The sequence below is a fragment of the Variovorax sp. dw_954 genome, assembly GCF_018449755.1.
Lineage (GTDB): Bacteria > Pseudomonadota > Gammaproteobacteria > Burkholderiales > Burkholderiaceae_C > Variovorax.
Window position 1 is genome coordinate 1 of sequence record NZ_JAAVVD010000025.1, and the last position, 54534, is coordinate 54534.

At 66.3% G+C, this 54534-nt stretch carries 59 protein-coding genes and 1 pseudogene; 45 read left to right on the forward strand and 15 right to left on the reverse strand.

The features are described from left to right. The first annotated feature begins 24 nt into the window (after positions 1-24). From rpsJ to HB681_RS29460, 14 genes are all read left to right on the forward strand, one after another. A complete protein-coding gene (gene rpsJ, locus HB681_RS29395; RefSeq protein WP_007838118.1) occupies positions 25-339 on the forward strand; it encodes a 30S ribosomal protein S10 in 315 nt (104 codons plus the stop codon). A 16-nt stretch (positions 340-355) separates the two neighbouring features. Then, entirely contained in the window at positions 356-2077 is a 1722-nt protein-coding gene (locus HB681_RS29400) for a hypothetical protein (RefSeq protein ID WP_256354192.1), read from the forward strand. A 56-nt stretch (positions 2078-2133) separates the two neighbouring features. Beyond that, positions 2134-2610 carry a hypothetical protein gene (locus tag HB681_RS29405; RefSeq protein WP_213958423.1) on the forward strand — a complete coding sequence of 159 codons (477 nt, stop codon included), beginning with the start codon at positions 2134-2136 and terminating at the stop codon, positions 2608-2610. Between the two features lie 224 nt (positions 2611-2834). Next, positions 2835-3515: a 50S ribosomal protein L3 gene (gene rplC / locus HB681_RS29410; RefSeq protein WP_213958517.1), complete on the forward strand. Its 681-nt coding sequence runs from the start codon at positions 2835-2837 to the stop codon at positions 3513-3515. Beyond that, positions 3515-4135, forward strand: coding sequence for a 50S ribosomal protein L4 (gene rplD, locus HB681_RS29415; protein ID WP_213958424.1), 621 nt, complete (start codon positions 3515-3517; stop codon positions 4133-4135). The genes rplC and rplD overlap by 1 nt, the downstream gene beginning before the upstream one ends. Positions 4136-4140: 5 nt before the next feature. After that, positions 4141-4467, forward strand: a complete 327-nt coding sequence (gene rplW / locus HB681_RS29420) for a 50S ribosomal protein L23 (protein WP_213958518.1) — start codon at positions 4141-4143, stop codon at positions 4465-4467. Positions 4468-4469: 2 nt separating this feature from the next. Continuing rightward, a complete protein-coding gene (gene rplB, locus HB681_RS29425) occupies positions 4470-5294 on the forward strand; it encodes a 50S ribosomal protein L2 (RefSeq protein ID WP_213958425.1) in 825 nt (274 codons plus the stop codon). Positions 5295-5305: 11 nt separating this feature from the next. Continuing rightward, entirely contained in the window at positions 5306-5584 is a 279-nt protein-coding gene (gene rpsS / locus HB681_RS29430; RefSeq protein WP_007838132.1) for a 30S ribosomal protein S19, read from the forward strand. Positions 5585-5593: 9 nt separating this feature from the next. Continuing rightward, positions 5594-5926: a 50S ribosomal protein L22 gene (rplV, locus tag HB681_RS29435; protein ID WP_213958426.1), complete on the forward strand. Its 333-nt coding sequence runs from the start codon at positions 5594-5596 to the stop codon at positions 5924-5926. A 14-nt stretch (positions 5927-5940) separates the two neighbouring features. Then, positions 5941-6843 carry a 30S ribosomal protein S3 gene (rpsC, locus tag HB681_RS29440; RefSeq protein WP_213958427.1) on the forward strand — a complete coding sequence of 301 codons (903 nt, stop codon included), beginning with the start codon at positions 5941-5943 and terminating at the stop codon, positions 6841-6843. A gap of 28 nt (positions 6844-6871) precedes the next feature. Continuing rightward, complete coding sequence (rplP, locus tag HB681_RS29445; protein WP_213958428.1) at positions 6872-7288, forward strand: 50S ribosomal protein L16; 417 nt, start codon at positions 6872-6874, stop codon at positions 7286-7288. Between the two features lie 16 nt (positions 7289-7304). Beyond that, positions 7305-7550 carry a 50S ribosomal protein L29 gene (gene rpmC, locus HB681_RS29450; RefSeq protein ID WP_213958429.1) on the forward strand — a complete coding sequence of 82 codons (246 nt, stop codon included), beginning with the start codon at positions 7305-7307 and terminating at the stop codon, positions 7548-7550. Positions 7551-7559: 9 nt separating this feature from the next. Beyond that, entirely contained in the window at positions 7560-7829 is a 270-nt protein-coding gene (gene rpsQ / locus HB681_RS29455) for a 30S ribosomal protein S17 (protein WP_213958430.1), read from the forward strand. Between the two features lie 75 nt (positions 7830-7904). Further along, positions 7905-8411 (forward strand): peroxiredoxin, encoded by a 507-nt coding sequence (locus HB681_RS29460; RefSeq protein WP_213958431.1) that lies wholly within the window; start codon positions 7905-7907, stop codon positions 8409-8411. Between the two features lies 1 nt (position 8412). Here HB681_RS29460 and HB681_RS29465 read toward each other — a convergent pair whose 3' ends face one another. Together HB681_RS29465 and HB681_RS29470 are read right to left on the reverse strand one after the other, a co-directional pair. Then, positions 8413-8994 (reverse strand): GNAT family N-acetyltransferase, encoded by a 582-nt coding sequence (locus HB681_RS29465; protein WP_213958519.1) that lies wholly within the window; start codon positions 8992-8994, stop codon positions 8413-8415. Then, on the reverse strand, positions 8991-9704 hold the full coding sequence (locus HB681_RS29470; RefSeq protein ID WP_213958432.1) for a cytochrome b/b6 domain-containing protein: 714 nt from the start codon (positions 9702-9704) through the stop codon (positions 8991-8993). Before HB681_RS29470 ends, HB681_RS29465 begins: the two co-directional genes overlap by 4 nt. Before the next feature lie 144 nt (positions 9705-9848). Here HB681_RS29470 and HB681_RS29475 point away from each other — a divergent pair, with 144 nt between their 5' ends. Then, on the forward strand, positions 9849-10298 hold the full coding sequence (locus HB681_RS29475) for a cytochrome c (protein ID WP_213958433.1): 450 nt from the start codon (positions 9849-9851) through the stop codon (positions 10296-10298). Positions 10299-10503: 205 nt separating this feature from the next. Here the strand turns inward: HB681_RS29475 and HB681_RS29480 are convergent, their stop codons facing one another. Next, the gene (locus tag HB681_RS29480; protein ID WP_213958434.1) at positions 10504-11001 is read right to left on the reverse strand and encodes a TlpA disulfide reductase family protein; all 498 of its coding nucleotides are present in this window, start codon (positions 10999-11001) and stop codon (positions 10504-10506) included. Positions 11002-11015: 14 nt separating this feature from the next. Here HB681_RS29480 and HB681_RS29485 point away from each other — a divergent pair, with 14 nt between their 5' ends. The 8 genes from HB681_RS29485 (at position 11016) to HB681_RS29520 (ending at position 17552) form a co-directional block, all read left to right on the forward strand. Beyond that, positions 11016-11576, forward strand: coding sequence for a hypothetical protein (locus HB681_RS29485; RefSeq protein ID WP_213958435.1), 561 nt, complete (start codon positions 11016-11018; stop codon positions 11574-11576). A gap of 308 nt (positions 11577-11884) precedes the next feature. Then, on the forward strand, positions 11885-12340 hold the full coding sequence (locus HB681_RS38420; protein ID WP_213958436.1) for a PTS fructose transporter subunit IIA: 456 nt from the start codon (positions 11885-11887) through the stop codon (positions 12338-12340). Further along, the gene (locus HB681_RS29495; protein WP_213958437.1) at positions 12309-12578 is read left to right on the forward strand and encodes an HPr family phosphocarrier protein; all 270 of its coding nucleotides are present in this window, start codon (positions 12309-12311) and stop codon (positions 12576-12578) included. The genes HB681_RS38420 and HB681_RS29495 overlap by 32 nt, the downstream gene beginning before the upstream one ends. An 82-nt stretch (positions 12579-12660) precedes the next feature. After that, positions 12661-14460: a phosphoenolpyruvate--protein phosphotransferase gene (ptsP, locus tag HB681_RS29500; protein ID WP_213958438.1), complete on the forward strand. Its 1800-nt coding sequence runs from the start codon at positions 12661-12663 to the stop codon at positions 14458-14460. 133 nt (positions 14461-14593) lie between these two features. Beyond that, entirely contained in the window at positions 14594-15049 is a 456-nt protein-coding gene (locus tag HB681_RS29505) for a Spy/CpxP family protein refolding chaperone (RefSeq protein ID WP_213958439.1), read from the forward strand. Next, on the forward strand, positions 15042-15506 hold the full coding sequence (locus tag HB681_RS29510) for a DUF4260 domain-containing protein (protein ID WP_345944777.1): 465 nt from the start codon (positions 15042-15044) through the stop codon (positions 15504-15506). Before HB681_RS29505 ends, HB681_RS29510 begins: the two co-directional genes overlap by 8 nt. Before the next feature lie 46 nt (positions 15507-15552). After that, on the forward strand, positions 15553-16248 hold the full coding sequence (locus tag HB681_RS29515) for a response regulator transcription factor (RefSeq protein ID WP_213958440.1): 696 nt from the start codon (positions 15553-15555) through the stop codon (positions 16246-16248). 59 nt (positions 16249-16307) lie between these two features. Next, the gene (locus HB681_RS29520) at positions 16308-17552 is read left to right on the forward strand and encodes an ATP-binding protein (RefSeq protein ID WP_345944778.1); all 1245 of its coding nucleotides are present in this window, start codon (positions 16308-16310) and stop codon (positions 17550-17552) included. 194 nt (positions 17553-17746) lie between these two features. Here HB681_RS29520 and HB681_RS29525 read toward each other — a convergent pair whose 3' ends face one another. After that, entirely contained in the window at positions 17747-18397 is a 651-nt protein-coding gene (locus HB681_RS29525; RefSeq protein WP_213958441.1) for a hemolysin III family protein, read from the reverse strand. A 100-nt stretch (positions 18398-18497) separates the two neighbouring features. On the opposite strand from HB681_RS29525, the gene HB681_RS29530 reads away from it, so the two are divergent. The 3 genes from HB681_RS29530 to HB681_RS29540 are packed head-to-tail and all read left to right on the forward strand — an operon-like array spanning position 18498 to position 22247. Next, a complete protein-coding gene (locus HB681_RS29530) occupies positions 18498-19544 on the forward strand; it encodes an NADP-dependent oxidoreductase (RefSeq protein WP_213958442.1) in 1047 nt (348 codons plus the stop codon). Positions 19545-19548: 4 nt separating this feature from the next. Then, the gene (locus tag HB681_RS29535; protein ID WP_213958443.1) at positions 19549-20340 is read left to right on the forward strand and encodes a CbbQ/NirQ/NorQ/GpvN family protein; all 792 of its coding nucleotides are present in this window, start codon (positions 19549-19551) and stop codon (positions 20338-20340) included. Further along, positions 20337-22247: a VWA domain-containing protein gene (locus HB681_RS29540; RefSeq protein WP_213958444.1), complete on the forward strand. Its 1911-nt coding sequence runs from the start codon at positions 20337-20339 to the stop codon at positions 22245-22247. The genes HB681_RS29535 and HB681_RS29540 overlap by 4 nt, the downstream gene beginning before the upstream one ends. Here HB681_RS29540 and HB681_RS29545 read toward each other — a convergent pair. Further along, a complete protein-coding gene (locus tag HB681_RS29545) occupies positions 22234-23046 on the reverse strand; it encodes an IclR family transcriptional regulator (RefSeq protein ID WP_213958445.1) in 813 nt (270 codons plus the stop codon). The genes HB681_RS29540 and HB681_RS29545 overlap by 14 nt on opposite strands. A 166-nt stretch (positions 23047-23212) precedes the next feature. Between HB681_RS29545 and HB681_RS29550 the strand changes: the two genes are divergently transcribed. The 3 genes from HB681_RS29550 (at position 23213) to HB681_RS29560 (ending at position 27412) form a co-directional block, all read left to right on the forward strand. Continuing rightward, a complete protein-coding gene (locus tag HB681_RS29550) occupies positions 23213-24181 on the forward strand; it encodes a tripartite tricarboxylate transporter substrate binding protein (protein WP_213958446.1) in 969 nt (322 codons plus the stop codon). Between the two features lie 65 nt (positions 24182-24246). Beyond that, positions 24247-26607: a cytochrome P450/oxidoreductase gene (locus HB681_RS29555; RefSeq protein WP_213958447.1), complete on the forward strand. Its 2361-nt coding sequence runs from the start codon at positions 24247-24249 to the stop codon at positions 26605-26607. Between the two features lie 43 nt (positions 26608-26650). After that, entirely contained in the window at positions 26651-27412 is a 762-nt protein-coding gene (locus HB681_RS29560) for an alpha/beta hydrolase (protein ID WP_213958448.1), read from the forward strand. A gap of 158 nt (positions 27413-27570) precedes the next feature. On the opposite strand, the gene zwf is transcribed toward HB681_RS29560, so the two are convergent. Together zwf and HB681_RS29570 are read right to left on the reverse strand one after the other, a co-directional pair. Next, the gene (gene zwf / locus HB681_RS29565) at positions 27571-29034 is read right to left on the reverse strand and encodes a glucose-6-phosphate dehydrogenase (RefSeq protein ID WP_213958449.1); all 1464 of its coding nucleotides are present in this window, start codon (positions 29032-29034) and stop codon (positions 27571-27573) included. A 170-nt stretch (positions 29035-29204) separates the two neighbouring features. Beyond that, positions 29205-30056, reverse strand: a complete 852-nt coding sequence (locus tag HB681_RS29570; protein WP_213958450.1) for an EamA family transporter — start codon at positions 30054-30056, stop codon at positions 29205-29207. Positions 30057-30295: 239 nt separating this feature from the next. Between HB681_RS29570 and HB681_RS38425 the strand changes: the two are divergent. After that, positions 30296-30367: pseudogene (locus HB681_RS38425) on the forward strand (ESPR domain-containing protein); the annotation flags it as partial. Between the two features lie 72 nt (positions 30368-30439). Then, on the forward strand, positions 30440-33553 hold the full coding sequence (locus HB681_RS29575) for an autotransporter outer membrane beta-barrel domain-containing protein (protein WP_256735152.1): 3114 nt from the start codon (positions 30440-30442) through the stop codon (positions 33551-33553). A gap of 59 nt (positions 33554-33612) precedes the next feature. Here HB681_RS29575 and HB681_RS29580 read toward each other — a convergent pair whose 3' ends face one another. The 7 genes from HB681_RS29580 to HB681_RS29610 form a co-directional block, all read right to left on the reverse strand. Next, positions 33613-34371: an AraC family transcriptional regulator gene (locus HB681_RS29580; protein ID WP_256735147.1), complete on the reverse strand. Its 759-nt coding sequence runs from the start codon at positions 34369-34371 to the stop codon at positions 33613-33615. A gap of 51 nt (positions 34372-34422) precedes the next feature. Continuing rightward, the gene (locus HB681_RS29585) at positions 34423-35550 is read right to left on the reverse strand and encodes an SLC13 family permease (protein WP_213958451.1); all 1128 of its coding nucleotides are present in this window, start codon (positions 35548-35550) and stop codon (positions 34423-34425) included. Further along, positions 35537-37093, reverse strand: coding sequence for a class I adenylate-forming enzyme family protein (locus tag HB681_RS29590; protein ID WP_213958452.1), 1557 nt, complete (start codon positions 37091-37093; stop codon positions 35537-35539). The genes HB681_RS29585 and HB681_RS29590 overlap by 14 nt, the downstream gene beginning before the upstream one ends. Before the next feature lie 234 nt (positions 37094-37327). Beyond that, complete coding sequence (gene lipA, locus HB681_RS29595; protein WP_213958453.1) at positions 37328-38308, reverse strand: lipoyl synthase; 981 nt, start codon at positions 38306-38308, stop codon at positions 37328-37330. A 3-nt stretch (positions 38309-38311) separates the two neighbouring features. Continuing rightward, positions 38312-38980, reverse strand: a complete 669-nt coding sequence (gene lipB, locus HB681_RS29600; protein WP_213958523.1) for a lipoyl(octanoyl) transferase LipB — start codon at positions 38978-38980, stop codon at positions 38312-38314. 20 nt (positions 38981-39000) lie between these two features. Beyond that, a complete protein-coding gene (locus tag HB681_RS29605; RefSeq protein WP_213958454.1) occupies positions 39001-39294 on the reverse strand; it encodes a DUF493 family protein in 294 nt (97 codons plus the stop codon). Then, complete coding sequence (locus HB681_RS29610; RefSeq protein ID WP_213958455.1) at positions 39291-40184, reverse strand: D-amino acid aminotransferase; 894 nt, start codon at positions 40182-40184, stop codon at positions 39291-39293. The genes HB681_RS29605 and HB681_RS29610 overlap by 4 nt, the downstream gene beginning before the upstream one ends. 168 nt (positions 40185-40352) lie before the next feature. Here HB681_RS29610 and HB681_RS29615 point away from each other — a divergent pair, with 168 nt between their 5' ends. From HB681_RS29615 to atpG, 7 genes are all read left to right on the forward strand, one after another. After that, positions 40353-40832 (forward strand): ATP synthase subunit I, encoded by a 480-nt coding sequence (locus HB681_RS29615; RefSeq protein WP_213958456.1) that lies wholly within the window; start codon positions 40353-40355, stop codon positions 40830-40832. Positions 40833-40836: 4 nt separating this feature from the next. Then, positions 40837-41706, forward strand: coding sequence for a F0F1 ATP synthase subunit A (gene atpB, locus HB681_RS29620; RefSeq protein WP_213958457.1), 870 nt, complete (start codon positions 40837-40839; stop codon positions 41704-41706). Positions 41707-41763: 57 nt separating this feature from the next. Beyond that, positions 41764-42030: a F0F1 ATP synthase subunit C gene (gene atpE / locus HB681_RS29625; protein ID WP_093382302.1), complete on the forward strand. Its 267-nt coding sequence runs from the start codon at positions 41764-41766 to the stop codon at positions 42028-42030. Positions 42031-42103: 73 nt separating this feature from the next. Further along, complete coding sequence (locus tag HB681_RS29630) at positions 42104-42574, forward strand: F0F1 ATP synthase subunit B (protein WP_213958458.1); 471 nt, start codon at positions 42104-42106, stop codon at positions 42572-42574. A gap of 25 nt (positions 42575-42599) precedes the next feature. Next, the gene (locus HB681_RS29635; protein WP_213958459.1) at positions 42600-43130 is read left to right on the forward strand and encodes a F0F1 ATP synthase subunit delta; all 531 of its coding nucleotides are present in this window, start codon (positions 42600-42602) and stop codon (positions 43128-43130) included. A gap of 36 nt (positions 43131-43166) precedes the next feature. Further along, complete coding sequence (gene atpA, locus HB681_RS29640) at positions 43167-44720, forward strand: F0F1 ATP synthase subunit alpha (RefSeq protein WP_213958460.1); 1554 nt, start codon at positions 43167-43169, stop codon at positions 44718-44720. Positions 44721-44750: 30 nt separating this feature from the next. Further along, the gene (atpG, locus tag HB681_RS29645) at positions 44751-45626 is read left to right on the forward strand and encodes a F0F1 ATP synthase subunit gamma (RefSeq protein WP_213958461.1); all 876 of its coding nucleotides are present in this window, start codon (positions 44751-44753) and stop codon (positions 45624-45626) included. Between the two features lie 139 nt (positions 45627-45765). On the opposite strand, the gene HB681_RS29650 is transcribed toward atpG, so the two are convergent. Continuing rightward, positions 45766-45945 carry a hypothetical protein gene (locus HB681_RS29650; RefSeq protein WP_213958462.1) on the reverse strand — a complete coding sequence of 60 codons (180 nt, stop codon included), beginning with the start codon at positions 45943-45945 and terminating at the stop codon, positions 45766-45768. A 254-nt stretch (positions 45946-46199) separates the two neighbouring features. Between HB681_RS29650 and atpD the strand changes: the two genes are divergently transcribed. The 7 genes from atpD (at position 46200) to HB681_RS29685 (ending at position 54463) form a co-directional block, all read left to right on the forward strand. Next, positions 46200-47606 (forward strand): F0F1 ATP synthase subunit beta, encoded by a 1407-nt coding sequence (gene atpD / locus HB681_RS29655; protein ID WP_213958463.1) that lies wholly within the window; start codon positions 46200-46202, stop codon positions 47604-47606. Between the two features lie 129 nt (positions 47607-47735). Next, positions 47736-48155: a F0F1 ATP synthase subunit epsilon gene (locus HB681_RS29660; protein WP_213958464.1), complete on the forward strand. Its 420-nt coding sequence runs from the start codon at positions 47736-47738 to the stop codon at positions 48153-48155. 329 nt (positions 48156-48484) lie between these two features. Then, entirely contained in the window at positions 48485-49654 is a 1170-nt protein-coding gene (locus tag HB681_RS29665; RefSeq protein WP_213958524.1) for an ROK family protein, read from the forward strand. A 43-nt stretch (positions 49655-49697) separates the two neighbouring features. After that, on the forward strand, positions 49698-51215 hold the full coding sequence (locus tag HB681_RS29670) for a sugar ABC transporter ATP-binding protein (protein WP_213958465.1): 1518 nt from the start codon (positions 49698-49700) through the stop codon (positions 51213-51215). Continuing rightward, positions 51196-52212, forward strand: coding sequence for an ABC transporter permease (locus HB681_RS29675; protein ID WP_213958466.1), 1017 nt, complete (start codon positions 51196-51198; stop codon positions 52210-52212). The genes HB681_RS29670 and HB681_RS29675 overlap by 20 nt, the downstream gene beginning before the upstream one ends. 41 nt (positions 52213-52253) lie before the next feature. Next, positions 52254-53216 (forward strand): substrate-binding domain-containing protein, encoded by a 963-nt coding sequence (locus HB681_RS29680; protein WP_213958467.1) that lies wholly within the window; start codon positions 52254-52256, stop codon positions 53214-53216. 74 nt (positions 53217-53290) lie between these two features. Next, complete coding sequence (locus tag HB681_RS29685; RefSeq protein WP_256735148.1) at positions 53291-54463, forward strand: Gfo/Idh/MocA family oxidoreductase; 1173 nt, start codon at positions 53291-53293, stop codon at positions 54461-54463. The last annotated feature ends 71 nt before the right edge of the window (positions 54464-54534 follow it).

The window sequence follows — 54534 nt, forward strand, 5'->3', positions numbered from 1 at the left end:
TCAGCTTGGCGAAAAGGAAACATCATGGCTACCAAGCAAAAAATCCGTATCCGCCTGAAGGCGTTTGATTACAAGCTGATCGACCAGTCGGCTGCCGAAATCGTTGACACCGCCAAGCGCACCGGCGCGATCGTCAAGGGCCCCGTGCCCCTGCCGACCCGCATGAAGCGCTTCGACATCCTGCGCTCGCCGCACGTCAACAAGACCTCGCGCGACCAGTTGGAAATCCGCACGCACCAGCGTCTGATGGACATCGTGGACCCGACCGACAAGACCGTAGACGCGCTGATGAAGCTCGACCTGCCGGCTGGCGTCGACGTCGAGATCAAGCTCCAGTAAGTCACGAGCAGTCACTTTGACTTACAAAACCCGCGGGCAGAAATGCCCGCGGGTTTTCGTTTTCAGGGCCGGCTTGTGGCATCCTCAGCCGGCTTGGGCGAAGCCCCGCGTTTTCTGCTGTTCATGGAGGCCCTGCTTGAGCTTGAGTAAATTTTTGGCGTTGCGCTGCCTGGCCATTCTCGTCGCCCTCGTGCTGACCGCCTGCGGTGGCGGAGGGGGCGGTGGCGGCGGCGGAGGAGGCTTCCTTCCAGTCACCGCCGCAACCAGCACAGTGAGCGGCACCGCCACCTACGACTACGTGCCCAACAACACCGGCGCGCTCGATTACGCCGCGACCGCTGCCAAGCCGATCCGCGGCTCGGTCGTCGAGGTGCTGAATTCATCTCAGACCGTGCTCGCCACCACGACCACCGATTCCAAGGGCGGCTACTCGGCCTCGGTTCCAGTCAACACCACCATCTTTGTTCGCGTCAAGGCGCAGATGCTGCAGACTGGCGGCAGCGGTGCGACATGGGATGTGAGCGTGCGCGACAACACGCATGCCAACGCGATCTACGTGATGGACTCGGCAACCTTCAGCTTGGGCGCGGTGGCCGCCACACAAAATCTCCATGCCGCCTCTGGATGGGGCGGCGCGTCCTACACCTCGACGCGCGCAGCGGCTCCGTTCGCCCTGCTCGACACCATCAACACGGCGATGCAAAAGGTGCTGTCCGTCGCCCCCAATTCAGTATTTCCGGCTCTCCAGGTCTTCTGGAGCGCCAACAACGTGCCTGTAGATGGCGATCCAGCCATCGGGCAGATCGGCACCACGGCCTTTTCCGATGCGACCAGTCCGCGCTCCATCTACGTTCTCGGCAAGGAAAATGTCGACACTGACGAATACGATGCTTCCGTCGTCGCGCACGAGTGGGGCCATTACTACCAGGCGGTCTTCAGTCGCGACGACTCGCCCGGCGGCGGTCATTCCGGCGGGGATCGCCTGGACCGCCGTGTCGCCTTCTCCGAGGGTTGGGGCGACGCTTGGTCCGGCATCGCGTTGGCCCGCAGCACCTACACCGACTCCAGCGGCAGTGCGCAAAGCGGCGCGACGCTGATCGATCTGAGCGTGGGCCCGGCCAGCAACCCGGGTTGGTACCGGGAGCCGTCGATTCAGGCGATCCTGTGGAACCTCAACCAAAGTATCGGCTTCCAACCCATCCACGCTGCCATGACCGGCGGGATGAAGACCAGCGTAGCCATGACATCCATTCATTCGTTCTCTGCGGCCTTCGGCGCGGCCTCGCCCGGCAACGTGTCCACTCTGAATGGGTTGCTGAGCGCCCAGAACATCAGCACGGCGGCCAACGATCCGTTTGGCGCCCAGGAGGCCAATGGCGGCGGGACGCCGGCCGTCACGACAGTCTTTCCCATGTACATCCCCGCCAACCTCGGTGGCTCGACACAGGCCTGCGTCTCCACCGCGGCCGGCTTCGTCAACAAGCTCGGCAGCTATGCCTACCTGCGCGTGAGCCTCCCCGCGGCAGGCAGCCATGTGATCACGGTGAAGGGGCCCAACGGTTCCGACCCGGATTTCGAAGTGGATAGCGCAGGCCTGTTGGCCGTGAGCGACGTGGTCGCGCCGACCGAATCGGCCACCGTGGCCATGCGTGCGGGCGACAACATCATCGTGGTCAATGATTTCAATGACTACCTGGAACCGACGCAGGTGACATGCTTTACCGTCACGATCAATTGAGGAACGCGGTGATGAAATCCTGCAGGTGGCCTGGCCCGACATTTCTCGCTCTCGCCTTGCTGGCGCCGGCCATCACGTTCGCCGATGTCCAGGCAAAGGCGGAGGAGGCGGGCACCACGGCAAAGCGGGCGTTGACCCGGGCGGCGGTGAAGAAGAGCGGCTCAGGCGTTGACGTCCAGTATTCCGTCGATGACTCGGTGAACGTCGGGCAAGGCGCGGCCGTCGTGATCCAATTCGGCAACATCAGCGACCCGGCTGGGGGCTCCGCTCGCTTCACCGCAGATGCCGGGCTCACGCTCGTGGGTGCCGATGAACTCCGCCTTCCGGCCGGCCAGACGACCACAGTCACCGTCCGTGCGACGCCGGCCAGCGAAGGCATCGCCTACATCAACGTCTTCACGACGCAAAACGGCATGAGCAGCGCGACTTCCATTCCGGTGCGGGTCGGCGGGGCCACGCCAAAGCTGCGCTCGGCCGGCGAGCTGCAGAAGCTGCCAGCAGGCGACGCGGTCATCTCCATGCCCGCACGCTGACCGCTACGCCGCGGCTCCATCGCCGCTTGCGTAGAAACCCGGAGCCGGGCTATAATCGCTGGCTCTGCCTTTCCTGCGTCCATCATGGGCGTTTGAACTGGCCGGGGTTTATCAACCTTCTCCCGTTACCGGGCTCCCGGGCTTTGCCCGAGGAAATCGGCAAAACGCTGTCGCCAATTGAAGTGGCAGTGGCGGAAGAAGACTTCCATTTTTGGAGAAAACATATGAGTCTGAGCAACTCCCTCGGGTTGCTGGGTCGCAAGGTGGGGATGATGCGTCTCTTCACCGATGATGGGGACGCAGTTCCTGTCACGGTGGTGGATGTGTCCAACAACCGCGTGACCCAGATCAAGTCGCAAGAGACTGACGGCTACGTTGCCCTGCAGGTGACGTTCGGTTCACGCAAAGCATCGCGCGTGACCAAGCCACAAGCCGGCCACCTCGCCAAGGCAGGTGTCGAAGCCGGTGAAATCATCCAGGAATTCCGCGTGACCGCCGATACGGCTGGTCAGCACAAGGCGGGTGGCGTCATTGCCGCAGCCAGCGTGTTCGCGGTTGGCCAGAAGGTGGACGTGCAGGGCACTTCCATCGGCAAGGGCTTCGCTGGCACCATCAAGCGTCACAACATGAGCTCGCAACGCGCGTCGCACGGTAACAGCCGTTCGCACAACGTTCCCGGCTCCATTGGTATGGCGCAGGATCCAGGCCGCGTGTTCCCGGGCAAGCGCATGACGGGCCACCTCGGCGACGTCACCGTGACGACCCAGAACCTCGATGTGTTCCGTATCGACGAAGCGCGTCAGCTGCTGTTGATCAAGGGCGCGATCCCGGGCTCCAAGGGTGGCTTCGTCACCGTGCGCCCGGCTGTCAAAGCCAAGCCGCAAGCTGCTGAAGGAGCGAAGTAATGGAACTCGAACTCCTGAACGAACAAGGCCAGGCCGCGTCGAAGTACGACGCCCCCGAGACCGTGTTCGGCCGTGCCTACAACGAAGACCTGGTCCACCAGATCGTCGTTGCATTCCAGGCCAACGCCCGCCAAGGCACGCGCGCCCAGAAGGACCGCGAGCAGGTCAAGCACTCGACCAAGAAGCCTTTCAAGCAAAAGGGAACGGGCCGCGCCCGTGCCGGTATGACGTCCTCGCCGCTGTGGCGCGGGGGTGGCCGGATTTTCCCGAACATGCCTGACGAAAACTTCTCGCAGAAGATCAACAAGAAGATGTACCGCGCCGGCATGGCGTCGATCTTCTCGCAGCTCGCTCGCGAAGGCCGTCTGGCCGTGGTCGATTCGATCAAGGTCGACTCGCCCAAGACCAAGCCGCTGGCCGCGAAGTTCAAGGCGATGAACCTTGAATCGGTGCTCGTGATCGCCGACGAAGTCGACGAGAACCTGTACCTCGCCTCGCGCAATCTGGTGAACGTGCTCGTCGTCGAGCCGCGTTACGCCGATCCGGTTTCGCTGGTGCATTACAAGAAGGTGCTGGTCACCAAGGCCGCCATCGACAAGCTCAAGGAGATGTTCGCATGAGCCGCATGAATCCTACGCCCACAGAACGCCAGTTCGACGAAGGCCGGCTGATGTCGGTGCTGGTCGCACCGATCGTGTCCGAAAAGGCCACGATGGTCGGCGAGAAGTCGAACGCGGTCACCTTCAAGGTGCTGCAGGACGCCACCAAGCCCGAGATCAAGGCCGCTGTTGAACTGATGTTCAAGGTCGAAGTCCAGGGCGTGTCGGTGCTCAACATCAAGGGCAAGACCAAGCGCTTCGGCAAGTCCATCGGTCGCCGCGACAACGTTCGCAAGGCCTATGTGACGCTGAAGGCCGGTCAAGAGCTCAACCTCGTCGGGGAAGGCGCTTAATCATGGCCGTCATCAAGATGAAACCCACTTCGCCGGGCCAACGCGGCGCGGTGAAGATCTCGCGGGATCACCTGTTCAAGGGTGCTCCCCACGCAGCCCTGCTGGAGCCGCAATTCCAGAAGGCTGGCCGTAACAACAACGGTCACATCACGACGCGTCACAAGGGCGGTGGTCACAAGCATCACTACCGTGTCGTCGACTTCGTGCGCAACAAGGACGGCATCCCGGCCAAGGTCGAACGCATCGAATACGACCCGAACCGTACCGCCCACATCGCGCTGGTCTGCTACGCCGACGGCGAGCGCCGCTACATCATCGCCCCGCGCGGTCTGGAAGCCGGTGCAACGCTGCTGAGCGGTTCGGAAGCCCCGATCCGCGCCGGCAACACGCTGCCGATCCGCAACATCCCGGTGGGTTCGACCATCCATTGCATCGAGCTGCAACCTGGCAAGGGCGCGCAGATCGCGCGTTCGGCTGGCACGTCGGCCACGCTGCTGGCACGCGAAGGCGTCTACGCCCAGGTGCGCATGCGCTCCGGCGAAGTCCGCCGCGTGCACGTCGAATGCCGCGCAACGATCGGTGAAGTCGCCAACGAAGAACACAGCCTGCGCCGCCTCGGCAAGGCCGGTGTGAAGCGTCACATGGGTATCCGCCCGACCGTTCGCGGCGTGGTGATGAACCCGGTGGACCACCCGCACGGTGGTGGTGAAGGCAAGACGGGTGAAGGCCGTCATCCGGTCGACCCGTGGGGCAACCTCACGAAGGGCTATCGGACCCGTAACAACAAGCGCACGCAAGTCTTCATCGTGTCGCGTCGCAAGAAGTAAGGGACAGCCTCATGACTCGCTCTCTCAAAAAGGGTCCGTTCGTCGACCACCACCTCGTGGCCAAGGCCGACAAGGCCGTGACGACCAAGGACAAGAAGCCGATCAAGACCTGGTCGCGTCGCTCGATGGTCCTACCCGAGTTCATCGGCCTGACCATTGCCGTTCACAACGGCAAGCAGCACGTGCCTGTCTACATCACCGATCAGATGGTCGGCCACAAGCTCGGCGAATTTGCGCTCACGCGTACGTTCAAGGGGCACCCCGCGGACAAAAAAGTCCAGAAGAAGTAAGGAACGACCATGTCTGAAACACGTGCAGTCCTCCGCGGCGTTCGCCTTTCGGTCGACAAGGGCCGTCTGGTCGCTGACCTGATCCGCGGCAAGAAGGTCGATCAAGCGCTCAACGTTCTGCAATTCACGCAGAAGAAGGCCGCTGTGATCATCAAGAAGGTGCTCGAGTCGGCCATCGCCAACGCCGAGCACAACGACGGTGCCGACATCGACGAACTGAAGGTCAAGACCATCTACGTCGAGCAAGGCGCAACGCTCAAGCGTTTCACCGCTCGGGCCAAGGGTCGCGGCAATTCCATCAGCAAGCCCACGTGCCATGTGTACGTGACGGTCGGCAACTAAAGAGCTGGAAGACTATGGGACAAAAAATCCACCCGACCGGCTTCCGCCTTGCGGTCACCCGCAACTGGTCCAGCCGCTGGTACGCCAACAACCGCGACTTCGCGGGCATGCTGGCCGAAGACATCAAGGTGCGCGAGTACCTGAAGAAGAAGCTCAAGAACGCATCGGTCTCCCGCGTGATGATCGAACGCCCCGCCAAGAACGCCCGCATCACGATCTACTCGGCACGTCCGGGCGTGGTGATCGGCAAGAAGGGCGAGGACATTGAGAACCTCAAGCGCGAACTCGGCAAGCAGCTGGGCGTGCCGGTGGCAGTGAACATCGAAGAAGTGCGCAAGCCTGAAATCGATGCGCAACTGATCGCCGACTCGATCACGCAGCAGCTCGAGAAGCGGATCATGTTCCGTCGCGCCATGAAGCGTGCGATGCAGAACGCGATGCGCCTGGGCGCACAAGGCATCAAGATCATGTCGTCGGGCCGCCTGAACGGCATCGAAATCGCACGTTGCGAGTGGTACCGCGAAGGTCGCGTGCCGCTTCACACGCTGCGCGCCGACATCGACTACGGCACCTCGGAAGCCAAGACCACGTACGGCGTCATCGGCGTCAAGGTCTGGGTCTACAAGGGCGACACGCTGGGTCGTAACGACCTGCCGGCCGTCGAAACGCCGCGTCCGGACGACGAGCGTCGTCCGCGTGGTCCGCGCCGCGATGGCCGCCCGGGTGGCGACCGTCCGGGCTCGGATCGTCGTGGTCCGGCTCGCCCCGGTGCCCGCGGCCCGATCGGTGGCAACACCGCACCGGCCGACGGCAGCGACAAGCCCGCCGAAGCGGGCGGTGCAGACTCGAAACCCGCCGTTAAGCGCGTCCGCAAAGCCGCGCCAGCTGCAGCAGCTGACGGTGCCAAGAGCGAGTAATCGCTCTTAGAACCAAGGAGTAAACAACATGCTGCAACCTGCACGCAGAAAGTTCCGCAAGGAACAAAAGGGCCGCAACACCGGCATCGCAACCCGGGGCAACTCGGTTGCCTTCGGTGACTTCGGCCTGAAATGCACCGACCGCGGCCGCCTGACGGCACGCCAGCTCGAAGCCGCACGTCGTGCGATTTCGCGCCACGTCAAGCGCGGTGGTCGTATCTGGATTCGTGTGTTCCCCGACAAGCCGATCTCCCACAAGCCCGCAGAAGTGCGGATGGGTAACGGCAAGGGCAACCCCGAGTATTACGTCGCTGAAATCCAGCCAGGCAAGATCGTGTTCGAGATCGTCGGCGTGCCCGAAGAACTCGCCCGCGAAGCGTTCCGCCTGGCTGCTGCCAAGCTGCCGCTGCGCACCACGTTCGTATCGCGCCAACTCGGCGCCTGAACGAGGAGAACATCACATGGCAACACGTAAGAAGGCCGACGCCAAGACGGCCAAGGTATCGAAGGCAGCAACGCTGCGCGACAAGGACGTCGCCGGCCTGCAGACCGAAATCAAGGAATTGCAAAAGGCCCATTTCGGCCTGCGCATGCAGAAAGCCACGCAACAGCTGTCGAACACCTCGACGCTGCGCGTCACGCGTCGCGACATCGCCCGCGCCAAGACCATTCTTGCCCAAAAGCAAGAAACCCAAGCCGCCAAGTAAGGAGTGAACATGACGGAAGCTAAAAGATCCCTCAAGCGCACCTTGATCGGCAAGGTGGTCAGCGACAAGCGTGAGAAGACCGTGACCGTTCTGGTCGAGCGTCGCGTGAAGCACGAGCTCTACGGCAAGATCGTTGCCAAGACGAGCAAGTACCACGCGCACGACGAAAAGGGCGAGTACAAGCTGGGCGACACCATCGAGATCACGGAAAGCAAGCCGATCTCGAAGACCAAGAACTGGGTTGTGACCCGCTTGGTTGAAAAGGCTGCTGCAGTCTGATCCCCAGTCCTGACGGACCCCTCGAAAACGGCCCACAATGTGGGCCGTTTTTGTTTTAACTCTGGAGCAATGTTCATGATCAAAGTTGGCGACACCCTTCCCGCGACCACGCTGATGGAGTATTCGGAAGTCGAAGGCGAAGGCTGCAGCATCGGCCCGAACGCGGTGGACGTGGCCAAGGCTTCGGCCGGCAAGACGATTGCGCTGTTCGCCTTGCCCGGTGCCTTCACGCCAACCTGCTCGGCCCAGCACGTGCCGGGCTACGTCAAGCACTTCGACGAGCTCAAGGCGGCCGGTGTCGACGAGATCTGGTGCGTGAGCGTGAACGATGCCTTCGTGATGGGCGCCTGGGCGCGCGACCAGAAGAGCGGCCGCAAGGTGCGCATGCTGGCGGACGGCAGCGCTGACTTCGCCAAGGCCACCGGCCTGACGCTTGACCTCACGAGCCGCGGCATGGGACTGCGCAGCAACCGCTATTCGATGCTGGTGAAGGACGGCAAGGTGGCTTCGTTGAACGTCGAGGCGCCCGGCAAGTTCGAGGTCAGCAACGCCGAGACCATCCTCGCCCAGGCCAAGGGCTGAATCAAAGCTCCGCCTTGAGGTAGTGCGCGCCCGGAATCGGGTTGTGATAGTAGGGCGGCACTTCCTCGAACCCCAGGTCCTCATACATGGCGCGGGCGAGTTCCATCTCGTCCAGGGTGTCGAGCAGCACGCAGGCATAGCCAGCGCTGCGGGCGGCATCGAGCGCCGCTTCGGCGAGCTGGCGGCCCAGCCCGAAGCCGCGGAAAGCCGGCCGGACATAGAGGCGCTTCATTTCGGCGGCGTTCGGCTCGTCCACCGTGTCGAGCGGGCGGAGCGCGCAGCAGCCGGCAACACAGGCGAGCCTGCCGTCGCTGCGGGTAAGCAAGGGTGCGCCGATGCCCGGCACGACATCCGCGGCATCGACCAGCGCGATCAGCAGTGCGCCGCGCGGCTCGGCGTATTCGCCCGGCAGCCCGGCCACTTCCTCTTCGAAATTCTGGAAGCCGAGGTCAAAGTCGAGCGAGGCAGCGTACTCACGAAAGATGGCGCGCGTGGCCTCCATCTCGTGCGGCTCATCGGGCATGAGCAGGATGATTTCAGGTGCGTCGGCCAGCGGAAGCGGGCGGGAGACGGAATGGCTCATGCGCGTAAGGAGGCGATCCAGGCCGCGAACGCCGCGCACAGCAGGAACAGTATCAGTGCGGTGAACCGGGTGGAGGTGGTGTCGCGGCTTTCCGCCACGCGCAGGCCGGCGAGCAGCTTGTCGCCGGAAATCATGGGTCTCACCAGCCGCTGGCGCTTCACCAGCACGTAGTACAGGACGGCCAGCACGTGCAGGCTGACCAGCGCGATGACGCCCCACTTGCCGAACTGCGTGTGCCATTGGGAGGCAAGGCTCACGGTTGCGTTGGACACGAAGCGCGTGAGCGGCCCGGATGCCGAGACCTCGTCGTCCGAGACGAGTCCAGTGCACACCTGCAAGATAAGCATCCCGAGCACCGCAAAAACCGACAGCGCGCCCAGCGGGGTGTGGCCGACCAGGTGGTCAGGGTGCGAGCGCCCGCGCAGGTAGCCGAGAACCCAGCGCGGCGAATAGACGAAGGACGCGAAGCGCGACCAGCGCCCGCCCACGAAGCCCCACAGCAATCGGAAGAGCAGCAACGCGAGCACGGTGTAGCCGAGCCGGAAATGCCACTCCATGATGCCGCTCATCCCGGTAATGAGCAGCCCGATCACCGCAGCGGCCAGCGCCCAGTGGAACAGGCGCGTCGGCAGGTCCCAGATCCGGGTCGGGCGCGCAAGCTCGTTCCCCAACGCGGCGCGGCGGGTGGTCGGCTCGAACGGAACACTCATCGGATAGGTGGCGGACTGCGGAAGGCGCAGATTAGCAAAGTCGGGGCACCCTGTCTTCGGGTTGTCGCTATGAGCGCTTTGTTGCGCCCTCCTCACACTGACATGCGGCGCGGCCTCAGCGCCCTTTTTTGGAGGACTCACACGATGAAAAGACTTGCCACGTTTGCGATTGCGGCCGTCTGCGCTGCGCTGTCAGTGCCGGCGGCGGCGCAGTTCTCCAAGCCGGAGGACGCCGTCAAGTACCGGCAGAGCGCAATGGCCCTGCAGGGCGCGCATTTCGGGCGCATCGCGGCGATGGCCAACGGCCGCGTTCCCTACGACAAGGCGGCGGTGATCGCCAACGCCGAACTGGTGGCGACGATCTCGCAACTGCCGTGGAGTGGCGCCTATGCGCCCGGCACGGAAGGCGGCAAGGCGAAGCCGGAAATCTGGAAGGACACAGCCAAGTTCAAGGAAACCAGCGACAAGCTGGTGGCGGAGACCGCCAAGCTGCTGACCGTCGCGAAGACCGGTGACCTCGACGCGCTGAAGGCGGCGGTCGCATCGACGGGCGACACCTGCAAGTCCTGCCACGACGCCTTCCGGTCGAAATGACTCGGCGGCGTCCAGCGTTCAAAAAAGTCGTGAAGGTCTCATAGAGGGGCGCCTGCCGGGAGACCGGTTCGCGCAGCGGAACCGCACTCTCGTGCGGTGACATCGAAGCTTCGGCGGAGGCTGACAACTGCGCAAAGCGCTCCGCATGCGGGAGCCAACACCGCAGACCGGAGATCGGCGTCCGCGCCGGAAAGATCACGCCTTTTCAGGCCTCGGCCAGCAGCTTCTCGATGAGTTGGTGCAGCTCGGCGAAATCGGGTTCGCCCACGTACTGCTTGACGATCTCGCCGCGCTTGTTGACCAGGTAGGTGGTCGGGGTGAGTTGCACATCGCCCCACGCCTTGGCCACCGCGCCGGTGTTGTCGATCGCCACCTTGAACGGCAGCTTGCGCGTTTCGGCGAAATTGACCACGTAGCTCGGCGGGTCGTAGCTCATGGCCACGGCCAGCGTGTCGTAGCCCTTGTCCTTGTACTTGTCGTAGGTGGCGATCACCTTGGGCATCTCGCCCACACAGGTGACGCAGCTCGTGGCCCAGAAGTTGACCAGCGTGACCTTGCCCTTGAGGTCGGCCGTGGTCCTCTGGCTGCCGTCGAGCAGGACGAACTTCGATGCCGGGGCGGCCGTGGCGCCCGAGTGCAGGTACACGCCAACGCCGGCTGCCAGGGCGATCGCGGTTGCGGCAACATAGAGGGCTTTTTTCATGGGTACCAAGGCAGATGAGGCGAAGCCATTTTAGTTCCGCAGGGATATTCCTGCCAGCCGCTGCCCTTGCGCTGCTGGCCGCATGCAGCCCGACCTTCAACTGGCGCGATGTCCCGATGGCGGATGGCGACCTGACCGCGCTGCTGCCCTGCAAGCCCGACCGCGCCGAGCGCACGATCCCGCTCGCCGCCACCACGGTCACCGTGCAGATGGCCGGCTGCGAGGCGGGCGACGCCACCTTTGCCGTGGCGACGGCGCGTGCGGGCAACGTGGCCGAGGCAGAAGCCTGGCTCGACGCCTGGCGCGCCAGCACGCGTGCGCAATGGCAGGCAGCCACCGGGGGGCAGATCCAGGAGTCTCCCGTGAGTGTGGTGCGTGCCGCGCCCAGGCCCGCGCCGTGGCAGATCGAGGCGCATGGTGCCGATGCCGCCGGCAAGCCGAACGAAGCCAGCGTGCGGTGGTTTGCCCAGTTCCAGCGCGATGGGGGCGTGGTGATCTTTCAGGCCACCGTGCTGGGCAGGCCGTCGGCGGCCGACGCCACGGGCACATTCTTTGATGGACTGCGGCTGCGTTAAGAGGATCTGAAAAAGTCCCCGCGGGCGCGCGCCTAGGCTCGGGATGCGATGCAAGGCGCGAACCGCAGCCATAGCCGGAGCTATGGCGAGGATTTGCAACGCCGCAGACCGCCTGAGCCGAGGATGCGCGGTCCACGGAGGACTAATTCAGAGCCTCCCTGGCTCACCAGGCGCATGCAGCGTGCCGGATTCGACACACTTGGTCGGTTCAAATGCACGATCGGTGTGTTTTGGGCACGGCCCGTGCTGTCTTACCGCGAAAGTTTCAAGGTGGCCCCGCATAATTGTTGACCACCCACCGTCCCCGCATGAACAGCATCTTCGTCATCGCGCATTCACCGCTGGCCCAGGCCCTGAGGCAGTGCGCGTTGCATGTCTTTCCGGATTGCGAACAAAGCATCGTGGCGCTCGATGTGCTGCCCAATGTTCCACCGGAGGAATCGCTGGCAAGCGCGCGCATCATGCTGGAGCAGCAGTACGACGCGCCGCGTTCGCAGGTGCTGGTGCTGACCGACGTGTTCGGCGCCACACCCTGCAACATCGCTCAGAAGCTCATCGACGGGACGCGCTCGCGGCTCGTGGCCGGCGTCAACCTGCCCATGCTGTTGCGCGCGGTCACCTACCGGCATGAACCGCTCGATGCGCTGGTGCAACGCGCCATCGCGGGCGGCAACGCCGGTGTCATGCAAGTGGCGGTGGCTGCACCCCAGAATCAGGCGAGAAGAAAACACAGTGATCAAGAAATCCGTGACCATCAGCAATAAGCTCGGGCTGCACGCCCGCGCTTCGGCCAAATTCACCAAATTGGCCGGCAGTTTCCCGTGCGAAGTCTTCATGGCGCGTGGCGACCGCCGGGTCAATGCCAAGAGCATCATGGGTGTCATGATGCTGGCTGCCGGAATGGGCATCACGGTGGAAATCGAAACCAGCGGGGAGCGCGAAGAAGAAGCGATGAACGCCCTCGTGGCATTGATGGACGACAAGTTCGGAGAAGGCGAATAACCTTGCCAGCACGCATTGCACCCTGTGTCATCGCCGGCCCCCGCGTGGGCGCGGCCGGCCTGGAGCGTCCCGGCGCCGGCATATGACCTTCGCGGTCCACGGTCTACCAGTCGCTCGCGGCATCGCGATAGGCAGGGCCGTGCTGGTGGTGTCGAGCCGGATCGACGTTGCCCACTACTTCATCAAGCCTGAAGAGGTCGAGACCGAGATCGGGCGACTGCGCACGGCGCGCAAGGCGGTGGCCGAGGAACTGGTCAAGCTGCAGGCCAACATCGCGCAGATGGGGCCGAAGGAAGCGCCGCACGAGCTTTCCGCCCTGCTCGAAGTGCACCAGATGCTGCTGCAGGACGAGGCGCTCAGCGATGGCGTCAAGCACTGGATCACCGACCGGCTCTACAACGCCGAATGGGCGCTGACGACGCAGCTGGAAATCATCGCGCGGCAGTTCGACGAAATGGAAGACGAGTACCTGCGCGAACGCAAGGCCGACCTCGAGCAGGTGGTGGAGCGCCTGCTGCATCGCATGAAGGGCACGGCCGCCGTGCTCGCGCCCACCCCGCCGCGGCGCAAGCGCTCGACCGGCAGCGACGACGGGGAGGACGATCCGACCGCCGGCGACGGCGTCGACGTGCCGCTGGTGCTGATCGCGCACGACCTGTCGCCGGCCGACATGCTTCAGTTCAAGAAGAGCGTGTTCGCCGGCTTCGTCACCGATGTCGGCGGGCGTACCTCGCACACCGCGATCGTGGCGCGCAGCATGGACATCCCGGCCGTGGTCGGCGCGCGCACCGCGAGCCAGCTGGTGCGGCAGGACGACTGGGTCATCATCGACGGCGATGCCGGCGTGGTGATCGTCGATCCGTCGCCGATCATCCTGGCCGAATACGGCTTCAAGCAGCGCCAGGGCGACCTGGAGCGCGGGCGGCTCTCGCGGCTGCGCCACAAGCCGGCCGTGACGCTGGACGGCGAGCGTGTCGACCTGCTGGCGAACATCGAGATGCCCGAGGACACGCTCGGCGCGGTGAAGGCCGGCGCCGTCGGCGTGGGGCTGTTCCGCAGCGAGTTCCTGTTCATGGGCCGCGAGACGCCGCGCCAGACCCGTCTTCCCGACGAGGAAGAGCAATACCAGGCCTACAAGCGCGCGGTCGAGGGCATGCAGGGCATGCCGGTCACGATCCGCACCATTGACGTGGGGGCCGACAAGCCGCTCGACGGCAAGTCCGCCAGCAAGCAGGAGCACCTGAACCCGGCGCTCGGACTGCGCGCGATCCGCTGGAGCCTGGCAGACCCGGCCATGTTCCTGACGCAGTTGCGCGCGATCCTGCGCGCAGCCTCGCACGGCGAGATCCATCTGCTCATTCCGATGCTCGCGCATGCCAGCGAGATCCGGCAGACGCTGGCGCTGATCGACTTCGCGCGTGCGGAGCTCGACAACCGCGGCGTGGTGCACGGCAGCGTGAAGCTGGGTGCGATGATCGAGATTCCGGCCGCGGCGCTCACGCTCAAGACCTTCCTGAAGTACTTCGACTTCCTGTCGATCGGCACCAACGACCTGATCCAGTACACGCTGGCCATCGACCGCACGGACGAGGCCGTGGCCCACCTCTACGACCCCGCGCATCCGGCGGTGCTGAAGCTGGTGGCCGACACCATTGCCGAATGCCGGCGCCAGGGCAAGGGCGTGAGCGTGTGCGGCGAAATGGCCGGCGACCCGCTGTTCACGCGACTGTTGCTGGGCCTGGGCCTGCGCAGTTTCTCGATGCATCCGTCGCAGATCCTGACCGTGAAGCAGGAGGTGCTGCGCGCCGACACCACCAAGCTGGTGCCGTGGGCGCAAGAGGTGCTGGAAGCCGACAGCCCGGCTGCGATGCTGGCGCGCTGAGCCCGCCCTCGAAGTCGCGGCGCCCGCTTGCCGCGTCGCAATAAAACGAAACACAGCGATACCGCGGCGAAAGGACTGCGCGGCGCCACGGCCGCACCATCAGGCTTCCTCATTCACACACACGGGAAGTCTCATGAAGCACTGGATCAAACGTTCTCTTTTCGGCCTCTTCGGCGGCGCACTGGTTGTCGGCAGCATCGCGGGTTGCGCGGCCCATCGTCACGGTTGGGGCGAAGGCGATTCGGCCGAGTTCCGGGCCAAGGTGGTCGAACGCGTCAGCAGCAAGCTCGAACTCGACAGCACCCAGAAGCAGAAGCTCAACGTACTGGCTGAAAAGCTGCATGCGCAACGCGTCGCAATGCGCGGCGCCGGCGACCCGCGGGCGCAGTTCAAGGCGCTGTTTGCCGGCGACAAGCTGGACCAGGCGGGTGCTGGCAAGCTGGTCGACGAGAAGACTGCGGCGTTGCGCGCGGGCAGCCCGGAAGTCATCGCCGCCGCGGCTGATTTCTTCGACGGCCTGAATCCGTCACAGCAGCAGAAGGTCCGCGAGTTCATGGACCGCGGCCGTCGCTGGGGCCATCGTGGCTGAGGCCGCAGGCTTTCGGGATTTGCCCGGCTGGGGCCGCGCCGGCCAGCGCGTTACGACGGTGGAACCGGTGCTGCCCGGCGCCGTGCGCGGCGGTGTTCGCGCACTGCTGCGCCTCGAGGGCGTCGTGCTGCTGGCCGGTGCACTCGTCGCCTACGACCAGGTCGGCGCCGGCTGGAGCGCTTTCGCGCTGTGGTTCCTTGTGCCGGACCTTTCGTTGCTCGGCTACCTGGCGGGTGCGCGTACGGGAGCCTTGCTCTACAACGCGGCGCATTCGTATGTCGGGCCGGCCGCCCTGAGCGGATTCGGCGCGCTCGCGGCGCAACCGGCGGTGCTGGCGCTGGGCCTGGTGTGGATGGCGCACATCGGGTTCGACCGCATGCTGGGCTATGGCCTCAAGTACGGCAGCGGCTTCGGCGCCACGCACCTGGGCCAAGTCGGTAAGCGCGATGCCTGGTGAGGATTGGAGTGGGGCGGCGACGCCGCTGCGCCGTCACAATCCCGCCATGCCGCGCATCCTCCTGATCGACGACGACGAGCACCTGGCCGCGCCGCTCGCCACCTACTTCGCGCGATTCGACTGCGCGCTCGACAGCGCGACGCGGCCGAGCGAAGGCCTGGCCAAGCTGCGCTCGATGCACTACGACGCCGCCATCCTCGACGTGATGCTGCCCGAGATGGACGGCTTCGCGCTGTGCCGCCAGATCCGCAGCGAAAGCGACATCCCGATCGTGATGCTCACCGCGCGCGGCGAGGTGATGGACCGCGTGGTCGGCCTCGAACTCGGCGCCGACGACTACCTGCCCAAGCCCTTCGAGCCGCGCGAACTGGTGGCGCGCGTGCAGACCATCCTGCGGCGGCAACGCGTGCGTACCGCCGGGACGGCGGCTGCGGCGCAGCGCCTTGTCTTCGACGGCCTGACGATCGACCTGGACCGGCGCGAAGTGCTGCGCCAGGGCGGGCAAGTCGAGCTCACCGGCACCGAGTTCGAGCTGCTGGCGTTGCTCGCCGCCGAGCCCGGCAAGGTGTTCAGCCGCGACGACATCCTCAACCGCCTTCGGGGTCACGAGGCCGACCTGTACACCCGCGCGGTCGACATCGTCGTGAGTCGGCTGCGCAAGAAGCTGGAACCGCTCGACTGCATCAAGACACTGCGCAACGCGGGCTACACGCTGGCGGTCGCGCGTGGCGAGGGCGCGTGAGGCGCGGCGCGCACGGCATGCATGGCGTGCACGGCGGCAGGCGGCGCTGGAGGCGCTCCGTGCGTGTGCGCCTCGTCATGTGGTTCCTGGTGCTGGCACTGTTGATGGCGGGCGTCTTCATCTTCGGCATGCAGAAGTCCTTCTCCGGCGGCTGGGCCGAGGCCGCGAGGCCGATGCTCACCGACTACGCCGACCGGCTCGTCGCGGAGATCGGCACGCCACCGGATGTGGCGCGCGCGCAGGCACTGGCGCAGCGGCTGCCGATCAGCATCCGCATCGTGGGCCCGACCGTGAACTGGGATTCGAACCCCGACCAGAGGGCCGGCCCCTGGCGGCACGAACGCGAGTTCTCCGAAGATCGATGGTTCGTGCGGCCCACCGCCGACGGCCATCGCATCGTGTTCGGTTGGGCGCCGCGCATCTGGCAGGGCGCGCCGCATGCCATCGGATGGTTCACGCTGGCCGCCTTGCTCCTGCTCGTCGTGCTTGTCTACGCGGCCGTGAGCCGATTGCTCCGGCCACTCATCGACATCCGCGAAGGCGCGGAGCGCTTCGGGCGCGGCGAATTCGCGCAGCCCATTCCCGTCCGGCGCCGTGACGATCTGGGCGACCTGGCGCAGCGCATCAACACCATGGCGCACGACATCCAGGGCATGCTCGACGCCAAGCGCGCACTGTTGCTGGCGCTGAGCCATGAACTGCGCTCGCCATTGACGCGCGCGCGGCTCAATGCCGAACTGCTGCCTGACACACCCGAGGGTGCCGCCGAACGCGACGCGCTGCTGCGCGACCTCAACGAGATGCGCGACCTGATCAGCGACCTGCTCGAAAGCGAGCGCCTGGCGAGCCCGCATGCGGCACTTCAGCGCGAGCCGGTCGACCTGGCGGCGCTCATTCGCGAGGTGGCAGCCGAGTTGCCGCATGGCGAGTCGGTCACGCTCGATCTGTCCGCCAACCTGCCGCCGCGTCCGCTCGACCGCACGCGGATGCGGCTGCTCGTGCGCAACCTGCTCGACAACGCCTTGCGCTACAGCGCCGGTGCGCCGCAGCCGCCGCGCGTCTCGCTGGAAGCGGAAGGCGCGGGCGTGCGGCTCGACGTGCGTGACTTCGGTCCCGGCGTCGACGACGCGCAGCTCGAACACCTGACCGAACCGTTCTATCGCACCGACAGCGCACGGCAGCGCGCCACCGGCGGCGTCGGCCTGGGCATGTACCTGTGTCGGCTGGTTGCCGAGGCGCACGGCGGCTCGCTGCAAGTGCGCAATGCGCATCCGGGCCTGGTCATTGCCGTGCGGCTTGCTTGACTCGCCGGCGCAACGCGGCGGCAGTTCGCGATCCGATGACCGTGCGGCGAGGGTCCTTCATGCTGCAATGGAGACGCCTTCACCGGACTTCGCGGCGCAGTGGGCGCTGCCATGCGCCGACCCTCGGTGGCCGGTCTGGCACTGGCCCTGCGGGGGAAGCCTCCGCGCTGATACTGGATTGAGCCCAGGCCCGGTCAATAGGCGTGCCAGAGGGCCGCGAAGAAGTGGCAGGCGCTGCCGGCGAGCACGAACAGGTGCCACACGAAGTGCGCGTAGCGCAACTTCGAATCGAGCAGGAACACGACTGCGCCTGCGGTGTATGCCAGCCCGCCCGCGACCAGCCACCCGAGTCCGGCCGGCGACATGCGCTCGTACAGCGGCACCGCCGCGATCAGGGCCATCCAGCCCATCGCCACATAGAGCCCGGTGGACCACAGCGGATGCTTCAGCCGGTCGAACAGCTTGGCGCCGACGCCGAGCACGGCCGCGCAGCTGACGGCGGCGAACAGCACCCAGCCCACCGGCCCGCGCAGCACGCCCAGCAGGAACGGCATGTAGCTGCCTGCGATGAAGAGATAGATGGCAGCGTGGTCGAGCCGGTTCAGCAGCACCTTGGCGCGGCCGGCCGGCAGTGCGTGGTACAGCGTCGAAACCAGGTACAGCACGATGGCCGTGCTTGCGAACAGCGATGCGCCGACGATGTTGGCCGCCTGGCCATTCACCGCGGCGTTGTAGACGAGGATGGGAAGCGACGCCGTGGCCAGCAGCAGGCCCAGGCCGTGGCTCGCCGCGTTGGCGATTTCCTCGCCGAGGGTCTGGATTCGGGGTGGCGTCAGCGTGCTCATCGGGCCATTGTGCACACGCCGGTTGTCGCGCGCGCTACGCCGCTTGGCTTACACCGCGGCTAGCATCCAACTCCATCACGCTATTCCCCAAGGAGACACCATGTCCGCCACCTCGCTCACCAACCACCAGGTCCGCCTGGCCAAGCGCCCCGAGACCACTGCCACGCGCGAGCACTGGAACTTCACGACCGAACCGGTCGGCGAGCCGGCCGAGGGCGACGTGCTCATCAAGACGCTGACGCTGTCGCTGGACCCCGCCATGCGCGGCTGGCTCAACGATGCGAAGAGCTACATCCCGCCGGTCGCCATCGGCGAAGTGATGCGTGCCGGCGGCATCGGCCGCGTGGTCGCGTCGAAGAACCCGGCGTTTGCTGTGGGCGACACGGTGTACGGCACGCTGGGCGTGCAGGAGTACATGGTCATCGAGCAGGACCAGATCAAGCGCAACGGCCTGGTGAAGATCGACCTGCGCGCCGGCACCATCGGCCAATGGCTCAACGTGCTCGGCATGCCCGGCATGACCGGCTACTTCGGCCTCATGGACGTGGGGCAGCCGAAGCCGGGCGAAACGGTCGTCATCTCCGGCGCGGCCGGCGCGGTCGGCCAGACCGTGGGCCAGCTGGCCAAGATCAAGGGCTGCCGCGTGGTCGGCATCGCGGGCGGCGCGGCCAAGTGCGACTGGGTGGTGAAGGAACTGGGCTTCGACGCCTGCATCGACTACAAGGCCGGCGAGGGCGCCGTGCGCGCGGGCCTGAAGGAACATTGCCCCAAGGGCGTCGACATCTACTTCGACAACGTCGGCGGCGAGATCCTGGACCAGGTGCTGGCCAAGCTGGCGCGCAAGGCCCGCGTCATCATCTGCGGTGCGATCAGCCAGTACAACAACGCCAACAGCATGCCGGCCGCCGGCCCGCGCAACTACCTGAGCCTGCTGGTGAACCGCGCACGCATGGAAGGCATCGTCGTGTTCGACTATGCGGATCGGTATCACATTGCCGTTGCCGAACTCGCCGGCTACCTGAAGGATGGCCGCATGAAGAGCAAGGAAGACACGGTGAAGGGCATCGACACCTTCCCCGAGGCGCTGAACAAGCTGTTCGCCGGCGAGAACTTCGGCAAGCTGGTGCTGGAAGTCGCCGCGGACTGACCGAATGACCAAGGCCGCCGACGCACCCTGGTACCTGCCGGTCGGCGACGAGGTGCAGGTGTTCGAGGCGGCCTGGCGCGCGCGCCTGCCGGTGCTGCTGAAGGGGCCGACCGGCTGCGGCAAGACGCGCTTCGTCGAGCACATGGCCTGGCGCCTGAGCGGGCAGCCGCTGGTCACGGTGGCCTGCCACGAAGACCTCACGGCCAACGACTTGGTCGGGCGCTACCTGCTCTCGGCCGACAGCACCGTCTGGATGGACGGCCCGCTGACACGCGCGGTGCGCACCGGCGCGATCTGCTATCTCGACGAAGTAGTCGAGGCGCGCAAGGACACCACCGTCGTGATCCATCCGCTCACCGATCACCGGCGCATGCTGCCGATCGAGAAGACCGGCGAACTGCTCGAGGCGCACCCCGACTTCCTGCTCGTCATTTCGTACAACCCCGGCTACCAGAGCAGCCTCAAGGACCTGAAGCCGTCGACGCGGCAGCGCTTCGTGAGCCTGGAGTTCAACTACCCGGCCGTCGATGTCGAGGCGACCATCGTCGCGCATGAAAGCGGTGTCGATGCGGCGATGGCGCATCGGCTCGCGACCATCGGCGACAAGGTGCGTGCGCTGCGTGAACACGGATTGACGGACGGCGTGAGCACGCGCCTGCTGGTCTACACCGGGCAACTGATCGCCGGCGGCATCGCGCCACGCCGCGCCTGCGACATCGCGATCACGCATGCGATCAGCGACGAGCCGGACGTGCAGCAGGCGGTCGCGGACATCGTCGACGTGCTGCTGCCATGAACGCCCCCGGCGCGGCGCACGCGGTTCGTTTCGAACAGGTGCACCGCGCGATGGCGCTGTTCGCGCAAGGGCTGGGCGGCAGGGCGAAGGCGGTCCAGCTGGAAGGCGAGGGCGCTGGCGACGCGCAGGCCATCCGCCTGCCTGCGGTGACGGACGACTTCGGCTCGCGGCGAGAGAACCATGGCGCTTGCCGCGTCGCCGTGCTGCGGCAGCTGGGCGATGCCGATGCCGCGCCCGAGTTCCATCGATGGCCGCGACCGACCCTCGCGCGACGGGTTTACCGCTGGCTCGAAAGGCTGCGCATCGACAGCGTGATCGGGCGTCGCTACCCGGGCGCAGTGGGCGATCTGCAGCGTGTTCGAGCGCATGCCTTGGCCCGCCGCGCGCCTGTGTGCGATGAAGCGCGACCGATGCATTCGGTGATCGACGGACTCGCGCGCTTCACGCTGGGCGCGGGACGCTCCGATTCCGTCGATTCCGTCGATCCCCTTGGTCTAGCTGATCCCGTTGGTCTAGTTGGTGCCGTTGATCCCACTGGTCGCACGCAGCCGCGGAGCAACCCCATGCTCGATCGCATCCTCGACCTCGCCGCCACGGTGCAGGCAGAAGCTGCCGATGCACGCCACAGCCTGCGCGTCACAGCTGCGATCTGCGCCGTGCTCGACGCCGCAGCGCGACCGAGGCGGGCGACGTCTTTCGTCGAGGCAACGGGCGAGGCGCCATACGATGGCCTGCGGGCAGGCCGCGTCGATGGCGATGCGCCGGACGGCGATAGCACCAACGGCGATGCCGGCGATGGCGGCTGGAGCGCCGCGCTGGCCTTCAACTTCGACGCGGCGGACGCCGACCCGCCCGCCAAAGCGCAGCGATCCGCCACGAGCGCCCCATCGTCACCCCCGCCAGCCGCCACGCACAGCTACTTCCATGACGAATGGGACCACACCGCGCGGCGCTACCTGCCCGACTGGTGCCAGGTCCGCGAGCGGCGCCTGCGCGGCGACAACATCCGCTTCCTGCACGACCTGCGCGAGCGACATGCCGTCTTGCGCGGCGAGGTGCGCCACCGGTTCGCGGCCATCCGTCCGGCCTTTCGCCAGCGCGTGCATCGAAGGCTCGACGGCGACGAGATCGACCTCGACGCTGCCATCGCGGAAGCCGTGGAGCGTCGCGCGGGCCGGCTCGCCGAGGGCCGCGTCTTCATCGCCGCGCAGCAACCGCGCCGTGACGTGTGCGCCGCCTTCCTGGTCGACATGAGCGGCTCTACCGGCTTCCTCGTACCGGACGCAATGGCGCAGGCCGCGAGCGAAGACGATGACGACGATGACTACCTCTACCAGGGCCGTGTCGCCATGCGCGCCGCGCAGCGCCCCGCGCGCCGCCGCGTGATCGACATCGCCGCCGATGCGCTGGGCCTCATGTGCGATGCGCTGCACGAGTTGGGCGACCGTCATGCGGTCTACGGATTCTCCGGGGAGGGGCGCCACAACGTCGCCTTCCACGTGGCCAAGGCCTTCGACGACCCGTGGTCCGCGCGTACGGCCGCGGCGCTCGCCGCGATGCAGCCGATGGGCGCCACGCGCACCGGCGCGGCCATCCGCCATGCCACGATGCGGCTGGCGCGCGAGCCCGCGGCCACGCGCGTACTCATCGTCGTGTCCGACGGCTATCCGCAGGACAGCGACTACGGCCCCGTGCGAGGCGATGCGGCCTACGGCATCCATGACACGGCACGTGCCTTGCGCGAGGCGGAGCAATCGGGCATCGACACCTTCTGCATCGCCATCGACCCGGCCGGCCACGACTACCTGCGCACCACGTGCGCGCCCGACCGCTACCTCGTCATCGACGATGTCAGCGCCTTGCCGGCGCAGCTCGGCAAGGTCTACCGCGCGCTCACGGTTCGCTGACGACGAAGCGCTCGCCGCCGAGCAGCCCGCTGGCCGCAGCCGCCTCGCGCCGCACCGCCTGGGCGATCACGCCGTCGACCGAAGGGTCGAAACCCCCCGTCGCGCCCAGGGCGGTAAGCACGGCGCAGACATGCCCGGCATGGTCGTACACCGGCGCGGCCACGGCGCTGATGCCGCGCTGGTAGGTGTCGCGCACCGTGGCGCAATGGTGATGTCGCAGTTCTTCGCACACCTGACCGATCGGGTCCTTGGCGTCGAGCTGCGCGCGCATCTCGGGGGAGGCCGCGGTCCATTCCTCCTGGGCCAGCGCCCGAACGCGCGAGCCGGCGAGCAGCCCGAGGAACACGCGCCCGGTGGCCGACCACAGCATCGACATCACCGAGCCGACGCGCACGTTCACCGTCACCGGCAGGCCGGGCTCCTCGAAGCGCACGATGGTCGGCCCCTTGTTGCCCATCACGGCCACGAAGCAGGTCACCTCCAGGCTCTCGCGCAGACGGATCAGCGAAGGCTCGGCCACGCGGATCGGGTCGGCCTGGCGCATCGCGGCCAGCCCGATCTGGATGGCTTCCGCACCCAGGTGGTAGTGCTGCGAGCCGGCGTCCTGCGCCACCAGGCCTTCTTCCATGAGGCTGGCCAGGTAGCGATGGACCTTGGCAGGGCTCTCCTCGATGTGCGCTGCCAATGCCGTCAGGCTGGCGCGACCACCGAGGCGCGCCAGTCCCTTCAGCACGGCCATGCCGGTCTCGGCGGATTGAACGCGCTGGCGGCGGTTGGGGGCGTTGGCGAGTGCAGGCATGAGGTGGAAGGGTAAACACCAAAACGCAATTACGCATTGCGTATCAAACTTACGCTATTCGTACATACCCCTCTCAAGCCGAGCCGTCTCGACTGGATCCCTCGCGGGGGCCGGGCCGGGTGGCTCTGCCTTGGGGGCACTCTCTTTCAAGACCAGGAGACTCCCGATGAAGAAACTGTTGTCCGCCTGCCTGCTGGCCGTTCCCCTGCTGGCCACCTCGCATGCGATGGCGCAAACCTGGCCGGCCAAGCCGATCCGCTGGGTGGTGCCCTACCCGGCGGGCGGCGGATCGGACTTCCTGGCGCGCACCATCGGCCAGGCCTTGTCCACGCAGGTCAAGCAGCCGGTGCTGGTCGACAACAAGCCGGGCGGCAACACGGCCATCGGCGCGTCGGACGTGGCGCGCTCTGCGCCCGACGCCTACACGGTGCTGTCTGCCGACAACGGCACGCTGGTGTTCAACCCGGTGCTCTACAAGTCGCTCAGCTACAGCCCGACCAGGGACCTCGCGCCGGTCACGCTGATGGGGCGCTTCCCGATGATCCTCGTGGTCGGCCCGGGGAATTCGGCGGCCAATGCGAAGGACTTCATCGCGGAGGCCAAGGCCAAGGCCGGCGGCCTCAACTACGCCTCGGCCGGCGCCGGCAGCCCGCACCACCTGGCGATGGAACTGCTCAAGTCGGAGGCCGGGCTGGCCATGGTCCACGTGCCGTACAAGGGCGCCGCGCCCGCGCTGGCCGACCTGGCCGGCGGACAGGTGCCCGCGATGATGATCGACCTGGCTTCCGGAGCGGCCTTCATCAAGAGCGGCAAGATCAGGGCGCTGGCGGTGGCGAGCCCCAAGCGCCTGCCGCAACTGCCCGACGTGCCCACCTTTGCCGAACTCGGCCACAAGAACGTCGAGGCGGCCGCGCTGGTCGGCATGGTGGTGCCCGCCGCCACGCCGGCCGACACCATCGCCGCGCTCAACAAGCAGGTCGTCGCGGCCATCCAGGACCCGGCCGTGAACAAGCGCCTGGTCGACTTCGGCGTGGAACCGGTGGGCGACACGCCGGCGCAGTTCGCCGCGCTGCTGAAGACGGAATCGGCCAAGTGGCAGAAGCTGATCCGCGACCTCAACATCTCGCTGGGCTAGGAAGGCAGTATTTCAACTGCGGCCACCGATCTCCAGGACATCTCAACACCTTCAAGGAGGCACCGATGAAGCCAGCCGAAGTCGGCTCCCCGCCCCGCGCCAGCGGCTGCCCCGTGGCCCACGGTCCGTTGTCCACCGAGCGCACGCCCACCGGCTGCCCGGTCAGCCAGCGCGCGGCCGACTTCGACCCCTTCGGGGACGGCTACCAGCAAGACCCGCCCGAGTGCGTGCGATGGGCGCGCGAGCAGGAGCCGATCTTCTGGAGCCCCAAGCTCAATTACTGGGTGGTCACGCGCTACGACGACATCAAGGCCATCTTCCGCGACAACATCACCTTCAGCCCGGCCATCGCGCTGGAGAAGATCACGCCGACCGGCGAGGAGGCCAACGCCGTGCTGGCCTCCTACGGCTTCGCGCTGAACCGCACTTTGGTCAACGAGGACGAGCCCGCGCACATGCCGCGCCGCCGCGCGCTGATGCATTCCTTCATCCCCGAGGAACTCCGGCACCACGAGCCCATGGTGCGCGAACTGGCGCGCGAATACGTCGACCGCTTCATCGATGACGGCCGGGCCGACCTGGTCGACCAGATGCTGTGGGAGATCCCGCTCACCGTGGCGCTGCACTTCCTCGGCGTGCCCGAGGAAGACATGGACACGCTGCGCAAGTATTCGATCGCGCACACCGTCAACACCTGGGGCCGCCCGAAGCCGGAGGAGCAGGTCGCGGTGGCGCACGCCGTCGGCAACTTCTGGCAGTACGCCGGCAAGGTGCTCGACAAGATGCGCGAGAACCCCGAGGGCGGCGGCTGGATGCAGTACGGCTTGCGCAAGCAGCGCGAACAGCCCGAGGTGGTCACCGACTCCTACCTGCACTCGATGATGATGGCCGGCATCGTCGCCGCGCACGAGACGACGGCCAATGCGACGGCCAACGCGATGAAGCTGCTGCTGCAGCACCCGGACGTGTGGCGCGAGGTCTGCGAAGACCCCAGCCTCATTCCGAACGCGGTGGAGGAATGCCTGCGCCACAACGGCTCGGTGGCCGCCTGGCGGCGCATCGTCACGGCCGACGCGCAGGTCGGTGGCGTCGACCTGCCGGCGGGGTCGAAGCTGCTGATCGTCACCTCGTCGGCCAACCATGACGAAGGCCATTTCGCCGACGCCGACCTGTTCGACATCCGCCGCGACAACGCGAGCGACCACCTGACTTTCGGCTACGGCTCGCACCAGTGCATGGGCAAGAACCTGGCGCGCATGGAGATGCAGGTCTTCCTGGAGGAGTTCGCGCGCCGCCTGCCGCACATGCGCCTCGCACCGCAGAAGTTCAGCTACGTGCCCAACACGTCGTTTCGCGGGCCGGAGCACCTATGGGTCGAATGGGATCCTTCGCGGAACCCGGAACGCACGCAGCCAGCGCTTCGCCGTCTCGACGCGCCGGCGCCGGTGCGCATCGGCGAGCCGTCGAAGGGCGCGATCACGCGGCCGGTGGTCGTGGAAAGCGTGACGCCGGTGGCCGAGGGCATCGTCAGGCTGCGCCTCGTCGCACCCGACGGTCGCGCCATGCCGCGCTGGACGCCGGGCTCGCACATCGACATCGAATGCGGCCATCCGGACCTGTCGCGCCAGTACTCGCTGTGCGGCGATCCGGCCGATGCGCATGCGCTGGAAATCGCGGTGCTGCGCGAGCCTGCCGGTCGCGGCGGCTCGGAGTGGGTGCATGGGCATGTGAAGGCCGGCGACAGGCTCAAGATCCGCGGCCCGCGCAACCACTTCCACCTCGACGAATCCACACGCCGCGCAATCTTCATCGCCGGCGGCATCGGCATCACGCCGGTCAGCGCGATGGCCCGGCGCGCGAAGGAACTTGGCATCGACTACCAGCTGCACTACAGCGGCCGTTCGCGCGACACCATGGCCTTCCTCGACGAACTGGCCGCGTTGCACGGCGAGCGCCTGCATGTCCATGCCGGGAGCGAAGGGCAGCGCAACGATCTGTCCGCGCTGCTCGCCACGCCGGATGCGGACACGCAGGTCTACGCCTGCGGCCCGATGCGCATGCTGCAGGCGCTGGAGGCGCATTGCGCCCACTGGCCGGAAGATGCGCTGCATGTGGAGCACTTCGAATCGACGCTGCGTACGCTCGACCCGTCGCGCGAACACGCCTTCGACGTCGAACTGAAAGACTCCGGCATCACGGTCCACGTCCCGGCCGACCAGACGGTGCTGAGCGCCTTGCGCGCCGCCAACATCGACGTGCAGAGCGATTGCGAGGAGGGCCTGTGCGGCTCCTGCGAGGTGCGCGTGCTGGCCGGCAGGATCGATCATCGCGACGTCGTGCTCACGCGCGCCGAACGCGAGGCCGGCACGCGGATGATGGCCTGCTGTTCGCGCGCCTGCGACGGGCGGCTGGTGCTGGAACTTTAGGACCGATCGATTCCGTGCAACCACAACAAGGAGACAGAAAGAAATGAGCAAGCAAGACCCCCTCGTGATCGGAACCGGCCCGCGCAAGGTCATCTGCCTGCATGGCTGGTTCGGCACCGCCCGCAACTGGGGACCGATGGTCCACCACCTCGACGGCAAGGACTTCAGCTATGCCCTCATGGACTACCGCGGCTACGGCGCGCGCAAGGGCAGCGGCGGCCCCTACACCATGGCAGCGATCGCCGAGGACACGCTGGCGCTGGCCGACCAACTCGGCTGGGACCGCTTCGCGCTGATTGGCCATTCGATGGGCGGCATGGCGATCCAGCAGGTGCTGGCCGATGCGCCGGAGCGGGTGAGCGCGCTGGTCGGCATCACGCCGGTGCCCGCATCCGGCGTGCCTTTCGACGACAACGGCTGGGCCTTCTTCTCCGCCGCCGCGGGCGACCCCGGCACGCGCCGCGCCATCATCGACCTGACGACCGGCAACCGCCTGACCGGCACCTGGCTGGACGCGATGGTGGCCGCCTCGGTGGCGAACTCGGACGAAGAGGCCGTGGCCGGCTACCTGCAGGCCTGGGCCAAGACCGATATCGCGCCACGTATCCAGGGCAAGAACCTGCCGGTGCTGGTGCTGCCCGGCGAGCATGACCCGGCCCTCGGCGCCGAGACCAGCAAGGCGACGTGGATGCTGCACTATCCGCAGGCGCGGCTCGAGGTGATCGGCAATGCCGGCCACTATCCGATGGAGGAAACACCCATCGCGCTGGTCAGTCGCTTCGAAGCCTTCTTGCGCGGGGCTTGACACCCACCTCCGAAGCGCCGGAGGCGCTTCCCCCTCGAGGGAGCGGACCCAGCGGCCCGGCAAAGCCGGTTCCACGGGGGGGCCACGAACGGGCTTCGCTTTGCTCGCCGGTTTCATGCGTCGTGGGTGGCGCGCACGCCGTGGAAAGCTGATAAGAATCAGCTGCCGGCCTTGTTCGGATCGCGCCAAGCCCGCTCGAAGGGCAGTCGCCACGCGTGCGGCGCGATCAACTGGTGCACCGCCTTCGGCCCCCATGAGCCCTGCTCGTAGAGCCGCACCGGCGGCGGCGATTCGAGCAAGTGCGTCGACACCTCCCACAGCCGCTCGATGCCTTCCGCCGTGGTGAACAAGGTGCGGTCGCCGCGCATCGCATCGAGGATCAGCCGCTCGTAGGCTTCGAGCACTTCCCCCGCCAGCCCGGTGTCGCGCATCGCGAACTGCAGGCTCAGCTTGTCCAGTCGCATGCCGGGCCCGGGTCGCTTGCCGTAGAACGACAGCGACATCTTCGAGGCATCCGCCAGGTCGAAGGTCAGGTGGTCCGGCCCCTGCGCGCCGACGCCCGAGCCCGGCGGGAACATGCTCTTGGGCGGCTCGCGAAAGGCGATCGAGATGATGCGCTGCCCCTCGGCCAGGCGCTTGCCGGTGCGCAGGTAGAAGGGCACGCCGGCCCAGCGCCAGTTGTCGATGTGGCATTTCAGCGCGATGAAGGTCTCGGTGTCGGAGTCCGGGTCCACGCCTTCCTCGCCGCGGTAGCCCATGTACTGGCCGCGCACCACGTCGCCCGGCACGATCGGCTCCATGCTGCGGAAGACCTTGTTCTTTTCCTCACTGATCGGCGCCGGGTCGAGCGCGGTCGGCGGCTCCATCGCCATGAACGCGAGGATCTGGAACAGGTGGGTGACGACCATGTCACGGTAGGCGCCCGTCTGCTCGTAGAAGCCGGCGCGCTTGCCCAGGCCCAGCGTCTCGGGCACGTCGATCTGCACGTGGTCGATGAAGTTGCGGTTCCAGATCGGCTCGAACAGGCCGTTGGCAAAGCGGAAGGCCAGGATGTTCTGCGCCGGCTCCTTGCCGAGGAAGTGGTCGATGCGGAAGATCTGCTCCTCCTGGAACACCTCGTGCAGCTTGCCGTTGAGCTTGACCGCGCTGGCCAGGTCGGTGCCGAAGGGCTTTTCCATGACGATGCGCGAGCGTTCCACCAGCCCCGCCTCGCCCAGCATGCGCACCACGGTCAGCGCCGCGTTGGGCGGCACGCTCAGGTAATGCAGGCGCCGGCATTCGGCGCCGAAGGACTGTTCGGCGCGCTCGACGGCGTCGCGCAGCGCCGGGGCGCCGGCCGACAGCGGCACATAGTCGAGCGTCGCGGCAAAGGTGTCCCACGCGGCCTGCGTGACCTTGCGGCTCCCGAATTCGTCGAGTGCCGATCGGGCGGACTTGCGAAAGCCTTCGACATCGATTTCGTCGAGCGAGACGCCGATGATCCGGCACCCGGGGATGAAGCCGGTGCTGCACAGGTGGAACAAGCCCGGCAGCAGCTTGCGCCGCGCCAGGTCGCCGGTCGCGCCGACCAGCACCACCACCTGCGGGAACCGGGGACCGACGCCGGGAGGAATCTTCGCCATCTTTTGTCACCCTGGAGTTGTCGTATGCGGCGGGCAAGCGATTTCGATGCCAGCGCCGCGGCGCACCTGCAGATGATGACCGGCGAAATCGATTCGTGCTCCGCAAATTTGGCGTGGGCGCATGCACGCGCCGATGCGCCGGCGCGGGGTTCGGGCCTGTTCCACGGGCCCTAGGCGGATTTCGTGCGCGTGCCCAGCACGGCCGCGGAAATGATCAGCGCCGCGGCAAGCGCAATCGCCCAACTGAGCGGCCGGCCCGTCACCACCAGTAGCAAGGCCGTCGACGCCAGCGGCGTGAGGTAGCTCAGGATGCCGATCTGGCGCACGTCGCCGCCTTTCAGGGCCATGTCCCAGAGGTAGAAGGCAGCGCCGAGCGGTCCGAGCCCGCACACGGCCAGCAGCAGCCAGTCGCGCGTCGACAGGCTCGCCGACGGCTCCAGCACCGCATGGCACGCCAGCGAGAGCATCCCCGAGACCAACCCGAACAGCCCGATGGCCGCGGTCGAGAACGCCGGCACCCGCCGTGTCCACAGCGAATAGCTGGACCAGATGAACGCCGAACCGGCGGCCAGCGCGAAGCCCCAGGTCTCGGTGGTCGCGCCGGCCGTGCCGTCGCGCGCGCCGAGGATCGCGATGGCCGCGCCGGTGAAGCCCAGCAACGCCGCCACCAGGTGCGCAGGCCGCAACGAGACGCCCGCGAGCAGCACCGGCGCCAGCACCACCATCAGCAGCGGCCACAGGTAGTTGACCAGGTTGGCCTCCACCGGCGGCGCGTGCCGCAACGCCAGGAACAGCAGGAAGTGGAAGCCGAACAGGCCGTACACGCCCAGCGCCAGGGTGCGAGGCGGTATGCGCCAGACGGCCCGGTCGCGCAGCACGCTCGGCAGGCTGAGCAGGCCGCCTATCGCCAGGGACAGGCCGGTCAGGAGAAAGGGCGGCACATGCGACAGCGCGGTTCCGAGCGAGGCAAGGGTGGCCCAGAGCGCAATGGCCCCCAAGGCATGGAGATACGACTTTGGCATGCACCGAGGCTAGCCGGCGCGGTCGTCGACTAATGCCGGTTTCTCGTCGCGGAACGACGGACCGTGCGCTTCTGCGCCTTCGCAGAGCACCAAAACCGGGAATTTTGCGTAACTCAAAAGTCACAACCCGTGTCAAATAGAAACTTGAGTACTTAAGTTGTGCGAAATACCCGTCACGAGACGTGGAAATGTCTCACGACCGGAGTGCCGATCTCAACAAGGAAACAGGGGGACTTCTGATGAACTGCGTATATCGCGTCGTTTTCAACAAAGCGCTTGGATGCTGGCAGGCCGTTTCGGAGAGCGCGCGTGGCCGGGTCAGCGGTTCCGCCAGCGACATTGGCGCAAGTGCTGCAAGCGCCACCGCGGTTCACGGCGCTCGCATGCGGGCGATCGCCATCGCGGCCACGATGTTGCTGGCCGTGGGCTCGGCCGCGGCTGGCGATGGCGGTGCGAGCGGCCATCCGGCCAATCCCGTCCTCTGGTCCGGTGCAGGCGGCCGGGACAGCACGGGTGGCGCCGGTGCGGTCAATGACACGGAAGTCGGCTCGTATGCCGGCAATGGCGGCAACGCCACACCCGCCGGCCCGACCGCCGGTACCAACGCCTCGATCGGCACACTCGGTTCGGATCCCACGTTCCTGGGCGGCGACGGCGCCGGAGGTGCAGCCGGCACCGCGGCGGCGCCGAACGGTGCACCCGGCCAGGACGATCCAACCACCGGCAATGGCTTCGGCGGCGGCGGTGGCGGCGGCAATGCCGGCGCCACGGGAGTGGTGACATCCAACTCCAGCACCGTGGTCGGCGGCAGCGGTGGCAAGGGCGGCAACGGCTTCTGGGCAGCCGGCGGCGGCGGTGGCGGCGGATATGGCGTCGTGATCGACCCATCCGTCACCGCCATCGGCAACAGCGGCAGCATCTCGGGCGGCCGAGGGGGCGACGGTGGCACGGCTGCCTCGCAAAGCGGCGGCGGGGGTGGCGGCGGCACGGCCATCTACTTCGCGCCAGCGGATCCGGCCAGCGTGGCCACCAACACCGGAACGCTCAAGGGCGGTAACGGCGGCAACGGTGGCGACGGCCTGGTTCGCGACAACAGATCCAGCGGCGGCGGCGGGGGCGGTGGCAACGGCATTGCCTTGATGAGCGGACGACTCGACAACAAGGCGGGTGCGGCGATCAGCGGTGGTAACGGCGGCAGTGGCGGCGTCGGCAATCCCACGATCGAAGGCGGCCCCTCGGGCAGCGGCGGCAGCGGCGGTGATGCCGTGAACGTCGCTGCCACCGGTGCGCAGGTCGTCAACGCCGGCAACCTGGCCGGGGGCAATGGCGGCGTCGCCGGCGCCAGCATCGGTCCGCGCGGCGCTGCGGGGGCTGCCGGAGTCGGCGTCCATGTCGTCGGCGACGGCAACAGCGTCATCAACGCCGGCAGCATTTCGGGCGGATTGGGCGGCGACGGCGTCACGCGCGGCAATGCCGTCACCATCGCCGGCAACAACAACACGCTCGAACTGCAGTCGGGCTACGGCTTCACCGGCAATGTCGTGGCCGCCGGCGCCGCCAATGCGTTCGCGCTCGGCGGCAACACCGACGCCGCATTCGGCGTGTCCGCCATCGGCCCCCAGTACCAGGGCTTCACCGACTTCCGCAAGACGGGCGCCAGCACCTGGACATTGAACGGTATCCAGCCCGGCGTCACGCCGTGGACCGTGAAGGCGGGCGCCCTGTCCATCGCCGACGATGCGAGCCTCGGCGCCCTGAGCGGCGCGCTCACCCTCGACGGGGGTGCGTTGCAGACCACGGCCGACATTGCCACCGCGCGCCAACTCAAGCTCGGCGCTGGCGGCGGGACACTGCGCACCAATGCCGGGACCACCTTGAGCCTGGGCACCGGCATGACCGGTGCGGGCGGCCTTGCCAAGGAGGGCGCCGGCACGCTGGTGCTGGCGGGCGCGAACAACTACGGCGGCGCAACCAACGTCAACGCGGGCACCGTGCGAGCGGCTGCGGCCAACGCGCTGAGCGCGGCCAGCGCCCACACAGTGGGGGCGGGCGCCACGCTGGATCTCGCCGGCTTCAACCAGACGGTGGCATCGCTTGCGAATGCCGGTACCGTGAGCCTGCTCGGCGCGGTGCCCGGCACCACGCTGACCGTGACCGGCCCCTATGTGGGCAACAACGGCGTGCTGCGCCTGGGCACCGCGCTCGGCGACAGCGGCAGTCCCTCGGACCGCCTGCTGCTCAGCGGCGCCACCGCCGTGGCGACCGGCACGACCTCGGTGCAAGTCACCAACCTCGGCGGCCTGGGCGCGCGCACCACCGGCAACGGCATCGAAGTCATCGGCACGGCGAATGGCGGCAGCATCGGCGCCAACGCATTCGCGCTGGCGGGCGGCCATGTCGACGCGGGCGCATTCGAGTACCGCTTGAACACGATGGCCAGTGGCGGCTACCTGCGCTCCGATGTGGAGGTGCCACCGCCGCCACCGCCCGCACCACCGCCTGCACCCGCACCGGCGCCAGCACCCGCGCCCGCACCGGCACCGGCACCGGCACCGGCACCGGCACCGGCACCCGAGGATGTGGTCAAGCAACAGGCCCCGGCGCCGGCCTCCGTGACTGTCCCGGCCTACCGCGCCGAAGTGCCGCTGCTGGCCGCCTTGCCCGAGCAGTTCCGCCAGCGCAACTACGCGATGCTCGGCAACGTGCACCAGCGCGTGGGAGACGATGCCGGCATGACCGACGGCAGTCGCCAGGGCTGGGCGCGCGTGATCAGCGTCGAGAACACGATCAGCCAGCAAGGGACGGTCAGCCCTCGCAGCAGCGGCCGCGTCACCGGCTTCCAGGCAGGGACGGATCTCCTCGCCAATGGTGGATGGCGCGCCGGCCTCTACGTCGGCCAGCTCGATGGCGACATGCAGGTCAACGGTTTCTCCGGTGGCGTCCTGAACCGCGCGGTCGGGTCCAACGACCAGCGCAACCAGTACCTCGGCGCCTATGCCACCTACCGGGGCCCGTCGGGCTTCTACGCGGACACGGTCGTGCAGGCGGGCCGCCATCGCTACACCGCTTCGACCGGCACGTCCTTGCCCATCTCGGGCAAGGGCGACAGCCTGGTCATGTCGCTGGAACTGGGCCAGTCGATCCGGCTGGCGCCGAACTGGACGATCGAGCCCCAGGTCCAGATCGCGCACCAGAGCCTGAGCCTGGACAGCGCCTGGATCCCCGGCGCAACGCTGGTGCGGCAGTGGACCACCGATGGATGGCTGGCCCGCGCAGGCGTGCGCGTGAAGGGCGACCTCAGCACGGGCGTGGGCGTCCTGCAGCCCTATGGCCGCGTCAACCTGTACGCGAGCACCAACGGCACCGATGTCACGAACTTCGGCACGTTGGCCGGCAACACCGCCCTCCTCACGAACACCGGTGGCTCCAGCGGCGAAGTCGCGGTCGGCGCAACGTTGGCCGACGCAGGCGGTGAGCCTCTACGGCGAAGTGGGTAAGCTGTGGGCGCTGGGCGGTGGCACGCGCGTGCGCAGCAGCCTCAACGGCAGTCTCGGCGTCAAGGTTCGCTGGTAAGCGACGACAGCCGCGACAGTGGCGCGGGGGCCTCCTCGCGCCGCATCGCCGCCGTGAGCGCCGAGGGCGAACGGTAGCCGGTGCGGCGCGCCACCTCGGCCACGCTCATGCCGTGGCCGCGCAGTTGGCGCGCGTGCACCAGTCGCTGCTGGCGCAGCCACTGCATGGCGCCCATGCCCCATTCGTCGCGGCAGCGTTGCGCGAACTGGCTCGGGCTCAGGCACACGACGGCCGCCATGTCGGCCACCGTCAGCGGACGCTGCCAGCGCGCCTGCGCCCAAAGGCTCAGCGCGGCCCAGTCGATGGCACGGCGACGGCTGGCGCTGGCCGGCAACGGCCCCCAGGCCTCCAGCAGCAAGGCCGGACCATGGTGCAGTGCGAGCATCGGCGAATCGGGCTGCCCCAGGCACAGCGCCAGGTAGCGGGCCAGCGACAAGGTTCTCTGTGCCATCGGCGTGCGTCCGACGGCGCGGGACCAGGGCAGGTCGGAGGTGTCGAGCACCAGGCACTGCGCGCCCTGGCTCGATTCGAAATCATGCTGGTCGCCCGGCGCGATGACCCAGCCTTCCCCGGGCGCGATGTGTCGCCCGCGGCCTTCCACTTCCAGGTCGAGCTGGCCGCTCAGGCCCACGAGCACCTGGAAATGGTCATGCGCATGGCTGCCGCGCGAGGCGCCGTAGCGGCGCAATGACAGGCCATGCATGGCAGGCGCGACGGGATCGGCGGGGACTTGCAGTTGCATGATCGGCCCCATTGTCGAACGAGCGCAACGCTGCCGGCAACGTGCTTCGGTTCAGCCCAGCCGCAGCAGCAGCGCGGAAGCGGCGCACACCAGCAGGAACGGAATGCTGATCCGATGGAAGTCGCGCAGGCCATGAGGCAGCTTCGCCAGGCGAAGCGCGATCAGGTTGGCCAGCGACCCCAGCACGCAGCCGAAGCCGCCCACGCTGACGCCGGCCGCCAGCGCCGGCAGGTCGCGCACCGGGCCGTCGAGCACGATTGCCGCCGGCACGTTGCTGATCACCTGCGAGGTCAGCACTGCGGCCAGGTAGGCGCGCCAGCCTTCCTCGATCGGCCAGCGTCCGAGCAGCGATGCGATGGCGGGCAGCTCGGCCAGCTGCCGCAAGTCGACGAACATCAGCCCGATGATCGCCAGCAACGACCAGTCGATGCCGCGTAGCACGCCGCGGTAGGTCAACAGGTAGACGCCGAAGACCAGGCCCAGGCCGGCCAGCAGCCAATGGCGATCCAGCGCCACCACGAACGCGACAAACAGCGCGGCGGACAGCCACAGCAGCCGCGGCTGCATCGGCCTGGTCTCGTCCGCGTGCTTCAGCTCGATCGGCGTGGGCGGCATCAGCAGCCACACCGCCGCAAAAAGCCAGAACAGCATGATCCCGACCGTCGGGGCCATCATGCCCATGAAGCCGATGAAACTCTCGCCGGAGCGATGCCACAGGTAGAGGTTCTGGGGATTTCCGATGGGCGTCAGCGCCGAGCCCGCATTCACCGCCAGCGCCTCCAGCACCACCAGCCGGGCCAGCGGCAAGTGCGCCTGCGTCGCCAGCACCCGCGTGAGCGGCACCAGCAGGAACAGGCTCACGTCGTTCGTCACCAGCGCCGACAGCAGTGCCGAAGTCGCCACCAGCAACAGCGCCAGGCTGCGCAGATTGGTGGTGCGCTCCAGCAGGTGTTCGGCCGTCGATTGCAGCATGCCGCTGCGCTCCACGCCTTGCGTGATGGCCAGAAGGCCGGCCAATGCGCCGATGGTCGGCCAGTCGACCAGCTTGAGCAGGTCCATCGGGGCGCGCGGCCGGACGAAAGCCAGCATCACGGCCACCGCCAAGAGCACCCACAACAAGCCGTTGCCGCCGCCCTCCTTGCCGGTCTGCGGCGGCTGCGTGGCCTCAGCTACGCCCATGCCGCTCGCGCAGTTCGCGCTTGAGCACCTTGCCGATGGCGCTGCGCGGCAGTTCGTCGATCAGTTGCACGCTTGCGAGCCGTTGTGTCTTGCCGACCTGGGCATTGGTCCATGCCAGCAACTCGGCCGGATCGGTCGCGTCGCCCTCCCGGCGCACCACGTAGCCGACCGGCGTTTCGCCCCAGAGTTCGGAGGGCACGCCCACCACGGTCACATCGGCCACGGCAGGATGGCCGCGCAGCACCGCCTCCAGATCGCTCGGATAGATGTTGAAGCCGCCGCTGATGATCATGTCCTTCTTGCGGTCGAACAGCGTCAGGAAGCCGTCCGCGTCGAAGCGGCCCACGTCGCCGGTGCGGATGAATCGCTTGCCATCGGGCGCGAACCACTCGGCTTCGCGCGTCTTCTCCGGCTGGCGGTGGTAGCCGACCATCATCCCGGCGGAACTGCCCACCACCTCGCCATCGCCACCGTGCGCGACTTCCAGGCCGGCATCGTCGATCAGCCGTATGTCGCTGCCCTCGGCCGGGCGACCGACCGTGTGCAGCTTGTCGGGATGCAGGTGCGCCTCCAGGATGCAGGTGCCGCCGCCTTCGGTCATGCCGTAGAACTCGACCAGGCCGCCCGGCCAGCGTTTCAGCACGTCCGCCTTGAGCGAGGCGCCAAAGGGCGCGCTGGTGCTGAACTTGTATTGAAACGACGAAAGATCGTGCGTGTCGAACGCCGGGCTTGCCATGAGGCGCTGGTATTGCACCGGCACGAGCATCGTGTGGGTCACCCGGTTGGCTTCCGCCAGCCGAAGGTAGCCCGTTACGTCGAACTTCGGCATCAGGATCACTTGCCCGCCAAACGCGATGGTCGGGAAGAACACGACCAGCGTGGTGTTGGAGTAGAGCGGCGTGGAGAGCAGGGTGACGGTCGCCGGCCCGTATTCATAGCGCGCGCCGCGCTTCACATGCGACCAGCGCATGCCGTGCCCCTGGACGATGCCCTTCGGTTCCCCCGTCGTGCCGGACGAATAGATGATGTTGAAGGGCGAAGAAGGCGCCAGCGCGACCGCGTCGGGCGTCGAGCCCACCGGCGCCAGCCAGTCGTCGAAGGCGCGGCCGATGCCGGAACCATCGAGCGCGATGCGGGGAATGCCGCTGCCTTCCGGCGACCCGATCACGTCGGCCGTGGTCACATCGGCAAAAAGCAGCCGGGCCTGGGCGTCCCGCTGCATGCGCGCCAGGCTCTCGGGCGTCGATCCCGGCGCCAGCGGCGCAACTGCCACCCCAGCGCGCAGCGCACCCAGAAACACTGTCGCGTAGTTGACAGAAGATGCCGCGCAAATCGCAATGGCGTCGCCCGTTCCGAGGCCTTCGCGCTGCAGCGCCGATGCGACCCGGTCCATCAATTCATTCAGCGAATCATAAGTTAGCGTGCACTCGCTATCTCGCAATGCAAGGCTTTCAGGCCGTTCGATCGCGTGAATGCGGATGAGGTCGGCAATGAGCCCGAAGTCTTGGTCAATGGCGTTTTGCAAGGTGTCCGTGGAGGTCATGGGTGAAGTGATTGAGGCGTCAACGAACGGTCGACACGCTGCGTTGAATGATGCCGCGAGCCATGAGGCCGCGACTCCAATAACCAGGACGCATGATGACCCGTTCCAGCAAACCCGACGTTCGCGCAGACGACAAGCGCTCCGGCCCGCCGACCCGCCGCCGTCCGGTCCGTCAATCCAACCCCGCCTGATTCGCCGCGCACAGGCCGCTGTAGCGGGCCTGCTTTCGCAAGGTCACACGCCTGCCGCGTGTGCCTGCTGGTCGGCGTGGTAGCTCGACCGCACCATCGCACCGACCGCCGCATGGCTGAAGCCCATCTTGTAGGCCTCTTCCTCGAACATCTTGAAGGTGTCGGGATGCACGTAGCGGCGCACCGGCAGGTGGCTGTTGCTCGGTGACAAGTACTGGCCAATGGTCAGCATCTCGATGTCATGGGCGCGCATGTCGCGCATCACCTGCAGGATTTCTTCATCGGTTTCGCCCAGGCCGACCATGATGCCGCTCTTGGTCGGCACATCCGGATGCAGCGCCTTGAACTTCTTCAGCAGGTTCAGGCTGAACTGGTAATCGCTGCCGGGGCGGGCTTCCTTGTACAGGCGCGGCGCAGTTTCCAGGTTGTGGTTCATCACGTCCGGCGGCGCGGCCTTCAGGATTTCCAGGGCGCGATCATCGCGGCCCCGGAAGTCGGGCACCAGGATCTCGATCTGCGTCATCGGCGAGAGTTCGCGGATGTTGCGGATGCAGTCGACGAAATGCTGGCTGCCGCCATCGCGCAGGTCGTCGCGGTCCACGCTGGTGATCACCACGTACTTCAGCTTCAGCCTGGCAATCGTCTTGGCCAGGTTCAGCGGCTCATCCGCATCCAGGGGGTCCGGCCGGCCATGTCCAACGTCGCAGAACGGGCAGCGCCGGGTGCACTTGTCGCCCATGATCATGAACGTTGCGGTGCCGTTGCCGAAGCATTCACCGATGTTGGGGCACGATGCCTCTTCGCAGACCGTGTGCAGGTTGCTCTCGCGCAGGATCTGCTTGATCTCATAGAAGCGCGTGGTCGCGCTGCCGGCCTTGACGCGGATCCATTCGGGCTTCTTGAGCACCTCGCCCTGCACCACCTTGACGGGAATGCGCGACAGCTTGGCGGCGGCCTTCTGCTTGGCGAGCGGGTTGTAGGTTTCCTGGCTCTGGGCCTCGCGAACGACTTCAGGGGTGCTCATGGTTCAGGGGGCCAGGAAGGTGACGAGCTTCTGGCCCAGTACCTGCGCAGCTTCTTCCCAAGTGGTTTGGACCCCGATTGTAGAAAGATCGACCGTTTTCAGCCCTGCATAACCGCAAGGGTTGATGCGATCGAAGGGTTCCAGGTCCATCGCGACGTTGAATGACACACCGTGGTATGTGCAGTGCCGGCTGACCTTGATGCCCAGCGCCGCGATCTTGCCGAGGCCGCGAAACGGGTCGCCCGGCGCGGCCGGCCCGGTCAGCGCCGCATGCGAGAACGGATCGTCCAGTCGCACGTAGATGCCCGGCGCGCCGCCGACGCGATGTCCTGTCACCGAGAAATGCGCCAGCGTGCGAATCACTGCTTCCTCGAGGCGGTAGACGTATTCCTTGACGTAGTAGCCGGCGCGCTTGAGGTCGATGAGCGGATAGGCAACGACCTGGCCCGGCCCATGAAAGGTGACCTGGCCGCCGCGATCGGTTTGCACCACAGGAATGTCGCGCGGAGTCAACACATGGTCGGGCTTGCCGGCAATGCCCTGCGTGTAGACCGGCGGGTGCTCGCAGATCCACAGCAGGTCTTGCGAGTCCTGTGTGCGCTGCTGGGTGAATTGCCGCATCGCTGCCCAGGTCGGCTCGTAGTCGACCCTGCCAAGCCAATCGACTGCAATGGGGGCCGCAGCCCGGGCCGTCAGAGCACCACCTTGACCATCGGATGCGAGGACAACGCGCGGTACAGGTCGTCGAGCTGCTCCCGGCTGGTCGCGGTCACGGTCACGGTCACGCCGAGGTATTTGCCGGTCTTGCTGTCGCGCAGTTCGATCGTCGCGGCGTCGAAGTCGGGGTCGAACTGCCTGGCGATCGACGTGACCGCGTGCACGAAGCCGTCGGCGTTCTCGCCCATCACCTTGATCGGAAATTGAGAGGGGTATTCGATCAGCGACTCCTGTCGCGTCTCGATCTTGTCGTTGCTGGGGGTGGTCATGGGGAAACTCCATTGCGTTGCTTGGCCTGCTGGTAGGCCGCATACAAGCGGTGGTAAATGGGGCCGGGGGCGCCGGTTCCAATGGGCATGCCGTCCAGCAGGGTCACGGGCAGCACCTCCTTGCTCGCGGAAGACAGCATGAGCTCGTCGGCGCCAAATACTTCTTCCCGCGTGATCCGCCGCAGCTCGAAAGGGGCGCCGCATTCGTGACACAGGCGCTCCAGCAGGCCATAGCGGATGCCCTTCAGCACCATCTCGTCCGGCACGGGCCCGGCGACGCGGCCATCCTTCACCACCCAGACATTGCTGGACGACGCTTCGCTCAGCGCCTCGCCGCGAAACATGATGGTCTCCGTCGCGCCGGCCTCGATGCTGATCTGCCGCGCAAGCACCGCGCCCAGCAGGCTGGTGCTCTTGATGTGCGCCTTCTGCCACCGGAAGTCCTCGGCCGTCACGCACCCCACGCCCTTTGCGCGCACGCTGTCGGGCACCTGCTTCATCGTGTTGACCATCGCGAAGACGGTGGGCCGAATCCCGCGCGTCATCGCATGGTCGCGGGGGGCGACGCCGCGCGTCACCTGGAAGTACACGGCCAGCGAAGGGCCGCCCACGGGTTCGATCAGTTGCTGCGCGATGGCGCGCCATTCCTTCTCCGTGTGCGGATTCTCGATCTGCAACTCGGCAAGCGAGCGACCCAGCCGGGCGATGTGTTCGTCGAAGCAGAACAGGCGGCCGTGATAGGCCGGCACCACGTCGTACACGCCATCCCCGAAGATGAATCCGCGGTCCAGTACGCTGATCCTGGCGTCGCGCAGGGGTGTGAATGCACCGTCCAGGTAGCACAGGGTGTCAGGCAAATAGGAGGCGCGCGGGGAGGCGTGTGGGTCCATCCCGGAATTATGGGCGGCACTCCCTGCGGCAGGTCCGTGTACAGGCTTCGCAGCGCTGTTGCAACACCCTTCACTGACATCGGACGGTCAAACTGGCGGGAAGGGCTGGGTTCTTACCTATAATCAATGGCTTTGTGAAATTCTGGTTCGACATCCGGGCGCACGCACATGACAAAAACAGCCCACGATGTCGGGTTCGAAGACCCAGAAGAAGAATTCAAGCCATTGACTGCCGAGGAGGCGCAACGGCTTCGGGAAAAGAGTCCGTCGGTCTCCCCTTGGCGGGTGATTTCGGGTCAGGTGGTGGCAGGCTTGCTGGTGGCGTTGGCTACCTGGGGCCTGACCGGGAGGCAAAATCTGGGTTGGTCGGCCGGTTACGGCGCGCTGTCAGTGGTTATTCCTGCTGCTGTCTTCGCGCGCGGATTGACGGGCCGCCTGTCCTCCCTGAATCCGGCCACTGCGATGGTCGGATTCTTTGTGTGGGAAATGGTCAAGATGGCTTTGACGCTGGCAATGTTGCTGGCGGCGCCAAAGCTGATTACGGCGCTGAGCTGGCCTGCGATGCTGGTCGGTTTGGCGGTGGCAATGCAAGCGTACTGGATGGCGTTGATGTTCGCCCCCAAACGCAAGAAACGAGAGAACGAGTAACAGAATGGCTGCTGAAAACGCTGCGGAACACGGTCAGACCGCTGGTGAATACATCATTCACCATCTGACGCAACTGCAAAACGTCAAGCCCAAGGCGGTTGTCGACTTCTCGGTTTTCAACTACGACTCCATGTTCTTCTCGATCGCGCTCGGCGCGATCGGGTGTTTCATTTTGTGGCTTGCCGCGCGCAAGGCGACTTCGGGTGTCCCGGGGCGCTTCCAGGCTGCCGTCGAGTTCCTCGTCGAAATGGTCGACCAGCAAGCCAAGGGCATCGTCCATAACAAGCAGAGCCGCAAGATGGTCGCGCCGCTCGCGCTGACGATCTTTGTCTGGATCTTCATGCTCAATGCGATGGACTTGCTGCCCGTCGATCTGCTGCCGTTCCTCTGGAGCAAGGTCTATGCTGCCATGGGCCACGAGCCCGAGCATGCCTACCTGCGCGTCGTGGCCACGGCCGACCTGTCGGTGACCATGGGCCTGTCTGTCGGTGTGCTGCTGGTCTGCCTGTTCTATAACGTCAAGATCAAGGGCATTGGCGGCTGGGTCCATGAGCTGTTCACGGCGCCGTTCGGCAACCATTGGGCGCTGTACCCCTTCAATTTCGCGATGCAGATCATCGAGTTCGTCGCCAAGACCGTCTCGCACGGCATGCGGCTGTTCGGCAACATGTATGCCGGCGAACTGATCTTCCTGCTGATCGCCCTCATGGGTGGAGCGTTCACGATGTCGGCCACCGGCATCGGCCTGGCGATCGGTCACATCATCGCAGGCACCGTCTGGTCGATCTTCCACATCCTGATCATCACGCTGCAAGCCTTCGTGTTCATGATGCTGGCGCTGGTCTACATCGGCCAGGCCCACGATCACCACTGATCCGTCTTTTCAGTTTCCGTTTTTCTTTTTCTCGTCAACCAAGTCCCCTTAGGAGTCATCATGGAAGTTATCAGCTTTGTTGCCCTGGCCGCCGGCCTCATCATCGGTCTCGGCGCATTCGGCGCTTGCGTCGGCATCGGCATCATGGGCAGCAAGTACCTCGAATCGGCTGCACGCCAGCCCGAGCTGATGGGTGAACTGCAAACCAAGATGTTCCTGCTGGTCGGCCTGATCGACGCATCGTTCATCATCGGTACCGGTGTGGCGCTGTGGTTCGCAACGGCCAACCCGTTCCTGGCGCAAATCGCCACCCTGGCCAAGTAAGTTTTTCTCCTCGGATCCAGTTGTCATTCCGCCTGGAATGGCTGCGAGTTCCATTGCATAGAGAGGTGAAAAAGTGAGCATTACCGGTACCTTAATCGTCCAGTTGATCGTGTTCCTGATCCTGGTCGCCTTCACGATGAAATTCGTGTGGCCACCGATCGCGAAGGCGCTCGACGAGCGCGCCGTCAAGATCGCCGATGGCCTGGCCGCGGCTGACAAGGCCAAGACCGAACTGGCTGCGGCCGACAGGAAGGTCGAATCCGCCTTGAGCCAGGCACGCAACGAATCCGCGCAGCGCCTGGCTGATGCGGAGCGCCGCGCGCAAGCGATCGTGGAAGAGGCCAAGGGCCGCGCCACGGAAGAAGGCAACAAGATCGTCGCCGCTGCTCGTGCCGAGGCCGAGCAGCAAGCCGTCAAGGCCCGTGAGGCACTGCGCGAGCAGGTTGCAGCGCTGGCCGTCAAGGGCGCCGAGCAGATCCTGCGCAAGGAAGTGAACCCCGCGGTTCACGCCGACTTGCTGGCCCGCCTGCAGACCGAACTCTGAAGCAGAAGGCGCATCGAGGAACAACATGGCAGAAATCGCCACCATTGCACGCCCCTACGCCGAGGCCTTGTTCAAGGCTGCCGCGTCTGACCTTCAAGGTACGGGCGCCTGGCTGGAGCAAGTCGCCGCCATCGCGGCCGAGCCGCAGTTGCAGCAATTCGCCGACAACCCGAAGGCCACGCCCGAGCAAGTGCTTGGCGTGATCGCCAGCGTTGCCGGTGGACCGCTGTCGGCGCAGGCCAACAACTTCCTCGGCGCACTGCTCGAGAACGGGCGCTTCGCGGCGCTGCCTGAAATCGCGCGCCAATACCGCGTTCTCGCCAACGCACGCAGCGGCTCGTCCGATGCCGTCGTGTACAGCGCATTCCCGATCGACGGCGATGCGCTGGCGCAGTTGTCGACGGCGCTGGAAAAGCGCTTCGATCGGAAGCTGCAGGTCTCGGTCAAGCTCGACCCGTCGTTGATCGGCGGCGTGCGCGTGGCAGTGGGTGACGAGGTGCTCGACACTTCGGTCCGGGCCCGTCTTGAACAAATGAAAGTTGCGCTGGCGGCGTAAGCCTTCGGCCCCTCACAAAGAAAGAAGGAACGAGTCATGCAACTCAATCCCGCAGAAATTTCCGAACTCATCAAGAGCCGTATCGAAGGTCTTGGCGTTTCCGCCAACATCCGCAACGAAGGCACCGTCGTCTCGGTGACCGACGGCATCGTGCGCGTGCACGGCCTGTCGGATGCGATGCAAGGCGAAATGCTGGAATTCCCGCCGAGCGCGGATGGCACGCCTTCGTTCGGCCTGGCGCTGAACCTCGAGCGCGACTCGGTCGGCGCCGTGATTCTGGGCGAGTACGAGCACATTTCCGAAGGCGACACGGTCAAGTGCACCGGCCGCATCCTGGAAGTGCCCGTCGGCCCCGAACTGATCGGCCGCGTGGTGAACGCACTGGGCCAGCCCATCGACGGCAAGGGTCCGATCAACGCCAAGATGACCGACGTGATCGAGAAGGTCGCGCCAGGCGTGATCGCCCGCAAGTCCGTCGACCAGCCGATGCAGACCGGCCTGAAGGCGATCGACTCGATGGTGCCGATCGGCCGGGGCCAGCGCGAGCTGATCATCGGCGACCGCCAGACTGGCAAGACGGCGGTGGCAATCGACGCGATCATCAACCAGAAGGGTCAGAACATGACCTGCGTCTACGTTGCGATCGGCCAGAAGGCTTCGTCGATCAAGAACGTGGTGCGCGCGCTGGAACAAGCTGGCGCGATGGAATACACCATCGTCGTGGCCGCTTCGGCTTCCGAGTCGGCTGCCATGCAGTACGTGTCGGCCTACTCCGGCTGCACGATGGGCGAGTACTTCCGCGACCGCGGCGAAGACGCACTGATCGTCTATGACGATCTGTCGAAGCAAGCCGTTGCCTATCGCCAAGTGTCGCTGCTGCTGCGCCGCCCGCCAGGCCGCGAAGCCTATCCCGGCGACGTGTTCTATCTCCACAGCCGCCTGCTCGAACGCGCAGCCCGCGTGAACGCCGACTACGTCGAAGCCTTCACGAAGGGTGAAGTCAAGGGCAAGACCGGTTCGCTGACCGCGCTGCCGATCATCGAGACGCAAGCCGGCGACGTGTCCGCGTTCGTGCCGACCAACGTGATCTCGATCACCGACGGCCAGATCTTCCTGGAAACCAACCTGTTCAATGCCGGTATCCGCCCCGCCATCAACGCCGGTATCTCGGTGTCGCGCGTGGGTTCGTCGGCGCAGACCAAGGTCATCAAGGGCCTGTCCGGCGGTATCCGTACCGACCTGGCGCAGTACCGTGAACTGGCTGCGTTCGCGCAGTTCGCTTCCGACCTGGACGAAGCCACCCGCAAGCAGCTCGACCGCGGTGCCCGCGTGACCGAACTGCTGAAGCAGTCGCAATACAGCCCGCTGCCGATCTCGCTGATGGGCGCGACGCTGTTCGCGGTGAACAAGGGCTTCATGGACGACCTCGACATCAAGAAGGTGCTGTCGTTCGAACACGGCCTGCACCAGTTCCTGAAGTCCAGCCACGCCGCGCTGCTCGACAAGATCGAGAAGACGAAGGCGCTGGACAAGGAAGCCGAAGCCGAGCTGACGACTGCCATCACGTCGTTCAAGAAGTCGTTCGCCTGATCGACCGCACTGAACTGACAAGGAGCTCTCATGGCAGCTGGTAAGGAAATCCGCGGCAAGATCAAATCGGTGGAGAACACCAAGAAGATCACCAAGGCCATGGAAATGGTCTCGGTTTCCAAGATGCGCAAGGCGCAGGAACGCATGCGCGCCGCTCGCCCGTACAGCCAGAAGATTCGCAACATCGCGGCCAACCTTGGCAAGGCGAACCCGGAGTACACGCACGCGTTCATGAGGACGAACGAGGCGAAGGCTGTCGGGTTCATCGTGGTGACCAGCGACAAGGGCTTGTGCGGTGGCTTGAACACCAACTTGCTGCGCCTGGTCACGGCCAAGTTGCGCGAGGCACAGGCTGCCGGCAAGACCGTTGAATCGGTCGCGATCGGCAGCAAGGGCCTTGGCTTCCTGAACCGCATTGGCGGGCGCGTCGTGGCGCATGTCACCCACCTGGGAGACACCCCCCACCTGGAAAAGCTCATTGGCCCGGTCAAGACGCTGCTCGACGCCTATGCGGAAGGCAAGCTCTCGGCCGTGTACCTGTGCTACACCAAGTTCATCAACACCATCAAGCAAGAGCCGATGGTGGAGCAACTCCTGCCATTGGCGGCCGAGTCGCTGCAACCCGAAGCCGGCACGCACTCGTGGGACTACATCTACGAGCCTGATGCGCAGAGCGTGATCGATGAATTGCTGGTTCGCTATGTCGAATCGCTGGTGTACCAGGCGGTCGCTGAAAACATGGCCTCCGAGCACTCGGCTCGCATGGTGGCCATGAAGGCGGCAACCGACAACGCCGGCAACGTGATCGACGAGCTGAAGCTCATCTACAACAAGACACGCCAGGCGGGCATTACCAAGGAACTGTCCGAAATCGTGTCGGGTGCGGCTGCGGCGGCTGGGGTCTGACAAGAAAACTTGCAATGGAAGGGGCCGCATTGCTGCCGCGACACCAGAAGTTCTGCTGAGGTCGCGTTATCACAGGCTTCGCAGTACAGGGACAGAAAAATGAAAAAGGTTATCGCGCTGGTCGCCGTGGCGGCAGCGCTCACGGCTTGTTCGAAGAAGGAAGAGGCGCCTGCAGCGCCGCCAGCACCGGCGCCTGCAGCGGCAGCTCCGGCAGAAGCCCCAGCCGCAGCGCCTGCGGCGGCTCCGGCCGAAGCACCCGCGGCGGCGCCTGCAGCAGCTCCGGCTGCCGCTCCGGCAGAAGCGGCGCCTGCTGCAGCACCGGCCCCGGCTGGCGAGCCAGCCAAGGCTGCGGAGGCGGAAAAGCCAGCTTCTGAAAAGAAGTGAAGCGCTGAAGATAGAAGTGCGGGAATGCTGGCGATAGCCGGCGTTCTTGCAAAAGCGTCTGACAACAGGGTCCGGGCGCTTCTGCAAGAAGTTATTTACGCAGTTTTTTGTTGAAGTAAGTGCCCGGTGGGCCCTGAACACGGTTTGGCGAGAGCCAGTGCAAGTTTGAGATCTTGAAGGAATCGAAAAATGGCTGAAGTGCAAGGCAAGATTGTTCAATGTATCGGCGCCGTGGTCGACGTGGAGTTCCCGCGCGACCAGATGCCGAAAATCTATGACGCCCTGAAGTTCGCTGGCAGCGCGCTGACGCTCGAAGTGCAGCAGCAGCTTGGCGACGGCGTGGTGCGTACCATTGCGCTCGGTTCGTCCGACGGCCTGCGCCGCGGCCTGATCGTGACCAACACGCAAGCCCCGATCACGGTGCCTGTGGGCAAGGGCACGCTCGGCCGCATCATGGACGTGCTCGGCGCGCCCATCGACGAACGCGGCCCGGTCGACCAGACGCTGACCGCGTCGATCCATCGCAAGGCACCGGCGTATGACGAACTGTCGCCTTCGCAAGACCTGCTGGAAACCGGCATCAAGGTGATCGACCTTGTGTGTCCGTTCGCCAAGGGCGGCAAGGTGGGCCTGTTCGGTGGCGCCGGCGTGGGCAAGACCGTGAACATGATGGAACTCATCAACAACATCGCCAAGGCTCACTCGGGTCTGTCGGTGTTCGCGGGTGTGGGTGAACGGACCCGCGAAGGCAACGACTTCTATCACGAGATGGCCGACTCCGGCGTCGTGAACCTGGAGAACCTGGCCGAGTCCAAGGTGGCCATGGTCTACGGCCAGATGAATGAACCCCCGGGCAACCGTCTGCGCGTGGCGCTGACCGGCCTGACCATTGCCGAGTCGTTCCGCGACGAAGGCCGTGACGTGCTGTTCTTCGTGGACAACATCTACCGCTACACGCTGGCCGGTACCGAAGTGTCGGCGCTGCTGGGCCGCATGCCTTCCGCCGTGGGCTACCAGCCGACGCTGGCCGAGGAAATGGGCCGCCTGCAAGAGCGGATCACGTCGACCAAGGTCGGCTCGATCACCTCGATCCAGGCCGTGTATGTGCCAGCCGACGACTTGACCGACCCGTCGCCCGCCACGACCTTCGCCCACCTGGATTCCACCGTGGTGCTGTCGCGTGACATCGCTTCGCTGGGTATCTACCCGGCCGTGGACCCGCTGGACTCGACCTCGCGCCAGCTCGACCCGAACGTGGTCGGCGAAGAGCACTACAACGTGGCCCGCGCCGTGCAAGGCACGCTGCAGCGCTACAAGGAACTGCGCGACATCATCGCGATTCTGGGCATGGACGAACTGGCACCGGACGACAAGCTGGCCGTGGCCCGCGCCCGGAAGATTCAGCGTTTCTTGTCGCAGCCGTTCCATGTGGCCGAAGTGTTCACCGGCTCGCCTGGCAAGTACGTGCCGCTGGCCGAAACCATCCGCGGCTTCAAGATGATCGTGAACGGCGAAGCCGACCACCTGCCGGAACAAGCGTTCTACATGGTGGGCGGTATCGACGAGGCTTTCGAGAAGGCGAAGAAGGTCGCGTAAAGCGGCGCATTCGACCGTCTGGCGTCGTTGCCGTGCTCGCCGTACTGTTGTACGGCTCCGCGCGGCGCCTAACCAGACGGCTGACTGCTTGCTTTCCGCACCCTTCTTCAATAAGGCAAAGGACAACCAATGGCAAACACCATTCATGTGGACGTGGTCAGCGCGGAAGAGCAGATCTTCTCGGGCGAGGCCAAGTTCGTCGCGCTGCCCGGTGAAGCCGGCGAGCTCGGCATCTATCCGCGCCACACGCCGCTGATCACGCGCATCCGCCCCGGCGCGGTGCGCATCGAGACCGCCGAGGGCGGCGAAGAGTTCGTGTTCGTCGCCGGCGGCATCCTGGAAGTGCAGCCGACTTCTGTCACCGTGCTGTCCGACACCGCGATCCGCGGCAAGGACCTGGATGAAGAGAAGGCGAACAAGTCCAAGGCCGCGGCCGAAGAGGCGTTGAAGAACGCGAAGAGCGACATCGACATCGCCATGGCGCAGTCGGAACTGGCCGTTATGGCCGCGCAGATCGCAGCGTTGCGCAAGTACCGCCAATCCAAGTAAGCGCAAGATTCGCGCTTTTCGCAAGGCCGCCTTCGGGCGGCTTTTTCACGTCTGGGTGACGGCTGGCGAGCATCGGTGCCCAGGGAGGCATCGATGAAAACAAGACACGGGGCTATTGCACCGGTGTGCACGGCAACGTGGGTAAAACGTGCTGCACAGCCGAACTCCCCGGCGACGAATGATCTTCAGACTGAAATAGACCAAAGATAGGCCTTGCCCGGCTGAAGCCAAGCTCCTAGTATCCGCCTTCGCCCGGCACGCAGATGCCGTGCAAGAACAACGACGGAGACAAGGTGCTGATGCGCTGGAGCGGGGTCACTGCCGATGAAATGCAGTTGCTGGAGGCGGCCTTCTGGTCGGCCGGTGGCTCGCGGCATGGCATGGCGGAACGCCTCGGCTTCTCCAAGAGCAAGACCAATACGCTGATCGCTGGCCTGATCGACCAGGGCATGCTGGCCGAGTACGGCCTGCAGCCTTCGTCGGGCGGCCGCCGTGCGGAAAACCTCCAGCTCAACGCCGGCCTCGGTGCGCTCATTGGTGTGGACATCGGCGCGACCAGCCTGGACGTGGCGATCCTGCGTCCCGACCTCACGCTGCTGGCGCAGCACGGCGAATCCGCAGACGTGCGGCAGGGCCCCGGCGTGGTGCTGGCGCGGGTTCGCGCGCTGATGCGGGAGCTGCTGGCGCAAGCCGGGCTCACGGCCAGGGATGTGCTGGGCGTCGGCATCGGGGTGCCGGGGCCGGTGAACTTCGCGATCGGGCAACTGGTCAGCCCGCCGCTGATGCCGGCCTGGGACAGCTTCTCGATTCGCGACTATCTGCGCGAGGAATGTGCCGCGCCGGTGTTCGTCGACAACGACGTCAACTTGATGGCGCTCGGCGAGTTGTGGCGGTTGCGCCGCTCGCTGAGCAATTTCCTGGTGATCAAGGTGGGTACGGGCATCGGTTGCGGCATCGTCTGCCATGGCGAGGTGTACCGCGGCGCCGCGGGTTCGGCCGGCGACGTGGGCCACATCTGCGTGGACCAGGAAGGGCCGCGTTGCCACTGTGGCAACGTGGGTTGCGTGGAGGCGATGGCGGCGGGACCGGCCATTACGCGCATGGCGGTCGAGGCGGCCCAGGCGGGCGAGAGCGCGGCGCTGGCCGCCTGCTTGCGCGAGAAGGGGCGTATCGAGGCCACCGATGTCGGCGAGGCGAGCCGCGCGGGGGATGCCGCAGCGAACGGCATCATCCAGCGTGCCGGCAACCTGATCGGTCAGATGCTGGCGTCGGTCGTCAACTTCTTCAATCCTTCGCATGTGTTCATCGGCGGCGGCATCACCGGCATCGGGCCGCTGTTCCTGGCGGCCGTGCGGCAGAGCGTGTACCAGCGTTCGCTGGCGCTGTCGACGCGGCACCTGGAGATCCAGTACACGCCGCTGGGCATGCAGGGCGGCGTGATCGGGGCCGGGGTGCTCGCGTTGCATGAGACGCTGAAGGTTCGGGGGGTGGCGCCGTGACGAACCGCCGCGGGTGCGTGCCCTTGGCCGCTGGAGCGACCGAATGAACGCCGTCGTCTCGCCGCAAACCGTGAAGCGCAGTGTCGCGGTCGAGTTCACCGACATCGTCAAGGCCTTCGGCCCGGTGCAGGTGCTGCATGGCGTGAGCTTCTCGCTTGCGCCGGGGCGCGTGTACGGGCTGCTGGGCGAGAACGGCGCGGGCAAGTCCACGATGATGAAGATCCTCGCCGGCTACGAGCAACCCACCGCCGGCAGCGTGAGCGTCAACGGCGCGGTTCAGCACTTCGCCAACTCGCGCGACGCCGAGGCGCTGGGCATCGTGCTGATCCACCAGGAGTTCAACCTGGCGGAAGACCTCAGCGTGGCGCAGAACATCTTTCTCGGCCACGAGAAGAAGAAGGGGTTCTGGCTCGACGACGCGGCGATGGAGCGCGAGTCCTCGGCGGCGCTGGCCGAGGTCGGGCTGAAGATCGACCCGCGCACAAAGGTGCGGCGCCTCATCGTCGCGGAGAAGCAGCTGGTCGAGATTGCCAAGGCGATCGCCAGGCACGCGCGGCTGTTGATCATGGACGAGCCGACCGCCACGCTCACGCCGGGGGAGACCGAGCGCCTGTTCAAGCTCATCGCGCAGTTGCGCGCGGACGGCGTCACCATCGTCTACATCTCGCACAAGCTCGACGAAGTGGAGCGCGTGACGGACGAGGTGATCGTGATGCGCGATGGCCGCTTCGTGGCGCGGGCGCCGACGGCCGATCTCACGCGGCAACAGATGGCGAACCTCATGGTCGGACGCGAACTGGCCGATCTCTTTCCGCCGCGCGACCTCGTGGCGCACGACGCCCCGCCCGCGATGCAGGTACGCGACTTCAGCGTGCCCGGATGGGCGCGGGAGGCGAGCTTCGAGGTGCGGCCGGGCGAGATCCTGGGCTTTGCCGGGCTGGTGGGCGCGGGGCGCACGGAACTGTTCGAAGGCCTGATGGGCCTGCGCCCGTCGAGCGGCGACGTGCAGATCCTCGGCAAGCCGGTGCGCCTGCGCAATCCGCGCGATGCGGCGCGGCACGGCTTCACCTACCTGAGCGAGGACCGCAAGGGCAAGGGCCTGCACGTGAACTTCGGGCTGCGCCAGAACCTCACGCTGATGGCGCTGGAGCAATACGCCCGCCCATGGCTGCGGCCCGATGCGGAACGCGCGGCGCTCGGCCAGGCGGTGAAGGACTACGGCATCCGCACCGGAACGCTGGAGGCGAAGGCGTCGTCGCTGTCGGGCGGCAACCAGCAGAAGCTCGCGCTGGCCAAGGTGCTGCAGCCGAAGCCGAGGATCGTGGTGCTGGACGAACCGACGCGCGGCGTCGACGTCGGCGCCAAGCGCGACATCTATTTCCTGATCCAGCGACTGGCCCGCGAAGGGCTCGCCGTGATCGTCGTCTCGTCGGAGTTGATGGAACTGATCGGCCTGTGCCACCGCGTCGCGGTGATGCGCGCGGGCCGGATCGTCGCCACGCTGGACGCGGACCATCTCACCGAAGAGGGGCTGATCGCTCATGCCACCGGAACAAACTAAAGAGTCCGAGGGCGCCCAGCACCGCGCCGAGGCCAAGCCGCGCTGGACCGAGCACCTGCGCGGCATCGGGCCGGTCGCGGGGCTGGTGCTGCTCTGCATCGCCGGCACGCTGCTCAACAGCGACTTCGCGACGCCAGATAACGTGATGAACGTGCTCACCCGTACGGCCTTCATCGGGATCATCGCGGTGGGCATGTGCTTCGTGATCATCTCGGGCGGCATCGACTTGTCGGTGGGCTCGATGGCGGCGCTGATCGCGGGGAGCGTGATCATGTTCATCAATTGGGCGGGACCGGCGACGGGCTCGCCGCTGATGGCGGTGGTGCTGGGCGCGGGGCTGGCGGTGGTGCTGGGTGCGCTGTTCGGGCTGACGCACGGGCTGCTGATCACCAAGGGGCGGATCGAGCCCTTCATCGTGACGCTGGGCACGCTGGGGATCTTTCGGGCATACCTCACGTACTTTGCGAACGGCGGCGCGCTGACGCTGGACAACGATCTGTCGGACCTCTACGCGCCGGTCTATTACGCGAGCCTCGCGGGGATTCCGATTCCGGTGTGGGTGTTCGTCATCGTCGCGGTGGTGGGCGCGCTGATCCTCAACCGCACGGCCTACGGGCGCTACGTCCAGGCCATCGGGTCCAACGAGCAGGTCGCGCGCTACGCCGCCGTCGACGTGGACCGGGTGAAGATCCTGACCTACGTGCTGCTCGGCGTCTGCGTGGGTGTTGCGACGCTGCTTTACGTGCCGCGCCTGGGCTCCGCATCGCCGACCACCGGGCTGCTGTGGGAGTTGGAAGCCATCGCGGCCGTGATCGTCGGCGGCACCGCGCTCAAGGGCGGCGCAGGCAGCATCACCGGCACGGTGATCGGCGCAATCCTGCTCTCGGTCATCAGCAACATCCTGAACCTCACCAGCATCATCAGCGTGTACCTCAACGCTGCGGTGCAGGGCTTCGTGATCATCATCGTCGCGTTCCTGCAGCGCGGTCGTCGCTAGTTCGTTCCCGTCGTTCCAACCACCCCTAGGAGACATCCCGCATGACATCCATCACCCGTCGCATCGCACTCACCGCCGTCGCGGCCGCTGCGTTCGCCAGCCTGCCGGCGCTGGCCGCCGAGAAGGTCAATCTCGGCGTGTCGATCCCGGCCGCCACGCACAGCTTCATGGGCGGCATCAACTACTGGGCCAACCAGGCGAAGAAGGACCTGGAGAAGGCCAACCCGGACCTGAAGATCACGATCAAGACGGCGGCCAACGCCGGCGAGCAGGCGAACCAGCTGCAGGACCTGTCGACCGTGACCAAGATCAACGCGCTGGTCGTGTTCCCGTTCGAATCGGCCGCGCTGACCAAGCCGGTGGCGCAGGTGAAGGCCAAGGGCGCCTACGTGACGGTGGTCGACCGCGGCCTGACCGACACCAGTGCGCAAGACGCCTACGTGGCCGGCGACAACACGGCCTTCGGCAAGATCCCGGCCGAGTACATCGTCAAGCAGCTGGGCGGCAAGGGCAACGTGGTGGCGCTGCGCGGCATCGCGACCACGCTCGACAACGAACGCATGGATGCCTTCAACTCGGTGCTCAAGGGCAGCCCCGACGTGAAGCTGCTCGACGCCAAGTACGCCAACTGGAACCGCGACGATGCCTTCAAGGTGACGCAGGACTACCTCACGCGCTTCAAGAGCATCGACGCGATCTGGGCCGCCGACGACGACATGGCGGTGGGCGTGCTGAAGGCCATCGAACAGGCCAAGCGCGACGACATCAAGGTCATCTTCGGCGGCGCCGGTGCGAAGGACATGGTCAAGACCATCATGGACGGCAAGGACAAGCGCATCACGGCCGACGTGAGCTACTCGCCGAAGTTCATCTACGACGCGATCAAGCTGACGGCCGAAGCGCGGCTGAAGGGCGAGAAGCTGCCGGCGACCACGATCATTCCGTCGGTGCTGATCACGAAGGACAACGCCAAGGAGTTCTATCACCCCGATTCGCCGTTCTGAGCGATCGCTCCCCGGTATTGCTCCCTCTCCCGGAGGGAGAGGGGCCAGACAACTTCCAGACCTTGGGCCCATCCATGAGCACTTCAACTTCCCCGCGCAAGCTGCGCTACGCCATGGTCGGCGGCGGGCGCGATGCGTTCATCGGCGCGGTCCATCGCCATGCGATCGCGCTGGACGGGCAGGCCGAGTTCGTGGCGGGCGCGTTGTCCTCCACGCCGGACAAGGCGCGCGCCTCCGGCCGCGACTTGCTGTTGGCCGACGACCGCAACCATGGCGACTGGCAATCGTTGCTCGCCGACGAGTTGAAGCGCCCGGCCGACCAACGCATCGACTTCGTGGCGATCGTCACGCCCAACCATGTGCACTACCCGGTGGCGCAGGCTTTCGTCGACGCGGGCTTTCACGTGGTGTGCGACAAGCCGCTGGTGCACACCTGCGTGCAGGCCGATGCGCTCGTGGCGGCGGTGCAAAGGCAAGGAACGGTCTTCGGCGTCACCTACAACTACACCGGCTATCCGATGGTGCGGCAGGCCCGCGCGATGGTGCAGGCCGGCGAGATCGGCGAGGTGCGCAAGGTCGTCGTCGAATACAACCAGGGCTGGCTGGCATCTCACCTGGAAGGCACCGGCAACAAGCAGGCCGACTGGCGCACCGACCCGGCGCGCAGCGGCGCGGCGGGGGCCATCGGCGACATCGGCTCGCACGCCGAGAACCTCGTCGCCACGGTGACCGGGCTGGAGATCGAAAGCCTCTGCGCCGACCTCACGCGCTTCGTGCCGGGCCGCGCGCTGGACGATGACGGCAGCCTGTTGCTGCGCTTCAAGGGTGGGGCGCGCGGCGTGCTGATCGCCTCGCAGATCAACGCGGGGCTGGAGAACGACCTGCGGCTGCGCGTGTCGGGCTCGCTCGGCACGCTGGTCTGGCGCCAGGAGCAGCCGAGCCGTCTCGAGCACCTGCCGCACGACGGACCGCTTCGCATCTACACGCGCGGCGCGTCGTGGCTGCATCCGGCGGCGCAGCGCGCAAGCCGCATTCCGGCCGGGCATCCGGAAGGCTTCATCGAGGCCTTTGCCAATGTGTATGCCGGCGTCATCGCCGACATCCGCGCCAGGCTGGACGGCAGCCAGGCCGACCCGCTGGTCGCCGACTATCCACACGTGGAAGACGGTGCGCGCGGCGTGCGCTTCATCGAGCGCACGGTGGCGTCCGCGGCGAGCGAGGCCAAGTGGACACCCTGGGCCGGCTGAACCGCCGCATCCGCTGAGGCGCGCTGTGGCACGTGGCCACTGCGGCGGGCGGGCGTATGCCGATTGCGCTA

Excerpts from the sequence above, each read along its gene's own strand:
- rpsJ (WP_007838118.1), top strand. The coding sequence starts at position 25 with ATGGCTACCAAGCAAAAAATCCGTATCCGCCTGAAGGCGTTTGATTAC.
- rplC (WP_213958517.1), top strand. The coding sequence starts at position 2,835 with ATGAGTCTGAGCAACTCCCTCGGGTTGCTGGGTCGCAAGGTGGGGATG.
- rplD (WP_213958424.1), top strand. The coding sequence starts at position 3,515 with ATGGAACTCGAACTCCTGAACGAACAAGGCCAGGCCGCGTCGAAGTAC.
- rplW (WP_213958518.1), top strand. The coding sequence starts at position 4,141 with ATGAATCCTACGCCCACAGAACGCCAGTTCGACGAAGGCCGGCTGATG.
- rplB (WP_213958425.1), top strand. The coding sequence starts at position 4,470 with ATGGCCGTCATCAAGATGAAACCCACTTCGCCGGGCCAACGCGGCGCG.
- rpsS (WP_007838132.1), top strand. The coding sequence starts at position 5,306 with ATGACTCGCTCTCTCAAAAAGGGTCCGTTCGTCGACCACCACCTCGTG.
- rplV (WP_213958426.1), top strand. The coding sequence starts at position 5,594 with ATGTCTGAAACACGTGCAGTCCTCCGCGGCGTTCGCCTTTCGGTCGAC.
- rpsC (WP_213958427.1), top strand. The coding sequence starts at position 5,941 with ATGGGACAAAAAATCCACCCGACCGGCTTCCGCCTTGCGGTCACCCGC.
- rplP (WP_213958428.1), top strand. The coding sequence starts at position 6,872 with ATGCTGCAACCTGCACGCAGAAAGTTCCGCAAGGAACAAAAGGGCCGC.
- rpmC (WP_213958429.1), top strand. The coding sequence starts at position 7,305 with ATGGCAACACGTAAGAAGGCCGACGCCAAGACGGCCAAGGTATCGAAG.
- rpsQ (WP_213958430.1), top strand. The coding sequence starts at position 7,560 with ATGACGGAAGCTAAAAGATCCCTCAAGCGCACCTTGATCGGCAAGGTG.
- HB681_RS29460 (WP_213958431.1), top strand. The coding sequence starts at position 7,905 with ATGATCAAAGTTGGCGACACCCTTCCCGCGACCACGCTGATGGAGTAT.
- HB681_RS29465 (WP_213958519.1), bottom strand. The coding sequence starts at position 8,994 with ATGAGCCATTCCGTCTCCCGCCCGCTTCCGCTGGCCGACGCACCTGAA.
- HB681_RS29470 (WP_213958432.1), bottom strand. The coding sequence starts at position 9,704 with ATGAGTGTTCCGTTCGAGCCGACCACCCGCCGCGCCGCGTTGGGGAAC.
- HB681_RS29475 (WP_213958433.1), top strand. The coding sequence starts at position 9,849 with ATGAAAAGACTTGCCACGTTTGCGATTGCGGCCGTCTGCGCTGCGCTG.
- HB681_RS29480 (WP_213958434.1), bottom strand. The coding sequence starts at position 11,001 with ATGAAAAAAGCCCTCTATGTTGCCGCAACCGCGATCGCCCTGGCAGCC.
- HB681_RS29485 (WP_213958435.1), top strand. The coding sequence starts at position 11,016 with ATGAGGCGAAGCCATTTTAGTTCCGCAGGGATATTCCTGCCAGCCGCT.
- HB681_RS38420 (WP_213958436.1), top strand. The coding sequence starts at position 11,885 with ATGAACAGCATCTTCGTCATCGCGCATTCACCGCTGGCCCAGGCCCTG.
- ptsP (WP_213958438.1), top strand. The coding sequence starts at position 12,661 with ATGACCTTCGCGGTCCACGGTCTACCAGTCGCTCGCGGCATCGCGATA.
- HB681_RS29505 (WP_213958439.1), top strand. The coding sequence starts at position 14,594 with ATGAAGCACTGGATCAAACGTTCTCTTTTCGGCCTCTTCGGCGGCGCA.
- HB681_RS29515 (WP_213958440.1), top strand. The coding sequence starts at position 15,553 with ATGCCGCGCATCCTCCTGATCGACGACGACGAGCACCTGGCCGCGCCG.
- HB681_RS29525 (WP_213958441.1), bottom strand. The coding sequence starts at position 18,397 with ATGAGCACGCTGACGCCACCCCGAATCCAGACCCTCGGCGAGGAAATC.
- HB681_RS29530 (WP_213958442.1), top strand. The coding sequence starts at position 18,498 with ATGTCCGCCACCTCGCTCACCAACCACCAGGTCCGCCTGGCCAAGCGC.
- HB681_RS29535 (WP_213958443.1), top strand. The coding sequence starts at position 19,549 with ATGACCAAGGCCGCCGACGCACCCTGGTACCTGCCGGTCGGCGACGAG.
- HB681_RS29540 (WP_213958444.1), top strand. The coding sequence starts at position 20,337 with ATGAACGCCCCCGGCGCGGCGCACGCGGTTCGTTTCGAACAGGTGCAC.
- HB681_RS29545 (WP_213958445.1), bottom strand. The coding sequence starts at position 23,046 with ATGCCTGCACTCGCCAACGCCCCCAACCGCCGCCAGCGCGTTCAATCC.
- HB681_RS29550 (WP_213958446.1), top strand. The coding sequence starts at position 23,213 with ATGAAGAAACTGTTGTCCGCCTGCCTGCTGGCCGTTCCCCTGCTGGCC.
- HB681_RS29555 (WP_213958447.1), top strand. The coding sequence starts at position 24,247 with ATGAAGCCAGCCGAAGTCGGCTCCCCGCCCCGCGCCAGCGGCTGCCCC.
- HB681_RS29560 (WP_213958448.1), top strand. The coding sequence starts at position 26,651 with ATGAGCAAGCAAGACCCCCTCGTGATCGGAACCGGCCCGCGCAAGGTC.
- zwf (WP_213958449.1), bottom strand. The coding sequence starts at position 29,034 with ATGGCGAAGATTCCTCCCGGCGTCGGTCCCCGGTTCCCGCAGGTGGTG.
- HB681_RS29570 (WP_213958450.1), bottom strand. The coding sequence starts at position 30,056 with ATGCCAAAGTCGTATCTCCATGCCTTGGGGGCCATTGCGCTCTGGGCC.
- HB681_RS29575 (WP_256735152.1), top strand. The coding sequence starts at position 30,440 with ATGCGGGCGATCGCCATCGCGGCCACGATGTTGCTGGCCGTGGGCTCG.
- HB681_RS29580 (WP_256735147.1), bottom strand. The coding sequence starts at position 34,371 with ATGCAACTGCAAGTCCCCGCCGATCCCGTCGCGCCTGCCATGCATGGC.
- HB681_RS29585 (WP_213958451.1), bottom strand. The coding sequence starts at position 35,550 with ATGGGCGTAGCTGAGGCCACGCAGCCGCCGCAGACCGGCAAGGAGGGC.
- HB681_RS29590 (WP_213958452.1), bottom strand. The coding sequence starts at position 37,093 with ATGACCTCCACGGACACCTTGCAAAACGCCATTGACCAAGACTTCGGG.
- lipA (WP_213958453.1), bottom strand. The coding sequence starts at position 38,308 with ATGAGCACCCCTGAAGTCGTTCGCGAGGCCCAGAGCCAGGAAACCTAC.
- HB681_RS29605 (WP_213958454.1), bottom strand. The coding sequence starts at position 39,294 with ATGACCACCCCCAGCAACGACAAGATCGAGACGCGACAGGAGTCGCTG.
- HB681_RS29610 (WP_213958455.1), bottom strand. The coding sequence starts at position 40,184 with ATGGACCCACACGCCTCCCCGCGCGCCTCCTATTTGCCTGACACCCTG.
- HB681_RS29615 (WP_213958456.1), top strand. The coding sequence starts at position 40,353 with ATGACAAAAACAGCCCACGATGTCGGGTTCGAAGACCCAGAAGAAGAA.
- atpB (WP_213958457.1), top strand. The coding sequence starts at position 40,837 with ATGGCTGCTGAAAACGCTGCGGAACACGGTCAGACCGCTGGTGAATAC.
- HB681_RS29635 (WP_213958459.1), top strand. The coding sequence starts at position 42,600 with ATGGCAGAAATCGCCACCATTGCACGCCCCTACGCCGAGGCCTTGTTC.
- atpA (WP_213958460.1), top strand. The coding sequence starts at position 43,167 with ATGCAACTCAATCCCGCAGAAATTTCCGAACTCATCAAGAGCCGTATC.
- atpG (WP_213958461.1), top strand. The coding sequence starts at position 44,751 with ATGGCAGCTGGTAAGGAAATCCGCGGCAAGATCAAATCGGTGGAGAAC.
- atpD (WP_213958463.1), top strand. The coding sequence starts at position 46,200 with ATGGCTGAAGTGCAAGGCAAGATTGTTCAATGTATCGGCGCCGTGGTC.
- HB681_RS29660 (WP_213958464.1), top strand. The coding sequence starts at position 47,736 with ATGGCAAACACCATTCATGTGGACGTGGTCAGCGCGGAAGAGCAGATC.
- HB681_RS29665 (WP_213958524.1), top strand. The coding sequence starts at position 48,485 with ATGCAGTTGCTGGAGGCGGCCTTCTGGTCGGCCGGTGGCTCGCGGCAT.
- HB681_RS29670 (WP_213958465.1), top strand. The coding sequence starts at position 49,698 with ATGAACGCCGTCGTCTCGCCGCAAACCGTGAAGCGCAGTGTCGCGGTC.
- HB681_RS29675 (WP_213958466.1), top strand. The coding sequence starts at position 51,196 with ATGCCACCGGAACAAACTAAAGAGTCCGAGGGCGCCCAGCACCGCGCC.
- HB681_RS29680 (WP_213958467.1), top strand. The coding sequence starts at position 52,254 with ATGACATCCATCACCCGTCGCATCGCACTCACCGCCGTCGCGGCCGCT.
- HB681_RS29685 (WP_256735148.1), top strand. The coding sequence starts at position 53,291 with ATGAGCACTTCAACTTCCCCGCGCAAGCTGCGCTACGCCATGGTCGGC.